The organism is Enterobacter sp. C4G1, assembly GCF_052886895.1.
The window spans coordinates 57,672-115,342 of sequence record NZ_JBQVVV010000001.1; the positions used below are offsets into that span (position 1 = coordinate 57,672).

Below are 57,671 nucleotides of genomic sequence, written 5' to 3' on the forward strand. Positions count from 1 at the left end.
CAAAAGTGGATTATTGCATTTGGGATCAGGATCACTGATAGATTCATAACTAGAATGTATCTTTCCGCCCGCCAATAGTTACGGGCAAAAATTATTAAAAAACCGTCACTGAACGAATTTCATATTACCGTCAGGCACTTTTTCATCGGATTTGACTAAAAACCTGACAATTCGCTTCCTCCAGGAGATACAGATGGAAACCACTCAAACCAGCACCGTTGCTTCGATTGAATCCCGAAGTGGTTGGCGCAAAACGGATACCATGTGGATGCTTGGCCTTTACGGCACAGCAATCGGCGCTGGTGTACTGTTCCTTCCTATCAACGCAGGTGTCGGCGGTCTGATCCCGCTGATCATCATGGCCATCATCGCTTTCCCGATGACCTTCTTCGCACACCGCGGTCTGACCCGTTTTGTGCTGTCCGGTAAAAATCCGGGTGAAGACATCACTGAAGTGGTTGAAGAGCACTTCGGTATTGGCGCAGGCAAACTGATTACCTTGCTCTACTTCTTCGCGATTTACCCAATTCTGCTGGTGTATAGCGTGGCAATCACCAACACCGTTGAAAGCTTCATGACACACCAGTTGCACCTGACGCCGCCACCGCGTGCCATTCTGTCGCTGATCCTGATCGTTGGCATGATGACCATCGTGCGTTTCGGTGAGCAGATGATTGTTAAAGCGATGAGCATTCTGGTGTTCCCGTTTGTGATTGCCCTGATGGTGCTGGCCTGCTACCTGATCCCACAGTGGAACGGTGCGGCTCTGGAAACCCTGTCTCTGAGCAGTGCATCCGCGACCGGCAACGGCCTGCTAATGACCCTGTGGCTGGCAATCCCTGTGATGGTGTTCTCGTTCAACCACTCGCCAATCATCTCCTCCTTCGCCGTGGCGAAGCGTGAAGAGTACGGAAATGGTGCAGAGAAGAAATGCTCCAGCATCCTGGCTCGCGCTCACGTAATGATGGTTCTGACCGTGATGTTCTTCGTATTTAGCTGCGTACTGAGCCTGTCTCCAGCCGACCTGGCGGCAGCGAAAGAGCAGAACATTACGATCCTGTCTTACCTGGCTAACCACTTTAACGCACCGGTTATCGCCTGGATGGCGCCAATCATCGCGATTATCGCAATCACCAAATCCTTCCTGGGCCACTATCTGGGCGCACGTGAAGGCTTCAACGGCATGGTGATTAAATCTCTGCGCGGTAAAGGCAAGAGCATTGAAATCAACAAACTGAACAAAATGACCGCTCTGTTCATGCTGCTGAGCACCTGGGCTGTTGCCACGCTGAACCCAAGCATTCTGGGCATGATTGAAACCCTGGGTGGCCCGGTTATCGCAATGATTCTGTTCCTGATGCCGATGTATGCGATTCAGAAAGTACCTGCTATGCGTAAGTACAGCGGCCAGGTCAGCAACATCTTCATTGTCATCATGGGACTTATCGCTATCTCTGCGATCTTCTACTCCCTGTACACCATGTTCTGATTATCTCCCGCGCCGCCTTCGGGCGGCGCACTCCTCCCTCCTGACTGATAGCAATGGACGCATCATGATTAGCGTATTCGATATCTTCAAAATCGGTATTGGTCCTTCCAGCTCTCACACCGTCGGACCAATGAAAGCCGGTAAACAATTCACGGATGACTTGATTGCACGCGGCATTTTGCACGACGTAACCCGCGTGGTTGTCGATGTATACGGTTCCCTTTCCCTGACGGGTAAAGGCCACCATACCGATATCGCCATCATCATGGGTCTGGCGGGAAACCTGCCGGATACCGTTGATATTGACGCGATCCCTGGTTTCATCCAGGACGTAAATACTCACGGTCGTTTGCTGTTGGCGAACGGCGAGCACGAAGTGGAATTCCCGGTTGATCGGTGCATGAACTTCCATGCCGACAATCTCTCCCTGCACGAAAACGGGATGCGAATTACCGCACTGGCCGGCGATAACGCCGTCTATAGCCAGACCTATTACTCCATCGGCGGCGGTTTTATCGTCGACGAAGACCATTTTGGCCAGACCAACAATTCTGCTGTTGAAGTACCGTATCCGTACAAAAACGCGGCGGATTTACAGCGTCACTGCCAGGAGACGGGTTTGTCGCTCTCTGGCCTGATGATGAAAAACGAACTGGCGCTGCACAGCAAAGAAGAGCTAGAGCAACACTTCGCTAACGTCTGGGAAGTGATGCGCGGCGGTATCGAGCGCGGGATCACCACCGAAGGCGTTCTGCCAGGCAAACTGCGTGTACCGCGCCGTGCGGCAGCGCTGCGCCGGATGCTGGTCAGCACCGACAAAACCACCACTGACCCAATGGCCGTTGTCGACTGGATTAACATGTTCGCGCTGGCGGTAAACGAAGAGAACGCCGCAGGTGGCCGCGTGGTTACAGCACCGACTAACGGTGCGTGCGGTATTGTTCCTGCCGTGCTTGCCTACTACGACAAATTTATCCGTGAAGTGAACGCCAACTCTCTGGCGCGCTATATGCTGGTTGCCAGTGCCATCGGCTCACTCTACAAGATGAACGCCTCAATTTCCGGTGCGGAAGTGGGCTGTCAGGGTGAAGTCGGTGTGGCCTGTTCAATGGCGGCTGCGGGCCTGGCTGAACTACTGGGCGCGAGCCCGACTCAGGTGTGCATCGCCGCCGAAATCGGCATGGAGCACAATCTGGGGCTAACCTGTGACCCTGTCGCCGGGCAAGTTCAGGTGCCATGCATCGAGCGTAACGCGATTGCTTCTGTTAAGGCAGTCAATGCGGCACGAATGGCGCTGCGTCGTACCAGCGAGCCGCGCGTGTGTCTCGATAAGGTTATCGAAACCATGTACGAGACAGGTAAAGATATGAACGCCAAATACCGTGAAACCTCTCGCGGTGGCCTGGCGATGAAGATCGTGACCTGCGATTAAACCGCTTAAGAAGCCTCGTTTTGCGAGGCTTCTTCCTGTTTTCCCCCGCACTATTCGTTTCATCCTGCCGACAGTGTTACCCTTTACTCAGTAGATTTAAGGGAGATTATCTGTGGCTGTTCATTTGCTTATCGTCGACGCACTTAACCTGATTCGCCGTATCCATGCGGTGCAGGGCACCCCCTGTAAAGACACCTGTCTGCACGCTATGGAGCAGCTTATCCGCCACAGTGAGCCAACCCATGTGGTTGCGGTGTTTGACGACGAAGCCCGAAATACAGGCTGGCGCCACCAACGACTGCCCGACTACAAAGCCGGGCGCGCGCCGATGCCAGACGATCTGCACGCCGAAATGCCCGCAATCCGCGCCGCCTTTGAACAGCGTGGCGTCCCTTGCTGGGGCGCTGAGGGCTGTGAAGCAGACGACCTGGCGGCAACGCTTGCGGTAAAGGTCGCAAGCGCCGGACATCAGGCGACGATTGTCTCAACTGACAAAGGCTACTGTCAGTTGCTCTCCCCCACGATCCGTATTCGTGATTACTTTCAAAAACGCTGGCTTGATGCGCCGTTTATCACCAGCGAGTTTGGCGTCTCGCCTGAACAACTTCCTGATTACTGGGGCCTGGCGGGGATCAGCAGCTCGAAGGTGCCCGGTGTTGCCGGTATCGGGCCAAAGAGTGCCGCTCAACTCCTGACTGATTTTCAGAGTCTGGAGGGGATTTATGCCCGACTGGAAGACGTACCAGAAAAATGGCGTAAGAAGCTGGAAGCGCATAAAGAGATGGCATTTATCTGCCGGGATGTGGCGACATTACAGACGGATTTGCAGCTGGACGGGAATTTGCAGCAACTGCGGTTAGAGCGCAGTTAATACCCTCTCCCCAATGGGGAGAGGGTTAGGATGAGGGGACTATCGCTCGTCGCGACGCCCGCCCACAGCCGCCCACCAGCGACGAATGTGCACCGTCACCTCTTCGCGGTCGTGATACAGCTGACGCGCCTGGATGACCACGTTAATACCGTGCTCATCCATCTGCTCCTGAATGTACGCCAGGTTCTGAGAAACTTCCTCATAGCGCTTTTTCATCGGCAATTTGAGGTTAAAAATCGTTTCACGGCACCAGCCGTTCACCAGCCAGGATGCCATCAGCGCAGCAACTTTCGCTGGCTTCTCTACCATATCGCACACCATCCATGAGATGTTGTTACGGGTTGGACGATAACGGAAACCGTCTTCGCGCAGCCAGGTCACCTGCCCGGTATCCATCAGGCTTTGCGCCATAGGGCCATTATCGACAGAAGAGACCCACATGTTGCGTTTCACCAGCTGATAGGTCCAGCCACCCGGGCACGCACCGAGATCGACGGCGTACATCCCGTTTGCCAGACGTTCGTCCCACTCATCCGCTGGAATAAAGACGTGAAACGCCTCTTCCAGTTTCAGCGTCGAACGGCTGGGGGCGTCGGACGGGAACCTCAGACGCGGGATGCCCATAAAGAACGGCGAGTTATTATTGGTGTAGGAATACCCCGTATAACAACAGCCCGGTGCAATAAAGAAGATATGCACCACCGGGCGTTTCGGCGTCTCGTAGTTTGTCAGGATCCCGGCCTCGCGAAGTGCAGCGCGCAGCGGAACGGTGAACTTGCGGCAGAACTTCATCAGCTCTTTGCTTTCGTTAGTGTCTGCCACCTCAACGCGCAGGTCGCCGCCCTTCTCGACTACGCCCTGCAACATGCCCACAACAGGTGTAATGCGGTCTTCAGGCGGAAGATCTTTCAGCAGTTCTCCCGCAACAAACATCTGACGTGCAAAAATAAGCGAACTGAACGGCAACTCACGTGCCAGCTTATCCGCATCCTCAGGCTGATAACATTCAAACACCACGTAGCCCGCGTTCTCTTTAACGCGAGCAAAACCGAACACTTCGCGGCGTGCAGCCTTATCAGTAATTTCCGCGGCGCACTCTTTCTCAAACCCCGGGCGACAATATAAAACAACCTTATTCATGAACAACGCCCTTGCGTTTCAGACGGATAGCTCCGATAAACATTAATACCCAACCGGCCAGGAAACTTACGCCGCCGACAGGTGTAACAAACGCCCACAGGCGCAAATGCGAGAGCGCCAGGCAATACAGGCTGCCACTGAACAGCACCGTACCCAGCGCCAGGAAGACGCTGCTCCAGTAAAACCAGATACTAATACGACGCTGCATCGCCACGGCCAGTCCGAAGATAGCCAGCGTGTGGAACGCCTGATATTCGAGGCCGGTCTGGATCCAGCCCATTTCCACAACCCCCAGGGATTTGCTTAACACATGCGCACCAAAGGCGCCCAGTGCGACAAAAATAAAGCCACTCACCGCGGCAAAAATCAGCATGAATCGGCTGGTCATGTTTCGGTCCTAAAGTTATGCGTGCCCTGCACACAAAAAGTTATTGTTCATATCTGAAGCGGAATTTTTCTTGCTCGCTCGCCGCTTTCGCCAGGATCCACTGCCGGAAGGCGGCTATTTTACCCAGTTCTGCCTGGCTGTCATGGCAAACCAGATAAAACGCATTCTTGCTGACCAGAACATCATTAAAAGGGCACACCAGACGCCCTGCCTCAATTTCGGACTGAGACATGACGTTGTTTGCCAACGCCACACCCTGCCCGTGAATCGCAGCCTGTAACACCATCGCACTGTGGCTAAAAATGGGGCCTTGCTGCACGTTTATATGATTAAGACCTAGCTGGCGCGTATAAGTTTGCCAGTCCCGACGAGAAGCATCGTGTAAAAGGGTATGTAGCGCCAAATCTGATGGCGTTTTCAATGCTTTATCGCCGGTAAGTAAAATCGGGGAACAGACCGGAAGCAGATATTCTGCGTATAATTTCTCGACACGTAAACCCGGCCAGTTGCCACGGCCATAAAAAATCGCCACATCGACATCATCCGCCAGTTTATCCTCCTGACGGTCTACAGCCTGGATTCGGACATCAATTCCCGGATAAGCTGAGTTAAAGCTTGAGAGTCTGGGCACCAGCCATTGAATCGCAAAACTGGGCAATAAGCTTACGGTTAGCGCGCCTTTAGCGCTGCGTGCCTGTAGCTTGCGCGTGGCTTCAGTGAGCTGGGAGAAAATCTCTTTAATATCCTGAAAATAGCTCTGCCCCTCTTCCGTCAGAAGCAACGAACGGTTGCGACGACGAAACAGCTTAAGCCCCAGGAAATCCTCCAGAGACTTGATTTGGTGACTTACTGCGGCCTGTGTCACAAAAAGCTCATCTGCTGCGCGGGTGAAACTCAGGTGACGTGCTGCTGCATCAAAAACACGTAATGCATTAAGGGGTGGTAATCGCTTCGACATGGTTATCTGGCTTAGATGTTAACGAAATTTAACATATAGGAAACAACGTTTAACCTATTAGTTTTTTTTATCTGAGACATTATAATTTGTCCGTTGAGGAACTACCAGCAAATACCTATAGTGGCGGCACTTCCTGAGCCGGAACGAAAAGCTTTTTTTGGAATGCGTGTTCTAAAAGGCTTTTGGCTTACGGTTGTGATGTTGTGTTGTTGTGTTTGCAATTGGTCTGCTATTCAGACCACGGTAGCAACGCTACCAATTTTTCACTTCCTGTACATTTACCCTGTCTGTCCATAGTGATTAATGTAGCACCGCCGATTTGCGGTGCTTTTTTTTGTCCATTTTTTACCTCCTGGCTTTCTCCCCCTGCGTTTCCTTTAACGACCTTGCCCTGCCGCCAAATTTGCGCGACGATCTAAGGACAGAAATGAGGAATTCCATGAACGCTTTCAGTCCCGCACATTTTCGCGAACAGTTTCCGGCGCTGGCCGATGCCGGTGTTTACCTTGATAGTGCTGCAACCGCGCTCAAGCCACTGGCGGTTATCGAGGCAACAGAGCAGTTCTATAGCCTGAGTGCCGGTAACGTCCACCGCAGTCAGTTTGCCGAAGCACAACGCTTAACCGCGCGCTATGAAGCCGCCCGCGATCAGGTAGCGCGCCTGCTGAATGCCGAAAGCGGTAAAAATATCGTCTGGACGCGCGGAACCACAGAAGCCATAAACATGGTTGCCCAGTGTTACGCCAGACCGCTCCTGCAACCCGGCGACGAGATTATCGTCAGTGAAGCTGAACACCATGCCAACCTGGTTCCCTGGTTGATGGTTGCCGGGCAAACCGGGGCACGTGTCATCAGGCTGCCGCTGGGTGCCGATAATCTGCCCGATATGGCTCGTTTGCCCGAGCTTATCACCGCCCGCAGCCGGATCCTGGCGCTGGGGCAGATGTCTAATGTCACTGGTGGCTGCCCGGATTTAGCGCGTGCCATTACCACCGCCCATGCCAGCGGCATGGTGGTCATGGTTGATGGTGCGCAGGGTGTTGTGCACTTTCCGGCAGACGTACAAAAACTCGATATCGATTTCTATGCATTTTCAGGGCACAAACTCTACGGGCCGACCGGCATTGGCGCCCTGTATGGCAAACCTGAGCTGCTGGCGCAGATGACACCGTGGCTTGGCGGCGGCAAGATGATTACCGAAGTCACGTTCGATGGCTTTAAAACTCAGGACATTCCTTACCGACTGGAAGCTGGCACCCCCAATGTGGCGGGGGTTATTGGGCTAAGCGCGGCGCTGGAGTGGCTTGGCGAAACGGACATCGTCCAGGCTGAAAGCTGGAGCCGCGGACTGGCAACCCTTGCGGAAGAAGAACTCAAAAAGCGCCCGGGATTCCGGTCGTTTCGCCTTCAGGATTCAAGTCTGTTAGCCTTTGATTTTGAAGGTGTTCATCACAGCGATATGGTGACACTGCTTGCCGAATATGGCATTGCCTTACGCGCCGGACAGCATTGCGCACAACCGTTACTGGCCGCACTGGGCGTCAGCGGTACGCTGCGTGCCTCTTTTGCTCCGTACAATACAAAAAACGATGTCGAAGCGCTGGTTGCAGCCGTCGACCGCGCCCTTGAATTACTGGTGGATTAATGACTAGCCCCGCTTTAGCCGGACACCCGTTTGGTACCGTCATCACAGAAGAGACGCTAAAACAGACCTTCGCCCCACTTACCCAGTGGGAAGATAAATACCGTCAGCTGATTATGCTGGGTAAACAGTTACCTGCTCTTTCAGACGCGCTTCGGGCACAGGCAAAAGAGATTGCCGGGTGTGAAAATCGCGTCTGGCTGGGGTTTAGCACTACCGGCGAAACGCTGCATTTCTTTGGTGACAGCGAAGGCCGTATCGTTCGTGGCCTGCTGGCGGTACTGCTGACCGCCGTCGAAGGCAAAAGCGCCGCGCAACTGCTGGCCCATTCACCCTTAACGCTGTTTGATGAGCTGGGCCTGCGTGCGCAGCTTAGCGCCTCGCGCAGTCAGGGGTTGACCGCGCTTAGCGAAGCGGTGCAGGACGCGGCGCGACAGGCTCAGGCCTGACGCTCCGCCTTTGCCATCATTTTCTTCAGCGCGTGCGACACCGCGATAAAGCCAAAGGACGCGGTCACCATGGTGGCCGCGCCAAAACCGGAAGCGCAATCCATCCGTTTTGGCCCTTCCGCTGTGCTTTTCATGGCACAAACAGACCCGTCAGCCTGTGGGTAAACCAGCGCTTCTGTCGAAAATACGCAGTCCACACCCAGCTTACCTTTGCTGTTTTTCAGGACGTTAAAGTCGCTTTTTAATCTCTCGCGCAGTTTCGCCGCCAGAGGATCCTGAATCGTTTTCGCCAGATCAGCCACCTGGATCTGCGTCGGGTCGATTTGCCCACCCGCGCCACCGGTTGTCACCAGCGGAACCTTGTAGCGACGGCAGTAAGCAATCAACGCCGCCTTTGGACGCACGCTGTCGATGGCATCAATTACGTAGCTATAGCCTTTACTCATGTACTCAGCAACGTTATCTGCCGTCACGAAATCATCAATCACCGTGACCTGGCACTCAGGGTTGATCAGACGAATACGCTCGGCCATCACCTCAGATTTGGCAAGACCTACGTTATCCCGCAGAGCGTGGATTTGTCTGTTGGTGTTGGTGACGCAGACATCATCCATATCAATCAATGTGATGGCACCAATACCGGTTCTGGCCAGCGCTTCTGCCGCCCAGGAGCCGACACCACCGATCCCCACTACGCACATGTGCGCATCTGCAAACAGTTGCAGGGCTTTTTCGCCATATAAACGTGCCGTACCGCCAAAACGCTGGTGCCACGCATCGCTGATTACCACAGACATAAAACCTCAGATGTAAAAAGGGTGAGGTTATCCCTCACCCTGAACAGTAATCCGTATTCCGATCAGAATACCATAATCAGCCGCTGAATACGTTGCCGCCCGGTGCTGCCGCTTTCAGCACCCAGACGCGTCCGTAGTGGTTATACCAGCCAGCACGATGACCAGCATCCGGGCCAATCCCCTGATAAATATCGAAATGCTGACCCTTGATCGCGCCACCGACATCCAGGGCAACCATCAGGCGTAATTCATACTGGCCGCTGAATTTCCCGTTGTTATCCAACAGAGGCACTTCCGCCAGCAGCGTGGTACCCGCCGGAATAATTGAACGATCAGATGCCACAGAAGCACGGCCAATCAACGGTACGGCACTTGCCCCTTTCACCGGGGCATAGTTCTGCGGTTTGAAGAAGACGAAGGATGGGTTTTGCTCCAGCAGCTCGCGCACTTCGGCCTCGCTGTGTTTTTCGCCCCACTCGCGGATAGCCTGCATCGACATATCTTCTTTCTTCACTTCACCGCGATCGATGAGCACTTTGCCGATACTGCGGTAGGCATGTCCGTTTTTACCGGAGTAGCTGAAGAAGTTAAGCGGAGAACCATCACCAAAATCGATATAACCACTGCCCTGCACGTCCATGATGAAGTTGTCCATCAGGGAGTTACTGTAGGCCAGCACATAGCTATCACTTAAGCCACCCGAGTAAATCTCTGCACGGGACGGTAAACGCCCACGTTTTGGTGGCATCCGGTAGATAGGGTACTGGAATTCGCCCTGACGGGTGTGTCGCGCCTGGATGACAGGCGTGTAGTAGCCAGTAAACTGGACGTTGCCGTAGTTATCTGCACCTTCCATCTGCCAGGCATCAATACCAAACTGGCGCATATTGCGCGTGTCGCCGCCCGCACGAAGCCAGTCCTGTACTGCACTGTAAACGTTATTCTGTGAGCCATACAGACGCGGCGACGCACTGCGGATCTGATAGACCTGCTCGGAGAAATCCCCGGCGTTAATCGGTGCGCCTACGGCATCGGGTTGGTTAACTAAAGAGAAAGGCTGGGACAATTTCCCGTCTTTATACTGTTGACCGCGATCGGTCGGTTTGGAAGAGCAGGCCGCAAGAATAGCTACCATTGCGCCTGTCATTAGATACTTCGCCCAACGTCCTTTCATTATATCTCGTCTTTAAGTTGCCCTTATCCGCGTGATGAAGATAACAAACCACCAGGGCTAATGAAATGCAATCACATGCCCTTTGGCAAATTTTGCGCAAAAAATAGTCCATAGGATGCGATGTCGTTCAATTTACATACAAATTTCATCAATTACGTAAAAAGGGGTTGCATCACAATGCTATCCGCGTATAGTGCGCATCCACGGACGCGGGGTGGAGCAGCCTGGTAGCTCGTCGGGCTCATAACCCGAAGGTCGTCGGTTCAAATCCGGCCCCCGCAACCAATTAAAATTTGATGAAGTATCTTCTATGATAGAAGAGATTTTTGTTAAGTAGTTCGAATCACAGCAAGGCGGCGACGCAGTGAATCCTTAGGAGCTTACTCCAGTAAGTGACTGAGGTGAACGAGGAAAGCCAACGCAGATGTGATTTGAAATACGAAGCAAAAAGACGGACGCGGGGTGGAGCAGCCTGGTAGCTCGTCGGGCTCATAACCCGAAGGTCGTCGGTTCAAATCCGGCCCCCGCAACCAATCAAATTTGAAGAAGTAAGTTCTGCTAAAAGCAGAAGACGGACGCGGGGTGGAGCAGCCTGGTAGCTCGTCGGGCTCATAACCCGAAGGTCGTCGGTTCAAATCCGGCCCCCGCAACCAACACTTCTAAAACAATAAACACCCTTATGGGTGTTTTTTTGTATCTGTAATAAGTGAATTTGCCGGGTAATGCCCCGGCATCAGTCACTACCCTCTTCTGGCGAGCGTTGCGCTGTCAGAGAAATAGGCTTTAATTCCCGACAATATCGATTCCGCCACTTCCTGCTGGAACTTCGCCGTTTTGAGCTTGCGCTCCTCTTCAACGTTACTGATAAACGCCGTTTCGACCAGAATAGACGGTATTTCAGGCGCCTTCAGCACCGCAAAACCGGCCTGCTCCACACTGTTTTTATGCAGTTTGTTGACGTTGCCAAGCTTGCCGAGTACCGCTTTACCAAATTTCAGGCTGTCGGTAATGGTCAGGGATTGCACCATGTCGAACATGGTGTGGTCGACATAGCGATCGCCGCTTTTGCTCACACCACCAATCAGGTCAGAGGCGTTCTGCGTGTCGGCCAGGTATCGCGCTGCGGTACTGGTTGCCCCTTTGGTCGACAGTGCAAACACCGAAGAACCACTGGGCTGACGGCTGGTAAAGGCATCGGCGTGGATAGATACGAACAGATCCGCGCGCTGTTTTTGCGCTTTTGCCACACGGACTTTCAGTGGAATAAAGATATCTTCATTACGCGTCATGTAAGCGCGCATGTTGCCCTCTTTGTCGATCAGGGCCTTCAGACGACGCGCAATTTGCAGCACCACATCTTTTTCACGGGTGTGATACTTCCCAACCGCGCCGGAGTCCTCTCCACCGTGCCCCGGATCAAGCATGATCACAATCGGACGATCGCGCCCGGCTTTACCAGGCTGCGGCCCGCTTTGCGCAGGCGGAACCTGACGCTGGAGATCGCCTTTGTTGTAATCTTCCAGCAGTGCCAGCAGCGGATCCTGGATATCCGTGGCATTCGACGGATAGAGATCCATCACCAGGCGCTCTTTAAATGCGGCAACCGGTGCCAGAGCAAAGAGCTGCGGTTTAACGTTCTGCTTAAGCTCAAACACCATACGCACGGTTTGCGGATCAAACTGCCCCACTCGAGCAGATTTGATAAAGGGATCGTCGCCGCGGATCTGCGCACTCATCCCTTTCAGGACGGAGTTCAGGTTAACACCTTCGAGATCCACCACGACACGTTCAGGGTTGCTTAGCGCAAACTGCTTATACTTCAGCACCTGATTAGATTCGACAGTCACACGTGTATAGGTTGACGACGGCCAGACACGCACCGCCACCACCTGACTGACAGCAGCAAACGCAACCTGACTGACGCTAAGCAACCACATCGCCCCGGCCCCTTGTAACAAGCGGCGGCGGCTTATTGTTGATTTGGATCCCGACATGCTTCTCCCGAGCAAGAAATCAAATTGAAAAATAAACGCCCAAATTGACCGAAAACTTTAACGAATGACGCATAAACTGTCATCTATAAAAGGGTAAACAATCATACGTTAACGCACGCATTACTTATAAATTTCTATGCTTCGCGGAAAATTTAGGCTTGCGCGCGCGGCCACAATCGAATAAAAATACACAAATTACGAATAAACATTCATTAAGGGTTGTGTCATGGTGAAGGAACGTAGAACCGAACTGGTCCAGGGATTCCGCCATTCTGTTCCCTATATCAATGCCCATCGGGGAAAAACGTTTGTCATCATGCTTGGCGGTGAAGCCATCGAGCATGAAAACTTTTCCAGTATTGTCAATGATATTGGCTTATTGCACAGCCTCGGCATTCGTCTGGTTGTGGTCTATGGTGCGCGTCCGCAAATCGATGCCAATCTGGCCGCACATCATCATGAGCCGATTTACCACAAACACACCCGCGTAACAGATGCGAAAACCCTCGAACTGGTAAAACAGGCCGCCGGACTTTTGCAGCTAGATATCACGGCGCGTTTATCCATGAGCCTGAACAACACCCCATTGCAGGGTGCGCATATTAACGTGGTCAGCGGCAATTTTATTATCGCGCAGCCGCTCGGCGTGGACGATGGCGTGGATTATTGCCACAGCGGTCGTATTCGTCGTATTGATGAAGAAGCCATTCACCGCCAGCTGGACAGCGGCGCAATCGTGCTGATGGGGCCAGTCGCGGTCTCCGTGACCGGTGAAAGTTTTAACCTCACCTCAGAAGAAATAGCCACCCAGTTGGCTATCAAGCTAAAAGCGGAAAAAATGATTGGCTTTTGCTCCTCACAGGGTGTTGTTAACGATGAAGGCGTAATTGTACCGGAATTATTCCCGAACGAAGCGCAGGCCCGTGTCGAAGAGCTGGAAGCGAAAAGCGATTACCATTCCGGCACGGTGCGTTTTCTGCGTGGGGCGGTAAAAGCCTGCCGCAGCGGCGTGCGCCGTAGCCACCTCATCAGTTACCAGGAAGATGGCGCGCTGTTGCAGGAGCTGTTCTCCCGTGACGGTATCGGTACGCAGATTGTGATGGAGAGCGCCGAGCAAATTCGTCGCGCCACCATCAATGATATTGGCGGTATTCTGGAGTTGATCCGCCCGCTGGAGCAGCAAGGTATTCTGGTGCGTCGCTCTCGCGAGCAGCTGGAAATGGAGATCGACAAATTTACCATTATTCAACGCGACAACCTGACCATCGCCTGCGCCGCACTCTATCCCTTCCCGGAAGAGAAGATCGGTGAAATGGCCTGCGTTGCCGTGCACCCTGACTACCGCAGCTCATCACGCGGCGAAATGCTGCTGGAGCGCATTGCGGTGCAGGCACGCCAGATTGGCCTGAGTAAATTGTTTGTTCTCACCACCCGCAGTATCCACTGGTTCCAGGAGCGTGGTTTTACGCCTGTGGATATTGATTCCCTGCCGGAAAGTAAAAAAGAGATGTACAACTATCAGCGCCGTTCAAAAGTGCTGATGGCCGATCTGGGATAGAACGTGCAGCCCTCACCCTAACGTGAGGGCCAACCTTTAGCTTGCCTCAAATATCGCGCTTAACCCGCTACGACGCTCCGTACGGGTGGCAATCGCCTGCACCAGTACACGCTCATCGGTATACAGCGACAGGCGCTTACGTGCGCGGGTGATAGCGGTATAAATCAGTTCACGGGTTACCACCGGCGAAAGCTGCGAAGGCAGGATCAGCGCGGCATGGTTGAACTCAGAACCTTGCGATTTATGCACCGTCATCGCCCAGGCCGTTTCATGTTCGGGTAAACGGCTTGGCTGTACCGACTTCACGCTGCCATCGGGCATCAGGAACCACACACGCAGGCCCTGACCACGGTCGAGCGCAATGCCAATATCACCGTTAAACAGACCCAGCGCGCTATCGTTACGGGAGATCATCACCGGACGCCCTTCATACCAGCGCGAATGCGGTAAACGGGTAATTCTGCGCTTCTGAGCCAGCACCTGCTCCAGCCTCTCGTTCAGGCCTGCCACGCCGAACGGCCCTTCCCTCAGGGCGCACAGAAGCTGATATTCGCCAAAGGCGGCGATCACCTGCTCAGGGGGACGTTGCTGCTGTACGCTCGCAAGGAAAAGCTGATACCCCTGCAAAGCCTCATCAAGCATGGCCTGGTACTCTTCGCCATTTTGCAGCGATTTCTTCTCGATATCGTCAAACTCGCCGCTAAAGACCGAGCGTGTTGCATTGCGATCGCCACGGTTTACCGCCGCCGCAAGCTGGCCAATACCCGAATGGCTACCAAAGCGGTAGCTTTTTTGCAGCAGGCAAAGGCTGTCGCGTAATGCACCTGCGAGCGGGTTGTCGTTGCCTTCCAGCACGCATCCGGTCAGACGCGCCAGCTCCTGCGCTCGCGCCGTGGTGTAGCCCAGGCTTGCATAAGTGCAAATATCCCCCAGTACCGCACCGGCCTCCACGGAGGCAAGCTGGTCACGATCGCCCAGAAAAATGACGCGCGCATGGGAAGGCAATGCCTCAATCAGGCGCGACATCATCGTGAGGTCAATCATGGACGCTTCGTCCACCACCAGCACATCAAGATGCAGCGGGTTGCCGGCATGATAACGCAGACGCTGGCTACCAGGCTGTGCGCCGAGCAAACGGTGCAGCGTGCTGGCCTCATTAGGGAAAAGCACTAACTGTTCTTGCGTGAGCGGCAGTTTTTGCAGAGCACCGCCTAACGATTCCGTCAGACGCGCCGCCGCTTTTCCGGTAGGTGCCGCCAGGCGAATACGGCATTTTTGTTCGCCAGACAGCTGGATAAGCGCCGCGAGCAATTTTGCCACCGTGGTTGTTTTGCCCGTACCTGGCCCACCAGAAATAACCGAAATCCGACGCGTCAGCGCCACGGCAGCGGCAACTTTTTGCCAGTCAATGGGCTCCTGCGAGGTAAACAGGCCATCCAGCGTTTGGCGGAGCAGTACCTCATCGCAAGGGAGAGGAGCGTTGGCCTCGCTAAAATAACGGGCGACTGTCAGCTCATAGCGCCACAGACGATTCAGGTATAAACGCCCGCCAGTGAGGATTAGCGGAGCGGGTGTCGAACCGTCACTGACGGCGGATGAATTGAGCAAAACGCGTTGCCAGTTCACAGCGTCACCCAGAAGTGCAAAACAGGATTGCAACGCGGGCGGGGTTTTGTCATCACAGACCAGTCGTGAAAGCGGCAGACACACATGACCCTCGCCAGCATCCCGGCTCAGGATGGCTGCGGCAAGCATCACGGCAGGCTGCTCGCCAGCCACCATAATGGCGAATTGCACATCGAGTTGACGCAGCAGGCGCTGTTCTGTGGCCCCAAGCAATAATTCCTGCATTGTCATGCCACGTCCTCCGTGATTGCTGCAAACAGGCTATCCATTTTTTCAACCAAAGCTGCATCCGGGCGGGTGCGATATACCCCCGACTGCGGATCGGCGGCATCAACCCCGCGCAGGAACAGGTAGATAACGCCGCCAAAATGTTCTTCGTAACTGTAGTCAGCAATGCGATGACGCAGATAGCGATGCAACGCCAGGGTATAAAGTTGATACTGCAAATCGTAGCGATGAGACTGCATTGCAGCGGCCATCGCCTGCTGCGTATAGGCTTCGCTGTTCTCACCCAGCCAGTTCGATTTGTAATCCAGCAGGTAATAGCGTCCTTCATGGCGGAAAATAAGGTCGATAAAGCCTTTCAGCATTCCCTGTACCTGACGGAAATCGAGCGGCGGACAGCCCGCAGATAACGGATCATGTGCGCGAATAATCGCATCCAGCTCGTTCGCGTTAAGCGGGCTGGCAATAGGAAGGTAAAACTCCATCTCCACCTGTTTGTCTTTGGTGGTGAGCTGGTTCAGGGAGATGCCGTTTTCCGTCAGCGGCGCTTGTAAGATTGCGCTCACCCAGGTTGTCAGCACCGGCTGCCAGGCGGCATCATAACCGCCCTTCTGCAACATCTCCTGCACCCATTCCGGGGAAACAGGTTGTGTGAAATCAAGCTCTTCAAACAGACTGTGTAAAAATGTGCCCGGCGATGCCCCGCGCGGGAACTGGTGCGGCGTAAGCATTGGCTCTACCTGCACATCGCCCACTCCTGCGGCATCCACATCCAGCTTAGGCATCAGATCCTGCGCGATGCTTTGGCCATGCTGCTGCAAAGCGGAGTAACTCGTTACGCGCCAGTTATCCGCAACGGTTCTCGTTATTTTTCGGGCATCCAGATCGGGTTCACGTTGTTCCGGCATTTCCCAACGATTGTTATCTGGCAGGCCAGGAACACGCAACGCAATATTCTCGTCGCAAATGGACTCAAGGCACTGACGCAGCCCTGCCGCATCTTTTGGCTCGCCCTGCTGGATAAGCCGCCCCACCGCGCTCAGATGGAAATCAGACTCTCCCGCTTTCTCGCCACGTCGACGGAACAGCGGTGCAATACCCAGGCTGCAATGCCAGACTGAACGGGTCAGGGCTACATAAAGCAGTCGCAAATCTTCTGCCAGACGTTCGGCTTCCGCCAGCTCAACGCTCGCATCGGCCTTGCTGAGGTCCAGTACTGCCTCAAAAGAGTCCCGGTCGTGATAAAACGCCTGATCCTGTGCCCGGTAATTCGCAATGAAAGGCAGCCAGACCAGTGGATATTCCAGACCTTTCGATTTGTGGATGGTGACAATCTGCACCAGATGCTTATCGCTCTCGAGGCGCATTTGCTGGCTTGAGGAGTTACTGTTGGGATCGGCAATTTGCTGCGCCAGCCAGCGCACCAGGGCGTGTTCGCTCTCAAGCTGCGTGCCGGCCTCCTGCAATAACTCGCTGATATGCAAGATATCCGTCAGGCGACGTTCTCCGCCCGGCGTCGCCAGCATGTTCTCAGCAATATGACGCTGGGTTATCAGCTCACGCAGCATCGCCATAACACCGCGTTTTTGCCAGCGCTCACGATAGTGAACAAACTCTTCAACCACCGCATCCCAGGCAATTTCATCGTTGTTGAGCGCATCAATATCCCGGGCGTTCAGCCCCAACATTGAGCTTGCCAGCGCACTGCGAAGCGTACTTTCCCGCTCCGGTGACAACACCGCCTGCAACAGCCAGAGCAACTCCTGGGCCTCAAGGGTTTCAAATACGCTATCGCGATTCGACAGGTAGACCGAGGGGATATTCAGGATTGTCAGCGCGTCGCGGATCAGCGCTGCTTCCTGGCGACTACGCACCAGCACCGTGATGTCGGAGGCCTTCACCGGGGAGGCAGTTTCGCCTTTCCATAGCAGCGCCTCACCCCGCACGCCAGCACTGAGCCAGTCGCGAATTTGCGCCGCACAGTGCTGGGCCATCGCGTTCTGGTAGTCGCTTATCCCGAAACCGTCTCCCTCCAGCAACCAAAAACTCATCGCTGGCTGAAATTCACCATTGAACTCAAAACGAAGGGCGGCGTTTTTAGGTGCAGATTTGACCGGTAAAAACGGGATTTCCCGGAACATGAAAGCGGCATCCATGCGCTCGAACAGCGCATTTACGCTCTCTACCATGCCGGGTGATGAACGCCAGTTGGTATCCAGCGTATAATGCGCTTCTACCTCACTACGGGCTTTCATGTAGGTAAAAATATCCGCACCACGGAAGGCATAAATAGCCTGTTTTGGATCGCCAATCAGCAGCAGCGCCGTGTCCGGCTGCTGCCGCCAGATACGGCGGAAGATACGGTATTGTTGCGGATCGGTATCCTGAAATTCGTCGATCATCGCCACCGGGAAACGGGCACGAATGGCGGTGGCCAGGGCTTCACCGTTTTCGCTGCGCAGCGCGGCATCGAGCCGGCTCAGCATATCGTCAAATCCAAGTTCACCACGACGCTGCTTTTCACGAGCCACTGTTTCGCGGATCTCGGCCATTGCGCGGATGATCATCAGATCATTAAGGGTCAATGGCTCGGCCAGCAAGGCTTCAATGGCAACAAACAGGGGATGTTCAGGGACAACGCCGTCAGCCTTCGTTCGTTCAATCAGGAATCGCTGCGAGAATTTTTCCAGCGCGTCCGGAAGCTGATAGCCCCGGGACTCTTCCTGCGCCCAGATGCTGATTTTTTCAATCCACTTTGCCTGGTTACCGCGGTTGAACTTGCGTCTGTCGATACCTGAATTTTCGACGATGGCCTCAATGTCACCGACCGACTCGTTCCATTTCTGCTTCAGGGCGGCAATTTGCGACACGATTTTTTCATGACGTGATGCCAGCGTTTCATCAGCCGGAGGGGGTGATTTAATCACCGGCGCTTCGCCCTGCAAATAACGGTCGATAGAGCGAAGAAGCTCTTCCGGCCCTTTCCATAACGCATGAACCGCTTCGGCAATATCGCGGGGTAATGGATAGCAATGACGGCGCCAGAAATCCGCGCAGGCCTGATAGCGCAGCTCAGATTCGTCTTCGATAAGCTGCTGTTCAAACAACATGCCGGATTCAAACGCATTCAGGCTCAGCATTCGCTGGCAGAAGCCGTGAATGGTGAAGACGGCGGCTTCATCCATTTGCCGTTCTGCTAACAGCAGCCACTGGGCTGCTTGCTGCTTATCGACAATCTCGTCCAGAAGACGCGCGTAAAGGGGGTTATCCGTGCTCTGGCGCAAGCAGGCGATGCGCAGTTCGTGGATGTTTGAACGAATACGCCCGCGCAGCTCAGCGGTGGCGGCTTCGGTAAAGGTCACCACCAGCAGCTCTTCCACACTCAGAGGGCGTGAAAAAGCCGCGTTTCCTCCAAGCCCGAGCAGCAGGCGCAGATAAAGCGCGGCTATGGTAAAGGTTTTTCCCGTTCCCGCTGAGGCTTCAATCAATCGTTCACCCTGTAGAGGTAAACGTAAGGGATCAAGGGACTCAGCGGTATCGGTCATTCTTTCTTACTCCAGGGCATAGATTGCTGCAATGCGCTGACGCTCTTCCAGACTTTCCAGCCTTTCGGGTTTACGTATTCCGTTTTCCCGTTCTGGCTACCGGAAACCTGAGACAAGATGGCCATTCCCTGCGGTTTGACTACCGCCTGATGGAAGAAATCGGCAACCTTTTGAGGCGTCAGCTGTTTTATCTCTGCCACTACTTTATCACGCGAATCGAAACTCAGATTACCGCGATCAAAATCTTTGCTCAGTTGCGAGGCTTCTTCACCCAAAGTTTGCGGCGGCTGCATCACCTGCGCGATAACCGCCTGCTGGATCTGGGCAAATTCTTCAGGCTTCATCGCACGCAGTTTTTCTTCTGCCTGCGGGAAGAAGGCCTGATAGCGCTTCCAGAGATAGGCTGGCTGTTTATCACTGCTTTGCAGCAAGAAACCTAATCCCCACTGACGCCCGACGTTCATTGAGAACGCGAAGACCGCGTAGCCAAGCTGCTCTTCAGTGCGCAGTTGATTATAGAACCAGGGTTGAATAATCTGGCCCAACACCGCACTCTGCGCCGAACTGGCGAATTCGTCATAACCGGTTGGGACAAATACCGCAGCCAGAGCGGAATCAGTACTGGTCCCAGGCTTTTCAAAAATCACATTCTGTTTTTTCTCAACCAACACATCCTGGTTACGACACCAGACTTCACCTTTCGAACCCAGTTGAGTACGCACATTCTGCGCCAGCGTTTTGGCCTGTTCTTCACCCATATTCCCGACAATCAGGAATTCAGGACGGGTGTTAGTTTTCAGAGAATCACGGTAATCCAGCACATCTTTCAGCGAGACAGACGGCAGCAGAGCACGCCGATCTTCACGCTGGAAATACGGGATCTGCGACAGCATCTGCGCTGGCATAATCGCCTGGTCGTAGGCTTTGCCTTTCTCTGCGGAGTCCATCATCTGTGCATACCAGGATTTCGCCTGCTCGAGCTGTTCTTCCGTTGGCGTGTAGCTGAAATACCCTTCAAGCAAGGCCTGGAACAACTGAGGTAAACGCTGGGTATAGCCGTTGGCATTAACCATCAGCCCGTTATTGGCATTGGTGGAGAAGCTAATCCCCCCGACCGCGGCCTGGTTGCTGAGCTGATCAAGCGCGATACCTGCCAGATAGTCGTTAAGTGCAAACAGCACCTGGTTTTTAGCGCTGTCCATCGCTTTTGGATTACGCAGCACCACGCTGACATCCGCTTTCGGCTCATTCGCAAAATAATGGCTCGGCGCATAGACCACACGCAGCGTTGGCTCATCAACGATAAGCTCCGGGTGCGGGTACGCTTTTGTGGTTTTAATCAGCGAGAAATCATCCGGGATGTAGGGGTTCAGCTCCGGTAATTTAAGCGCGATCTCTCCGGCTTTTTTCTGCCAGTCAGAGAAGGTCTGTTCGCTGATTTTATCCACCTGATAAGGGGCTTCCACGAAATAAGCCGTTTTATTGTGTGGCTCGTTCGGACTGATATACCAGATACGGGCATTCTGTGGGGTCATCATGGCCAGACGGGCTTTTACCGCCGCAGCATCGTACTGGTCGGCAATATTGACCGCATCCAGCGTGTGTTCAACCGGCACGCGGATCATAGTGTCGGCGAGCCATTCCACGTAGTCCATATCACGCGTGATAGAAGGGTAGCGGAAATCGAGATCCAGCACGTGTGCCAGCTCATCGAAATAGCTTTTATCTATGCCTTTATCACGTAACAGGGAGAGGTAGCTGAAAATAGCGGCAACCACTTCATCACGGTTGGCAAGGCCTTTATCCGTCAGGGTTGCGGAAATTGCCAGCACACCGCTGTTACCGTTCACAACGGGATCGGAATCAGCGCGAATACCTTCCACCAGGCCCTGTTTTTGCAACCAGTCGGAAAGCGTTCCCGGGCTACGGTTGCCAATAAGGTAGGTGACAAGTTCATCCGTTTTGCTGCGGAACTGCGCCGTATTGTTATCGATACGGAATTCAACGCGTAACACTTTGCGAGGAAGCGCAGGCACGTAATGGATCACAATACCTTTCTGCGCGTCCGTGACTACCGGCACGTTAATCTGCGGTAACTCAATGTTCTTATTTGGCACCCGACCAAAAGTTTGCGCGGCTATACCTGCCAGCTCTGGTAACGGTTTATTGCTGTAGATAACCGCTTTCATCAGGTTGGCTGAGTAGTATTTATCACGAAACGCATGCAGGGCATCGAGCACCGGGCTGTTAGGTTTGTCGCTCAGAGTATCCAGGTTACCGCCCGAGAAGCGCGAACCCGGGTGTGCCGGGTTTATCGTTTCGGCGCTGACCTGCGCCATTCGCATCCCGTCTCGCGTACGCGCCAGAGTCAGTTCCGCATTGACGGCATTGCGTTCACGGTCGGCGTATTTTTTGTCCAGCAGCGGCGCCGCTATTGAATCCGCAAGGCGATCGACCGCCCCTTCCAGCGCATCGTTTTCAACTTCGAGATAAAACGCGGTACGGTAAGGTGCAGTGCTTGCGTTGTGGCTACCGCCATGCATTTTCAGAAATTCAGACAGGCTATCCGGCTGCGGGTATTTTTTAGACCCCATCAGCGTCATGTGCTCAAGGTAGTGAGCAAGCCCCGGGTGGGCTTCTGGATCTTCAAGTGATCCAACAGGCACAACCAGCGCAGAAAGCGATTTCACCGCCTGCGGATCGGAAACCAGCAGCACAGTCATCCCGTTATCAAGGTGAATAGCCTGATACTGGCGGGTATCTTTTTCGCTCTTACGGATAGTTTCCTGAACGGGTTGCCAACCGGAATCTGCCTGAGTGATGGGTGCCCAAAGGGCGACAAACAAAACAAACGCTTTGAACAAGGTGCTGCCTGGCATTAACGGACCTCTTTATCACGGCTACATCATTAACAAACTACGTGCTGGACACGCCAACATCTCTTTCTCTGATACATCAGTCCGTGACAGGAATTGCATAATAAATGAACAGTCAAATATGCGCAATTTTTATACGGTCATCAGGACTGATTAAATTTGAACAAAGGTAACAGGTAGCGCTGTGCCTCTTCCGTGATAGCGTCAAAGTATTCTGGCTCAAGCGTGCGCCATAAACGCTGATACCAGACATCTTCCCCTTCCCCGCGCACGATCATGTTCCCTTCGTACGCCTGGATAAATTTACTACGGGCTTTTTGCAGCGAAATGTCATCCGTTAACATGGCATCATTCTGCGCGTCATAACAGGCTTTTATCCACGCACCACCACTTTCTGGCAGCAGCAGCAGAGGTTTTGTCATCCCCTGTCGATATCCTTCGATGAATATCGAGAGATATTCCATTGCCTGCCCGGAAGCCATTGGTGGGAAGCGCCATTCCCCCTCTTTACGCACAAATAACCGGCTTTCACCTTCGTTGCCACCCGCACTGTAGACAAGGTGTTCGAGCCAGAGTTGCAATCCTTGTGAAACACTGAGCATCGAAGGTCGCCAGCGTAACAGCCCATCTTGCTGAACCTGGGGCAACCAGCCCGTAAGCTGGACACCGTTACAGTTGAGATCGATTTCAATACTTTTACCCGGCTTGCGGCATTCAATAACGCGCTCAGCAAGGGCCTGCATCTCCTGACATTGCGCATCCCAGGCGATTTCGCCAAACGCGCCATAAGGTAGCTGCCCCGCTGCGCGATAGCGGCGGAAAAGATTGTGTGCATCTTCCTGTTCAACGAGCGCATTCAAAAGCTGAAGGTTGAGCTGATACCGTTCGAGCCCGTCCAGCGTAAAGGGTTCTGAGTCCGGAATATCGTTCTCTTCAGAACGGAAGTTGACCTGCAATCGTTGCTGGAAGAATGCCCGCACCGGATGAGCCCAGAATCGCTGGAGCTGCTCAAAGGTCAGCGTGACGCAAGGAGGTGGTTCAAGCGCCTGAATAAAATCAGTGTGCGCGGCGCCCTCTTTCTTCGCTGCAGGCAGCCACTCACGAGCATAGCTTCGGTACTCATTCGCTCCGTAGTTCACCGGGTCAAACGGCATTCGGGTATGGCTACAGGTAATATGCGCTTTAACCCGCTGCTCGCTTTCATCACAATTGCGCTTTTCATCACCGGGCAGATAGTGGCTCTGCCCGATATAGTCCACCAGTTCCTGCACCAGTACGGACGGGAAGCGCTCACTGTTGTCCTGAATGGAGCGCCCGATGTAGCTGATGTACAGCTTACTTTGGGCGGATATCAGTGCTTCGAGGAACAGGTAGCGGTCATCGTCACGGCGGCTACGGTCACCGCGCTTCGGCTGTGGGCTCATCAGGTCAAAGCCCAGCGGCGCTAATGCCCGCGGATAGATGCCGTCGTTCATACCAAGCAGGCAAACCACTTTGAAGGGGATCGAACGCATAGGCATTAAGGTACAAATGTTGACCGGCCCTGCGAGGAAACGCTGGCTGATACGCTCCTGATCAAGACGTTGTGTCAGTTCGTCACGTAACAGCGATAACGGAACCGCTTCCGTGTAGTGCGATCCGACCCCCTCATCCACGATGGCCTGCCACTGTTTTTCAATTAGCGCCATTGCAGCTTCGGTTTCACTATCAGGCAGGAAGAAATCGCTGAGCATCTCACGGCATACCGGCAGCCACTCTTCCAGCGGACGAGGCTGCATCAGTTCACGACGCCATCGGTTGAGCTGCATCAGGAGCGAAGCAAGATGGCCGACCAGCCCGGCAATTAAGCCGCTGGATTCGTCATAAGGAAGTACCTCATTCCACTCGCCCTGGCTGCTTTCCATGGCATAGCCAAGCAGCATTCGCGTCAACCCAAACTGCCAGGTATGTTGACCTGTCGGCGGGAGTTCGAATTCCTGAACGTTATCGTCGTCGATTCCCCAACGCACGCCGGATTCATTAACCCACTGTCGAAGGTAGCGCAGCCCCTCTTCGTCAATGTCAAAGCGTGCGGCCAGCACGGGTACATCAAGCAGGGCCAGCACATCTTCAGAAATAAATCGGCTATCCGGTAGCGACAGCAAGCTCACAAAAGCCTGTAATGCGGGGTGAGACTGACGCGCACGGCGGTCGGAAATCGCATACGGCAGATAGCGTTCTCCTGTTGCACTGCCAAATACCGACTGAATAAACGGGCTGTAACTGTCGATATCAGCCACCATTACCACAATATCGCGCGGTGTAAGGGTTGGATCGTCCTGCAACATCGCCAGTAACCGGTCGTGCAGGATCTCTACCTCACGCTGCGGGCTATGGCAAACGTGGACCGTGATACTGCGATCGTCAGGATCCAGTCGTCTTTTATTGTTGCTGTGTGCAAATTCTTCCGCGGTGATGCCCATGACCGCGCGGTTTTCCAAATCCAGAATATCTAGCTGAATGTTGTGCAGCAGGCTATCCGGTGTTATTTCAGCAAACGCATCCACGTCACCTTCACCCGAAGAGGTGATATCAGAGAGCATGTGGATATAGTCGCGCCCCAGTTTTCCCCATGATGCCAGCAGAGGGTTAGGCAGGTTTTGAATCCCCTCTTCATCGAAAAGCTGCGAAGCGGTTGCGCTGTCTTTAAACAACGGCACGGTGCGTTCCTCAAAGATGCGTCGTCTTTGGCGGGTAACGAGCCGTGAGAGCCAGCGGGAGTCCTGGATGTCACCCCAGTAATGTCGGCACGGGTTGGTAAAAAGAATATGGATATCAACATGCTTACCCAACGCATTCAACGCTTTCAGATAGACCGGAGGTAAGGCCGATATACCACAGATAAACACCCGCGATGGCAAGCCGGGCGGGGTTTCAGAAGCCGTTTCCAGTATGGATATAAACTTGTCATATAAGTTGGCACGGTGCCATTTCGGCTGACCCAGCGCCTCAGTATGTTCCACCAGCGCTTTCCACAGCGGAGCCTGCCAGATTTGCGCTTCGGATAAACCTTCTACAAGTTCCCCCGCTTCCCAGCGAATTAACCAGTCGGAACGGTAAACCAGGTACTGGTCATAGAGATCGGCGGTACGCGACGCCAGCTGGAATAACTTGCGCTTGTCGGTGTCATCAGTGAGGTAGTGCCGCAGCATGGCAAACTCATCGCGCGGCAGCATTCCAGGCAGCAGCGACATCAGCTTCCAGCTCATGCTTTGCTTGTTAAACGCACTCTGCTTTGGAATATCAGGCAACACGCGAACAAACATGTCCCAGATAAAGCTCGCGGGCAGAGGGAACTCAATATTTGCCGCGATGCCAAACTTTTGCGACAAGGACATTTGCAGCCACTGTGCCATACCGGTGCTTTGCACCAGCACCATCTCTGGCTCAAACGGATCGTCAAGGCGTTCTCGCTCAACGATAAACTCCATCAGCGCTTCCAGCACATCCAGACGATTTGAGTGATAGACCCTTAACATAAACGCTCCCGACTACTGGCTAACCGGGCAGTGCAGGCGAGTCATCTCACCGCGCTGCCCCAGAGGAGAAATAATAATAGCTGTGATGCTGACACATCCGGACTGCAATGTCTGCACCCGGCTCACCTGCCAGCCCGCTGGTAACGCGTTGACGTCAACCTGAGACTGATTCCAGGCGTTATGCCAGAGCTGACGATACTGGTTTAGCGTCACGAATCGGGACGCCAGAGCCCGGTAATAGCCGGACAATGCTGTGACGGTCATCACCAGAAGTACCATCGCCAGCAAGACTTCAACCAGACTAAAACCCTGCTGTCTGTTCAGGGCAACTGACATAGTGCATTCTCCTTCAGTGGGCAAAAATCAGTCCAGCCATGGGGTGAAAAACGTATACGCCCTTCTGTAATGTCCCCCAACCGCCACAACAGCTGGTCATGGCTTCCTGCGATCAGTAACACCTGATAGTCACTCAGCAGTCGCAAACAGACTCGTGATTGTTGACCAGGCTGCCTGCACTGAACATCAGGCTGTAGCGCCCATTGCTGGCCTTTGCCCCACTCCAGCGCCGACTGCACGTTGGCCTGGTGGTGGATGGCGTTTCTCTCACTACTGACCAGTGCGCTAAAGGTTTCAAGCTGTTGGTTTAGCCCCGTCAGGATCAAACTGCCGAGCACCAGCAAAAGCAGAACCATAGCCAGTGACGATATCCCGGATTGCCGGTTCACAGATTAAACCCCGTCACACCATAGCGCGCCAGATAAGCGTCGCCCTGCCCGTTTTTTCGGCTGGCGGCCAGCTCAATATTCAGCTCTGGAGCGAAACCAGAACGCTCACGCTTGCTTACCACGAATGTCTGGATAAAAAGCCTGTCCGGGTCGGTTAGTTTTTCCCAGCCTTTGCCATCGCATGATGTCGCACCACGCAGGGTTTCCAGTGAACCGGACTCCAGGCGAAAGCCCGTACTGTCGTTTTCCGATGCAGACATATCCCAGATACCATTGCTGTTCGCATCCCATCGCACTATTACGCAACGCCCTTGCCGACCAATGACCAGTCCTTCTCCCTGACAACCTCCTGCGCAGTATCCCGCTCGCTGAAGGTGCTTACCTATTGAAAAAAGCCGTTGCCAGACCTCCTCTTCAAGCTCCTGTCGACCTGATTGCAGCAGAACAGCCCGCTGCATCCCGGGTAAAAACCGGGCAGTGCTCAACAGCAGAATGCTGCCAATCAGCATGGCAATCAGCACTTCTGTCAGCGAGAAGCCGCGTTGCTTTAACGACATACACTCCCTCCGGCGGTATTACACATCCTGATTCGACTTGTGTTAGAGACAATCACCAGCCATTCACCCGCCCCACTGCTCACCCGAACGTGCCCGGCCCATGCTGTATCTCTTAGCCCATAGAACCCAAGCGCAGGAGTCAATTCAGTGATAGTGACCTCCGGCCAGAGTGGTTTTAGGACAAAGGCGCCCCCCGCCTCACAGTCCAGGACAACGGAGCTGAAAAGACACCCGCTTTCCCCGTTCTCCTGAAGGGAAATTTTATGTTCACGGTTATGCCTGTTGGCATCGTTGCGCAGGAACACAAGGTAGTCACGTACCTGGCTGGCGGTTTGCCATAAACGCTGCTGCTGTTGCCAGCTGTTCCAGCTGTAAAGCCCGGTAGAACTAAGAATGACAACCAGTGAAATAGCGACCAGGGTTTCGATTAGCGTAAAGCCCGTCTGTTTTTTCATGGCGGCAGTGTGGTACAGCGCAGTAAGGCTGACGAGTCAAAAATCAAGACATTACGAGGTGCTTTCCAGTGAATTAACCCTGTTGCAGGGTGTTGCAAAATCGCTGGATAGCAGCTCGAAAAACAGAATGGAGGCGAAAAAAAACCGGCGCTAAAAAGCACCGGTTGTGTCAGGATTTACGCTATTAGATAGCGACAGGAGCTTTGATACCTGGATGCGGGTCATAACCCTCAATTTCGAAATCGTCAAAGCGATAGTCGAAGATTGATTCCGGTTTACGTTTGATAACCAGTTTCGGCAGTGCGCGCGGCTCACGGGTGAGCTGAAGATGCGTCTGTTCCATGTGGTTGCTGTACAGATGGGTATCACCACCCGTCCAGACGAAATCTCCCACTTCCAGGTCACACTGTTGCGCCATCATGTGCACCAGCAGCGCATAGCTTGCAATGTTAAACGGCAGGCCGAGGAACACATCGCAGGAACGCTGATAGAGCTGACAAGACAGTTTTCCGTCTGCGACATAGAACTGGAAGAACGCATGGCAAGGCGCCAGCGCCATTTTGTCCAGTTCGCCAACGTTCCACGCCGAAACGATAATGCGGCGCGAATCCGGGTCGTTTTTCAGCTGGTTCATCACAGTGGTGATCTGGTCGATATGGCGGCCATCAGGCGTTGGCCATGCGCGCCATTGCTTTCCGTATACCGGGCCGAGGTTGCCGTTATCATCTGCCCATTCGTCCCAGATAGAGACGTTGTTTTCTTGCAGATAAGCCACGTTGGTATCGCCTTGCAGGAACCAGAGCAGTTCATGAATGATCGAGCGCAGGTGGCAGCGCTTTGTCGTCACCAGTGGGAAGCCTTCTTGCAGATTGAAGCGCATCTGGTGGCCAAAAATGGAGAGCGTGCCGGTACCGGTACGGTCATTTTTCGGCGTGCCCTCATCGAGCACTTTTTTCATCAATTCAAGATACTGTTTCATGGTTCCTCAGGAAAGTTGTTGCTGTGAGCGACGACGATACGCCCAAATCATCATAATGGCACCCGCGACAATCATCGGAATGGAGAGGATCTGCCCCATACTGATGTACTGTACCCACTCGCCGGTAAACTGTGCATCCGGCTGGCGGAAGAACTCGACGATGATACGGAACGCGCCGTAGCCAATCAGGAACAGGCCAGAAACAGCCCCCATCGGGCGCGGTTTGCGGATAAACAGATTCAGGATGATAAACAGCACCACGCCTTCCAGCGCCAGCTCATAAAGCTGAGACATGTGACGCGGCAGAACGCCGTACGTATCGAAAACAGATTGCCACTCAGGATGAGACGGCAGCAGTGCGATATCTTCAGCGCGGGAGCCCGGGAACAGCATGGTCCAGGAGACACTCGGGTCGACACGGCCCCACAACTCACCGTTGATGAAGTTACCAAGACGCCCGGCACCCAACCCAAACGGGATCAGCGGCGCAATGAAATCCGATACCTGGAAGAAGTTACGTTTGGTGCGTTTGGCGAAGATCACCATCACCAGGATCACACCAATCAGGCCACCGTGGAAGGACATGCCACCGTCCCAGACGCGGAACAGATAGAGTGGATCGCTCAGGAAGACCGGGAAGTTATAGAACAGGACATAGCCGATACGGCCACCCAGGAATACGCCAAGGAAGCCAGCATACAGCAGGTTCTCGACTTCGTTCTTCGTCCAGCCACTGCCAGGGCGGCTGGCGCGACGGCCCGCAAGCCACATAGCGAAAACAAAGCCCACCAGGTACATCAAACCATACCAGTGAAGCGCTACAGGTCCTACTGAGAAAATGACCGGATCAAATTCCGGAAAATGCAGATAACCACTGTTCATCTGTCACCACAAGATGTTGTTATTCCGCTGAAAGTGGACAGCGGTAAAAATGCGTCCCCGCCGTTGGCAGGTGCTCCAAGGTTGCGAATCATAGCATAAGCCTGAGGCTGAGGATGCGCCTGAGATGTAAAAGATGTGTATAGAGTTTTGTGCCGCCAGATGCCCTCTTCCACGGGGAGAAGGCGAAAAGCGGCTTAGCGGCCGCCGCGGATCAGCCCGCCCATGCCACGACGCTCCATAAAGGCAGCAACCTGATGACGTACCTCGGTTGCCAGTTGCGCTTCGAGGCTTCGTGCGGCCAGTTCACGAGCATCTTCAAATTCGATATGACGTAGCAGGTATTTCACGCGCGCCACGGAGCGTCCGTTCATCGACAAATGGCGGAATCCCAGTCCGATAAGGATAGCCACACACATGGAATCACCGGCCATTTCACCGCACAGACGCAGGTCGATACCGTACTGCTCAGCTTCGCGGGAAATCATGGACAACGCTCGCAGCATGGCTGGGTGCAGGCTGTCGTAAATGCTCGCGACGCGGGTGTTGTTACGATCGACGGCCAGAATATACTGAGTCAGATCGTTGGTGCCGACAGAGATAAAATCAACACGATTAGCCAGTTGCGGCAGCATAAAGACCATTGACGGGACTTCAAGCATCACGCCGATACGCGGTTTGGGGATCGCGTAACCGATCATCTCTTCAACTTCACGCCCGGCGCGTTCGATCAAACGCCGCGCTTCGTCAATCTCGTCAATACTGGTGACCATAGGCAGCAGGATACTGAGATTACCGGTCGCGGCATTCGCACGCAGCATAGCGCGCACCTGGATCAGGAAGATCTCTGGCTGATCGAGCGTAATGCGTATCCCTCGCCAGCCCAGGCACGGGTTTTCTTCACTGATTGGCATATAGGGCAGCTGTTTATCTGCCCCAACATCCAGAGTACGCAGCGTAACGGGTTTGTCGTTGAACATCTGCAACATGCCCTGATACTGGGCGACTTGCTCTTCTTCAGACGGGAAGCCGCTTTGCAGCATGAACGGGATTTCAGTGCGATATAAGCCAATACCGTCTATTCGGCTGCCGAGCTTTTCTTCATGCTCAGGGCTTAAGCCAGCATTGAGCATCACTTTGACCCGCTCGCCGCTTTTCAGCTGCGCGGGCAAGTTAACGTCATCTTCTGCCAGCTTGCTTAATTCATTCTCTTCGCTGATAAGACGCTGGTATTCCTGAAGCAGAACGGGTTCAGGATCAACCAACAACTCACCACGATAACCATCCACCACCAGCGTACGTCTGTGCAGCACCGATGGCTGGATATCGGCCCCCATAACCGTCGGAATGCCGAGTGCACGCACCATAATGGCGGCATGAGAGTTGGCGGCACCATCACGCACCACCACACCGGCTAGCCGGTCTTGCGGCAGCTCTGCAAGTGTCGTTGCCGACAGCTCATCGGCAACCAGCACGAAGCGTTTTGGCCAGGCATTTGCGCCCTGAATGGTGTCGTCGAGGTGGAACAGCAGGCGCTGGCCCAGGGAACGTAAATCCCCTGCGCGCTCTTTCAAATAACCGTCAGTCAGCGCGGCAAACTGTTCGGCAAATTTCTCGATAACCTTCTTTACAGCCCACTCGGCAACAAAGCCTTTATCCACCTCAGCAAACAGCTCCCGGCGCAAACGTGCATCGGACAACAGGTGTGAATAAAGATCAAAAATTGCAGCCGTCTCTTTTTGCGCCCCCGCAGCAAAACGCTTGCTGTAACGACGAAACTCGTTTGCCGCCTCTTCCAGTGCGGCAGTGAGGCGCTCACGCTCTAGCGCTTCATCCAGTGTCGAGGCTTCGTACACCTGCTCCATCAGCGGCAGCGTGGCGTCCATCCAGCCTTCTGCGATGGCAACACCCGGTGAGGCAGGGAGCGCGCGGATACGGGTATGACGATACTGCCCGAACAGTGCGGTGAGCTGAGACTGTGAAAGAATGGCCGCCATCTGCGTGGCCAGCGTGACGAGGAAAGACTCTTCACTTTCATCGTACTGACGCAACTCGCGCTGCTGAACAACCAGCACGCCGAGAAGCTGACGGCGCTGAATGATAGGCACACCCAGAAACGCGCGGAAGCGCTCTTCTTTCACGGATGGAATGTATTTAAAGCTCGGGTGTTTTTGCGCATCGGCAAGGTTGATGGGTTCGGCAAGCCGCCCTACCAGGCCGACAATACCTTCATCAAATGCGAGCGTAACGGTGCGTCCGCGTGGTTTTTTCAAACCTCGGGTCGCCATAAGGTAATAGCAACGCCGGTCATGGTCGGCCAGATACACCGAACAAACCTCGGTCTCCATCGCAAGACAGATGTCAGTAACCAGAATGTTGAGCGCCTCGTTGAGACGAGGCGCACTGGCCACTTTTTCGACTATTTCTCGCAAGCGGGTGAGCATGATTTGCGTAGCTTAACCTCTTTTACGTCGCCAGGCAGGTGCGCTTTGCGGCTTAGGAGGCGTCTCCTGAAGCGACATCACCACACTTGCGAACTCTTTCATCACCCTACGGTAAACATCGCGCTTAAAGGACACGACCTGACGAACAGGATACCAGTAGCTCACCCAGCGCCAGCCATCAAACTCCGGCGTACTGCTGGTTTGCATATTGATATCTGAATCGTTTCCCACCAACTGCAATAGAAACCACTTCTGTTTCTGGCCGATACAAACCGGCTTTGTGTCCCATCGCACCAAACGTTTCGGTAACTTGTAACGCAACCAGTTGCGGGTTGAAGCCAGGATGCGAACATCTTTCCGGCTTAAACCGACCTCTTCAAACAGCTCCCGGTACATCGCTTGTTCTGGGGACTCTCCTGGATTGATCCCGCCCTGCGGGAACTGCCATGAGTGCTGACCATATCGCCGGGCCCACATGACCTGGCCCTGACGATTACAAATTACAATTCCTACGTTTGGGCGGTAGCCATCGTCATCTATCACCGGACTACCCCAAACTAAACCTTATATATGAATGATTGTTTCACACTCCAGGGAGGCGGTAAACCACTCTCTTACAGGCCTGTAACCTAATAACATTTGAATAACCCACAATTATGAGTGGAGTTATAAACAGATAAGGTGCCATAAGGCCAATTTTATTCACCTTTTCTGTGGATATAGTTGTGAAGAAGTACGGAATTACCGATGAACAACCTTTTCGGACGTTAAAATCCTCTGCGATACGAAATAAATATACTCTTTGTTTTTCATATAATTAATTATGTTTTCATGCCAAAAAACATGAATAACGTGATGATCATCACACGAGAGATCGTCATGCTGATGAAAGATCGAGCAGCGTCGGTTTTATCCACAGATAATGCCAATAAGTTAGACACAATTTGTGTGAAAATTCGATTTTCGTCGCACGTCAAGGCTGTAAATTGAAACAGTAGTAGGGGTTATTCCCAGTTATCCCACTTTTCTGTGGATAACATGGTGTAAGATCCTGTTTATTGCCAGTGACCAGATTTGAACAACCTGTTTTTTGCACCCATTTGATTTCTAAACAAAAGATAAAATCACATATAAATCATGCACATGGCATATTCGTACAGAAAAAGTTAAACTCTATCCACAAGGCACAAAAACTTAGTTCATTTTTTAATCAAAAGGTTATCTTCATGCATTCGCTTACGCCGCTGCTCTCTCCTCCCACCAACGAAGACCAATTGCTGCATCAGGCACAGCGCCTGGCGGGTTTTTCGCTTGGCGAGCTGGCCGCGATGGCAGGCTTGCCCATTCCCAACGATCTCAAACGTGACAAAGGCTGGATTGGCATGTTGCTTGAGTTGTGGCTGGGGGCAAGCGCGGGCAGTAAACCCGAGCAAGATTTCGCAGCACTTGGCATTGAACTGAAAACGATCCCTGTGGATAGCCAGGGAAAGCCGCTGGAAACCACTTTTGTGTGCGTTGCGCCATTAACCGGTAATACAGGCGTAACGTGGGAAACCAGCCATGTACGCCATAAACTGAAACGCGTGCTGTGGGTACCTGTGGAAGGCGACAGGCAAATTCCGCTTGCAGAGCGCCGCGTCGGTACGCCGTTGCTCTGGAGCCCGGACGAAGATGAAGAAAGACAATTGTGCCTGGACTGGGAAGAGTTGATGGATATGATCGTGCTTGGGCACGTTGAGCGCATTACCGCCCGGCATGGCGAAGTTTTACAGTTGCGCCCTAAAGCTGCCAACAGTAAAGCGCTTACAGAAGCTATCGGCGCTCATGGCGAACCGATCCTGACGCTGCCCCGCGGCTTTTATCTCAAAAAGAATTTCACCGGCGCTCTGCTTGCTCGTCATTTCTTACTAAGAACATAGATTTTTCACGAAATTTGCGATGTATCAAACACAATCACCTGGTTTTTAAGATTTTACCGCTTTCTCCTGTCGGATTATCGGGTTATTACTACACTATGATTTGATACGAGCCAGGTGAGGACGATAACGATGAAAAAATGGGCAGTGTTAATTTCAGCAGTCGGTTTAGCGTTTGCAGTATCGGGCTGTAGCAGTGATTACGTTATGTCGACAAAAGATGGCCGGATGATCCTGACAGACGGCAAACCCGAAGTTGATGACGATACCGGGCTGGTCAGCTACCGCGACCAGGAAGGCAACAAAATGCAAATCAATCGCGACGAAGTTTCGCAAATCATCGAGCGGTAAACAGATAAAGGTCAGTGACTTGCTGGCCTTTTTGATTTTTCTCTTCCCCTTTTGCCTCCCCTCTGCCATGTTTATATTCCTTCGTCGGGGAGTTCCTGACGCCCATTGTAAAGGAAGCCGGCTATGCATTATCACCGTATCCCCCACAGCTCTCTGGAGATAAGCCAACTGGGGTTGGGCACGATGACATTTGGTGAACAAAACAGCGAAGCCGATGCCCATGCACAACTCGATTATGCCGTGAGTCAGGGGATTAACCTGATTGACGTTGCAGAGATGTACCCTGTTCCTCCGCGCCCGGAAACGCAGGGCTTAACAGAAACGTATGTCGGAAACTGGCTGGCAAAACGCGGTAATCGTGAAAAGCTGATTGTCGCCTCTAAAGTCAGCGGTCCGTCACGTAACAATGATGCCGGGATCCGCCCAAACCAGATCCTCGATCGCAAAAACATCCGCGCTGCGCTGGATGCCAGCCTTCAGCGCCTGCAAACCGACTATCTCGATCTTTACCAGGTGCACTGGCCACAGCGCCCGACAAACTGTTTCGGTAAGCTCGGCTATAGCTGGAATGAAAGCGCGCCGGTCGTCACCCTGCTCGAAACGCTGGAAGCCCTGGCTGAATGCCAGCGCGCAGGCAAGATCCGCTACATTGGCGTCTCTAACGAAACGGCATTTGGCGTGATGCGCTATCTGCATCTGGCGGATAAACACGATCTGCCGCGTATCGTCACTATTCAAAACCCGTACAGCCTGCTGAACCGCAGCTATGAAGTGGGTCTGGCCGAAGTGACACAGTATGAAGAGGTTGAGCTGCTCGCCTACTCATGCCTGGGCTTTGGCACACTGACCGGTAAATACCTGAATGGTGCGAAACCTGCCGGCGCGCGTAACACCCTGTTCAGCCGTTTTACCCGTTACAGTGGCGCGCAGACGCAAAAAGCCGTCGCGGCATATGTTGATATCGCTAAACGACACGGACTGGATCCTGCGCAGATGGCGCTGGCTTTCGTGCGTCGTCAGCCGTTTGTTGCCAGCACCCTGTTGGGCGCGACCACTATGGAACAGCTGAAGACCAACATTGAGAGTTTCCATCTTCACCTCAGCGAAGAGGTGTTAGCGGAAATTGAAGCGGTGCATCAGGTTTATACCTACCCGGCACCGTAATAAATGCAGAACGGCAACACATGTTGCCGTTTTTTTTGCGCCGCAGAATACCGTAGGCCGGATAAGGCGAAGCCGCCACCCGGCTTTTTGTCGGTGTCAGTGCCTGCCATTGCCCGGTGGCGCTACGCTTACCGGGCCTACAACACTTAACGCCGACGCTGCCAGACCCACAGCCCGGCAATCGCCAGCGCGAAGATAGCGCCAAACCCGACCCCAATCGCCACGGCTGGTGTACCCACTTTCACAGCCAGCGAGTACAGCCCAAGCATCAGCAACATCGCCGCGTTCTCACCCAGGTTTTGCACCGCAATAGCATTTCCCGAACCAACGGTCTGCTTGCCGCGATCCTGGAGCAGCGCATTGAGCGGCACAACGAAGAAACCGCCGAGAATACCGATCAGAACGAGCAAGACATACGCCGGAAGTAATGCATGTTGCAGAGAGAAAATCAGCACAACAACGCCTATCAGTATCCCCGCAGGCATACAACGCGCGACGGTGTCGAGCGTCACCAGCTTCGCCGCAGCGCCTGCGCCAACCACAATCCCGATCGCCACCATCGCGTTAAGATAGGTCGGCGTGGCATTGTCAGTGATCCCCAACGCCACAGGAACCCACAACACCAGCAGGAAGCGCAGGGTAACGCCCGCCCCCCAGAACATACTGGTTCCGGTTAACGAAAAACGCGTTTCGCCGTTACGCCACAGCACGCGGCAAGCATTAAAGAAGCTGGCGGTCATTGGCGTAAATCGCCAGGATTGCCCCGGTCTTGCCACGGCCAGTTTCGGGATAAACAGGTTCGCCACTACCGCTCCGCCGTATACCACGGCACAAATGCCCAGCGCCGCCAGCACATGCCAGTCGGCCAGTACGCCGCCCGCTACGGAGCCGAGCAGAATAGCGGCAATCGTTGAAGACTCCATCAGACCGTTAGCTTTAACCAGCCTGTCTCCGGTGGTCAGTTCACCGAGGATGCCATACTTCGCCGGAGAATAGGCCGCCGCACCAATACCCACCAGCGTATAACCGATAAACGGGTTGAAACCAAAACAGATACTGGCAGCACCCAGCAGCTTGAGGCTGTTGGCAAACATCATTACCCGGCCTTTCGGGAAACTGTCCGCCACTTGTCCCACAAAGGGAGCAAAAACAATGTAAGCACCCACAAACACCATCTGGAGGATCGGCTGACTCCAGTCGGGGTAGAACTCTGCTTTCAGCAGTGCCAGGGTGGCAAACAGCAATGCGTTATCACCAAAGGCTGACAGGAACTGGGCAGCAATCACTGCCATCATGCCTTTTGACCAGATTGAGGTGTTAGTGTGCACTGACTCACGCATTCTGCTGTTCCGCCTCTTCAAGCATCCCTTTCAGGGTGACAAAATCGGGCTTACCGCTGCCCAGTACCGGCAATTGTTTCAGATAGCGGATATCGCGTGGCACGGCCAGTTCAGGAATGCCGTGTTCACGGGCATGGCGAAGCAGCTGTTCGCGCTTAAGTTCACTGTCGGTCGTGAACAGCACCAGCGCTTCACCTTTGCTGGCATCGCTTTTCACGACCGTAGCATGAAGTTTGTCGGCAGAAACCGCCGTCGCCAGCTGTTCAACCATCTCCAGCGAAATCATCTCGCCTGCTATCTTGGCAAAACGTTTTGCTCGCCCCTGGATTTGTACAAAACCTTGCTCGTCGAAGCGGACGATATCACCCGTGTCGTACCAGCCTGTTTCAACAACGCCATCAATGTTCTCTGCCGTTGGCACTTCAAGCACGCCTGGGTTTTCGACACGCAAATACCCGTTCATCACGTTCGGTCCTTTCAGCTGCAAGCGGCCACCGTCTTCAATGCCCGGCACGGCCAGCAAACGCGCGTCCATGCCTGGCAGAATTCGCCCGACGGTTGCAGGTTTTGATGCCATAGGCACGTTAATAGACACTACCGGCGCGCACTCCGTCACCCCGTAGCCTTCAAGGATGCGCAGGCCAAATTTGTCCTGCCAAATCTGACGGGTGCTGTCCTGGAGTTTTTCCGCCCCGGCAACCACATAACGCACACGATAGAAATCATAAGGATTGGCAAAACGGGCGTAATTTCCGAGGAAAGTGGATGTTCCGAAAATCACGGTACAGTTACGGTCATACACCAGTTCCGGCACAATGCGATAGTGCAACGGGCTTGGATAGAGGAAGACTTCGGCACCGGTCAGCAGCGGCGTAAACAACCCCACCGTCAGGCCAAAGGAGTGGAACAGCGGCAGCGCCGACATAAAGCGGTCATTCGCCGTAAAGTCAGCAATGGTTTTGATCTGTTCGACGTTAGCCAGAATGCTCTTGTGGCTGTGGACGACCCCCTTCGGGTTCCCTTCCGAGCCAGAGGTAAAGAGGATAATCGCCGCATCTTCCGGCTGCTGTTTCACCTGCGCCAGGCGTGGCATTAGCAGGTGGGCAAAGATCCACAGCTTGTCGCTCGTTGTCACGTCTGCTTTGAGATCTTCCAGGAACACCCAGCGAACCTGAGTCAGCTGTTCCGGCAGATGCCACAATTTGCCTTTATCGAGGAACTGACGCGAGGTAAAGACGGTTTTAAGTTGCGCCGCAGTGATAGCGCTGGTCAGCCCTTTAACACCCGCCGTGTAGTTCATCATTGCCGGAATGCGGCCGCGGGAGACAGCGCCAAATATCACCGCCGCACTGATACCGGCGTTAGGCAGCATCAGGCCAATTTTTTCGCCTTTCTGGCTGTATTTTTCAAGAATCCGGCCAACAAACAGCGTTTTGGTCAGCAGCTTACGGTAGGTATCAGGCGTAAAGTTGATGTCTTCAATACAGTTTTTCTTCGCACCATAACGATGTTGCGCCGATAGCAATGATTCGTAGAGCGTTTCGCGTGGGCGGATCGCCATGCGCGCTTCCATCATTATCTGGTGCAGCATTTCACCCGCAATTTTACGGCGGTCGCGCGCACGTGGCGCATCAGGCATCGGCAACGTGGTCGGCGGCAGAATATGCAGGGTAATCTTCGGGAAATAACGCTGCTTCACCAGCCCTGTCAGGCGGCTGAAATGGCTCAGCTCCGCGCCTTCAATACGCAGCGGTACAACGGTTGCTTTCGATTTCGCGGCCACAAAACCCGCGCCATCGTAGATTTTCATCAGCGACCCTGTCACCGAGATTCGCCCTTCCGGGAAAATCACTACCGGGCGCCCCTGCTCAACCAGGCGTACCAGATGTTTAATCATCATCGGTTTTGTCGGGTCGAGTGGAACAAAATCAATCAGTGGTGCCAGCCAGCGCATAAACCACTGTTGGCTGATAGAGGTATAAACGGCAAAAACCGGACGCACAGGCAAGAACAGCGCCAGCAAAATGCCATCAATAAAGGAAACGTGGTTTGGGGTGATAAGAACGCGCTCGCCTTTTAGCGCCTGGGTATCACCGGTGACGCGAATGCGAAAGAGGATACGAAAGAGTGTACGGAAGAACCCAAAAAGCATTTCAACTCCCTTGCCAGCCAGAGTGGGATGTTCTTTAAATGGTGGCAGATTACACGAGAAGTGCAGCAGGAGCGATAGCTAAAACCGGGCAAAAAAAACCTGCGCATCCGCGCAGGTTGGTGCAAGTGATGAGTACGAGATGCGTACTAAGAATTCTCACCAATCAATACCTCTGGGATCTTGATTGTGGATGTTCACCATGTGCTTCGCCAGTGAGAAAACGCAAGGGAATGAGCCGAAGTGCAACCAGTTGTGAATATTCTCTGTTGCTGTTACAGGTTGAACTGTGAGGCAAAAAAAACCTGCGTAGAAACGCAGGTTGGTGTAAATCGTGTTAATCAACCGGAGTTGATTTCACCTATCAATACCTCTGGGATCTCGACTCTATCAATCTGCCAACCGTCCCGACTATCAGACAATCGCAACAGCCTGAGGCAAAGTGTAACTAAAGGTTCAGATTGACATTATTTTGACATGACTTGCTGTGTAACGATTACACCGTCAGGGTATGTTCTGCGTCACGTTTGTGGATTGCTAAAACCCTCGCCCCTTGAATGCGCGCTGCTTTTCCGCAACACTAGTTCGTGTGTAAACGCTTACCCCCACTAAGAAGGTATTAAATGGCGACAATTAAGGATGTGGCCCGTCTGGCAGGTGTTTCCGTCGCGACCGTCTCGCGCGTGATTAACAACTCACCGAAAGCCAGTGACGCATCACGCCAGGCAGTACAAAGCGCCATGGAATCGCTGAATTACCACCCCAACGCCAACGCCCGCGCCCTGGCTCAGCAGTCGACAGAAACCATTGGTCTGGTCGTGGGTGATGTGTCAGATCCCTTTTTCGGCGCAATGGTTAAAGCCGTCGAACAGGTGTCTTACCAAACAGGTAACTTCTTGCTGATTGGCAACGGCTACCATAATGAACAAAAAGAACGCCAGGCCATCGAACAGCTGATCCGCCACCGCTGTGCCGCGCTGGTCGTCCATGCCAAAATGTTGCCCGATGAAGAACTCATCAACCTGATGAAACAAATTCCCGGGATGGTAATAATCAACCGCATTATTGCCGGATATGAAAAACGCTGTGTTGCGCTCGATGACCGTTACGGTGCCTGGCTGGCGACCCGTCATCTGATCCAGCAGGGTCATACCCGCATCGGCTATCTCTGTTCTAACCACCCCATTTCGGATGCGGATGACCGCCTGCAAGGCTACTACGACGCACTGCGCGAAAACGGTCTGCCGTGTAATGACCGCCTGGTTGCCTACGGTGAGCCTGACGAAAGCGGTGGCGAGCAGGCCATGACGGAGCTGTTAGGCCGCGGGCGGAATTTCACCGCTGTTGCCAGCTATAACGACTCAATGGCCGCGGGTGCGATGGGGGTGTTAAATGACAACGGTATTGACGTGCCGGCAGAAATTTCGCTGATTGGCTTTGATGATGTGCTGGTGTCCCGCTATGTACGTCCGCGTCTGACCACCGTGCGTTATCCTATTGTAACGATGGCAACGCAGGCGGCGGAGCTGGCATTAGCGCTGGCGGATAACCGCCAGCCGCCGGAAATTACGCATCTGTTCAGCCCAACGCTGGTGCGCCGTCACTCCGTGGCGTCACCCGTTGAAGGGCTAAGCGAATAACGATAGAGATGGACCGTTTTGTTCGGGTATTCCAGACCATCACCGATATAACGCCAGCCGTAACGTTCGTAAAAGTTGCAGCAGGCAGACCAGAGATGTAATTCGCAATACCCGGCCTGCGCGGCAAACGCGATGACATGTTCCTGCAGTAACCCCGCCAGCCCCTTGCCGCGAGCCGCCTCATCAACGTACAACGCGGCAAGCCAGGGATAAAGATCCTGACGGCTAATCAAATCACAGCGCCATAATCCCACCGTCCCCAGAAGCTGCTCGTCCTCCACGGCGATAAACGTCAGCGGCAACGCGCCCGGGGTCTGGCTGTGCTCAACCACGTTCTGGAAAAACTCACGCGGCAGGCCGTCGCCAAAAGCCTGCCAGATCCAGTCGATAACCTTCTCTGCAAACTGCGGCGCGGCATAAAGCGGCATAATTTTCACACCAGCTTCCCCTGAAATACAGGCACAGACTCAAAAAGATAACCGTCAAAATCTGGCGCATCTTCGTCAGACAGTTCCAGCAGACTCTTTTTCACATTTTCGAGATGCTGGAACATGGCCTGCCATGCGCCCATCACATCGCGCCGACGTAGTGCCGCAAGGATCGTCTGACGATCGCCGAGCCATTTCAGACGCCAGGCGCGGCTGCCAATATGCACGTTGAACTGCTGCCACAACGGGCTGCTGTCCATGTGATGCCAGATGCTTTCAACCGTTGCCAGCAGCATCTGATTTTGCGTTGCGCCCGCCAGCACCAGGTGGAACATTTTGTTGTTATCCTGGCTTTTATCGTCGGCGGCAATGGCGCGTTGCTCCTGTTCGATGATGCGGCGCAGGTTATCGATGTCCGCCCGGGTGGCCATTTTTGCGGCAAACGCAGCGATGTTACTTTCAAGCAGCTGTCGGGCCTGTAAAATCTCAAACGGGCCGACATCGCTATTCAGGAACCGCTCTTCTTCACTTTCATGTTCGTCAGGGATGCGCATCACATAGACGCCCGACCCCTGGCGAATATCCACTGTGCCCTGCAACTCCAGCATCAGTAACGCCTCACGCACGATGGTACGGCTTACGCCATAGGTCTCGGCAATGTTTCGCTCCGGCGGCAGGCGCGAGCCAACGGGATAATGCCCCTGGATAATTTGCGCGCGCAAATCCTCGCCAATCTCCTGGTACTGTTTTTTTTCTGGCGGGACGACTGCCTGATCCACGATATCACCTGTACTTATCTGTTAATGCGCAGGCCGGGCATCCTCCCGACCAGTTTGTGCACTATTTTACCAGAACCCACACTGTTTGCGCTTACTTCCATTCATCGTCAATACAGAGCGTGAGCACGCGCGCATCGCGCAGTTGCCGGAACCAGGCGGCCGACTTTTTGGCGCGTCGGGCGCGGTTGTCCTCCAGAGCGATCTCAATCAATCCATAGCGATTTTTGAATGCATTCATGGGCGAGACGTTGTCCGTGAACGCCCACAGCATAAAGCCGTGACAGTTTGCCCCCTCTTCCCGCGCCAGCAGCGTGTAGTAGAGATGTTCGCTGATAAATTCGATACGGTAATTGTCTTCGATAATGCCATCACGATTGCGGAACTGTGCTTCGTTCTCAACGCCCATACCGCTTTCCGCCACAAACCAACTGATGTTGCGATAGTCGTTTTTAATACGCATCGCCATGTCATAAATAATGCGCGGGTAGATTTCCCAACCGCGGGATTTGTTCATCCGCCGCCCCGGCAGTTCAAACGGCTCATAATAGTATGCCGGGTGGAAAGGTGTTTCCGGATGCCAGGCGCGGGATGGCGCTTTCACCCGGTGCGGGTAATAGAGGTTGATCCCCAGCTCATCAACGGTGTTGTCGGCAATCAGCGCCAGCTCTTCTGGCGTGTAATCCCACTGAACCTGGTGTTGGTCCAGCAGGGTAAAAAGTGCCTGCGGGTAATGCCCGTGCACCAGCGGGTCAAGGAATACGCGGTTATAAAACAGATCGTACATTTCGGCGGCGCGCACATCATGCGGCGCACGCGAGCGCGGATAGGTCACTTCCGGGTTAAGAATGCAGCCCACAGAGCCGTGATAACCTTTCTCGCGGAACAGCTTCACCACCTTCGCCGTCGCCAGCACTTTATGGTGGTTCCACTGCATCCAGGTACTGGTGTTCTGCTCATAGGGCCAGCGCAGCGCATCGAGGTAAACGCGGGTCTGCACTACAATCGGCTCGTTGAAGCTAAACCAGCGCGTCACTTTTGTGTGGTAGCGCTCAAACACTTTTTCAGCGTAACGCACAAACAGCTCGACAACATGCTTTGACCCCCAGCCACCGTAGGTTTCCAGCAGCACGCCGGGTAGCTCGTAATGCTCCAGGCAGATCATCGGTTCGATCCCCTGACGGTGCATTTCGTCAAACAGGGCGTCGTAATAGGCCGCGTACTCTTCGTCCACAGTCGCGTTTTCGTAGTCGGTCAAAAAACGCGACCAGTTGATCGAGGTGCGATAGTGCGTCAACCCCGCCTGTTTCATCAGCGCGACATCTTCACGATACCGGTTGATAAAATCGGTCGCCACCGCCGGGCCATAGCCGTTATGCCAGACGTGGCGATCGTTTTTATACCAGAGGTCGAGCCAGGAGTCCTGCCCCGCCTTCTTGCCGCTCCAGCCTTCCGTCTGCCAGGCAGATGCCGCCGCCCCCAGGATAAAATCTTTCGGTATTGCTATCTGTTTGGTGCTCATCAGATCCTCACGCGTTGTTGGTGGCTTGTTGCAATGCAGCCTGTTCAGCGCGGCGGGAAGCGATCTTCACAAACGGCAGGTAAATAATCACGGCCGTTACAATACAGATAAGCTGAGTGACAACCGCCCCCATTGAGCCCGCAGTTGAAAGCCAGGCGTTAATCAGCGGCGGCGTGGTCCAGGGCACCATCACCACAGCTTTTCCGGCAAAGCCAGTAGCCGTTGCGAAATACCCGATGGAGCCTGTCACCAGTGGGGTGATGATGAACGGGATCGCCAGGATCGGGTTAAGCATGATAGGCATCCCGAAAATCACCGGTTCATTGATGTTAAAGAGGCCAGGGCCGATGGAAAGCTTGGCTATCTCTTTCATCTCTTTGCGTTTGGTGGCAATCATCACCGCAATCAGCAGGCCAATGGTTAAACCGGAACCCCCAATGCTCATATACACATCCCAGAACGGCATGGTGATGATGTTCGGGACCTCTTTTCCCTGCTCAAATGCGCTCATGTTGACGGTGATCGCCCCCAGAAGCAGCGGTTCGCGGATCGGTTTGATCATCTGGTTGCCGTGAATACCGATAACCCAGAACAGCTGAGCCACAAACATCAGCAGAAGAATACCCGGCAGGCTTTGTACTACACGTTCCAGCGGTTGTTGCACCACCTGATAGACCGCATCGTAAAGGTACATGCCGGTAATTTGGTGGAAAACGAAGCCAAACGTCGCGATAGCGGTAGTGGTAATGATGGCAGGGATCAGCGCCGAGAATGACGCTGCCACGTTAGGTGGCACTGTGTCCGGCATCCGAATCTTCAGGCCTTTGCGGTTTTCCAGCCAGCAGTAAATCTCAACGGAAAGAATGGCAATAAACATGCCTAGGAACAAACTGCGGGTATCCGAGAACTGGCGCAGCAGCACGTCTTTCACCACATGCATCTGCCCGTCGACCATCATTTCAACCGTCGTCGGCGTAACACAGATAAAGCAGATCACCGCCAGCAGACCCGGGAAGAGCGATTTGATCCCGTTGATACGCCCCAGCTCAATACCGATTAAAAAAACCGCACCGATGTTCAGAAAGTTCAGGGTGGCGTAGTTAATCGCACTGGTAATCGGTTTTAGCGCGGCGAGAAAAGAGAGCGATTCGAAGCTCGCCAGGCCATTTTTCGGATCCAGCACCATGTTGGAGATCAGCACAGAGAATGCGCCAACGATGATGACCGGCATTAAGGTAATAAAGGAGGACTTGATCGCCATGATATAGCGATAGCTATTGAATTTGGTGGCGAAACTGCCCAGAGCGTCGATCAGTTTTTCCTGCAATGCCATAGGGTAATACCTCAGTGAAGGGCTTTTATTGGAGTAGATCTACAGCCGCCTGTTATTGGCATACCAAAAATAGCTTTCTGGTGCTATTCGTTCTGTGATTAATCTCCCATCATGACAACAGGTATTCCAAATCATGATTTACAACCACTTTGGTATGCCACTTATTCCGTTTTATGCTGTTGTGATAGCCCGTTGCCAAAAAGCGTGATCGTGGTGGGGATTTTGCCTTCGCCGCTGCACATATGTGCCTGAGTGTCTGTGATAAACTGCGGACGATTACGTGAAAGCAGGAATTTCTAATGGCAACAATGCTGGATGTCTCATTACGCGCTGGTGTTTCAAAAGCCACAGTCTCACGCGTGTTGAACGGCACAGGTCAGGTAAAAGAAAGCACGCGCAAGCAGGTGTTTAAGGCAATGGAAGAGTTAGGTTATCGGCCGAACTTTCTTGCGCGCTCGCTGGCGAACCAGACCAGCAACAGCATTGGTCTGGTGGTGTCGACATTTGACGGTTTTTACTTCGGACGCCTGTTACAGCAGGCATCGCGACAAACGGAAACGCACGGCAAGCAGCTGATCGTCACCGACGGTCACGATGCCCCCGAACAGGAAGAGATGGCCGTGCAAATGCTGGCAGACCGCAAATGCGATGCCATCGTGCTTTATACCCGCTACATGAGCGAAAAAGCGATCATGAAGCTCATCCATTCCGTGCAAACGCCGCTGGTGATCATCAACCGCGAAGTGAGCCAGGCGGCGGACCGCTGCGTGTTCTTCGAACAACAGGATGCCGCCTTTAAAGCCGTGGATTATCTGATAAGCCAAGGCCACCGCGAGATTGCCTGTATCACCGTTCCGATCCACACGCCAACCGGTAAGGCGCGCCTGATGGGGTATCGCAAGGCACTGGAAAAGCACGGAATTGTCTGGGACGATCGTCGGGTGAAATATGGCGATGCAGGAATGACGCGGGGATATGAGCTGTGCAAAGAGCTCATCACTGAAAACGTGCCGTTTAGCGCGCTTTTCGCCTGTAACGACGATATGGCTCTGGGTGCGTCTAAGGCGTTACATCAGGCCGGGCTGCGTATTCCTCAGGATATTTCGCTGTTTGGCTTTGATGATGCGCCGAGCGCGAAGTGGCTGGAGCCTGCACTCTCTTCGGTCTATTTGCCTATCGATAATATGATAGTGACGGCTATCGATCAGGCGATCCGGCTGGCAAAAAACCAGCCGGTCGAAACGATCCCGCCGTTTACCGGCACGCTGGTGTTGCGCGACTCAGTAACCACGGGCCCGTATTTTCACTCAAAATAGTTCCAGCGCCAGCAGTTCCTGAATGGTCTGGCGGCGGCGAATCAGCCGCGCCACACCATTATCGAACAGCACTTCCGGCAGCAGCGGGCGGCTGTTGTAGTTCGAGGACATTGACGCCCCGTACGCTCCGGTATCATGCAGCACCAGATAATCACCCGGTTTCACTTCAGGCAGCGCGCGGGTTTCCACTTTACCGCCCTCCTGCTGAGTAAACACATCGCCCGATTCGCACAGCGGGCCTGCCACTACAGTTTCAACCCGCGGAGCCTGCGTTAAATCGCGCCCGTCTGCGGCCAGCGCGGTAATGTGGTGGTAACTGCCGTACATGGCCGGACGCATCAGATCGCTAAAGCCTGCATCAATCAGCACAAAGTGACGTGACCCCATCTCTTTCACGCTACGAACCTGCGACACCAGCACGCCAGACTCCGCCACCAGGAAACGACCCGGTTCGATTTCCAGCTTCACCGCATGCCCCAGATGGGCGGCAATTTTATCGCGCGCCGCGCTCCACAGGCCGTAATAGTGATCGGTATCAATCGCCTCTTCGCCTTCACGATAGGGAATAGACAGACCGCCACCGGCGGAGATCGCCTCCATATCCTGACCAAAATCGATAACCTGGCGCACCATCGCGCCACATACCTGCTCCAGATGACCGTAATCGACACCGGAACCAATATGCATATGAATACCCACCAGCTCCAGGCTGTAGCGCTGTATCACTTCAAGCGCCGCAGGCAGATCGGTATACCAGATCCCGTGTTTGCTGTTTTCACCGCCGGTATTGGTTTTTTGGCTGTGACCGTGGCCAAAACCCGGGTTCACGCGCAGCCATACGCGATGACCAGGAGAAACCTGACCGAGCTGCTCCAGCATATCCACCGAACCTGCATTAACCGGAATGCGCAGTTCATGTACGCGGGCAAGTGTAGGTTCATCAATCAAGTCAGCCGTGAACACAATGGCATCGCTGTCGCTCTTCGGATCGTATCCGGCCGCCAGCGCGCGTTCAATTTCACCAAGAGAAACCGAATCGACCTTCACCCCCTGCTCACGCATCAGGCGCAAAATATGGATATTCGAGCAGGCTTTCTGAGCAAAACGCACCACGTCAAACTGATGCAGCGCGGCAATCTTTTCGCGGACGATCTGCGCGTCGTAGACCCACACAGGGCAGCCAAATTCGGCTGGCAGGCGAAGTAAATTATCGGCGTTCAAATCGGTATCAGTCTGGTTAAGCGGGCGTGGCATGGTCTTCTCCGGGTGATGTCATTTTTTTATGATTACGCCACAGTGCGAAGAGAATAAAAAATATCGTTTTATCGTGAGTCTATGCAAAAATGATATGGATAACCCTCAGTCATCAGGTGCCCAATGCCCGCCGTCAACTTACGCCATATCGAGATTTTTCACGCCGTGATGACCACGGGGAATCTCACCGAAGCTGCACTTATGCTGCATACCTCGCAGCCAACAGTCAGCCGCGAGCTGGCACGCTTTGAGAAAGTGCTGGGGCTGAAGCTGTTTGAACGTACGCGCGGCAGACTGCATCCCACGGTGCAGGGGTTACGCCTGTTTGAAGAAGTACAGCGATCCTGGTACGGCCTGGACAGGATTGTCAGTGCGGCCGAAAGCCTGCGGGAATTCCGCCAGGGTGAGCTGTCGATTGTCTGCCTGCCCGTCTTTTCGCAGTCATTTCTGCCCATGCTGCTGCACCCTTTTCTGACGCGCTATCCCGAGGTCAACCTCACCATCGTGCCGCAAGAGTCGCCGCTGCTGGAAGAGTGGCTTTCGGCTCAGCGCCATGATCTCGGCCTGACCGAAACGCTTGTCACCCCTGCGGGAACGCAGCGCACCGAGTTGCTCTCTTTAGATGAAGTTTGCGTACTGCCAGCAGGACACCCGTTAGCGCAGAAACAGATCCTGACTCCCGCCGATTTTCAGGGCGAAAATTACATTAGTCTTTCACAGACCGACAGCTACCGGCAGTTACTGGATACCCTGTTTGCCGAGCATCAGGTTAAACGCCGAATGGTGGTCGAGACGCACAGCGCCGCCTCAATATGTGCGATGGTGCGCGCGGGTGTGGGAATTGCGGTGGTGAATCCCCTAACGGCGCTGGATTATGCCGGAACCGGGATCGTTATCCGCCGTTTTAGCGTATCCGTTCCTTTTACCGTGAGCCTTATCCGCCCGCTTCACCGCCCGGCTTCGGCACTGGTGGATGCCTTCAGTGAACATCTGCAAGGGGGGCTTAGCACGTTCACTGCAAAACTGGACGATGTGCTTAACAATATGCCCGGCTAACTGCCGGGCATTCGTCAATTCAGTTGAAACGTTTCGCGACAGAAGCTACACGCTCACCGAATTTCACTGCAGTTTCCAGATCGCCCGATGCAATCGCACCTGCGTCAGCATCTGACGGAGACTGCACCAGCAGCCCAACAGAACCGCCCAGGTTGTTGATATCCTGGCGCGTGGCAGCCTGAGTGTTTGACGGTGGCAGACCCAGGCTCACCCAGATACCGCCATGCTGTGAAGCCAGCGTTTGCAGATACTGAAGAGACACTTGTTTGTCACCGTTCAGGCTCGCACTGTTGCTAAAGCCCGCAAACACTTTGTCCTGCCAGCTGCGCACAAACCAGGCTTTCGACGTGGCATCGGCAAACTTCTTGAACTGCCACGGCACACTGCCCATATACGTTGGCGCGCCAAAAATAATCGCCTTCGCATCGTTGAGTTTTTGCCAGTCGCTTTCCTGAATATCGCCATTGCTATCAATCGCGATCAAATCAGCACGCGCGCCTTCAGCAACCGTTTCAGCTACGCGTTTTGTGTGACCGTAGCCGGAATAATAGATAACTACAACGCTCATTATGTGTCTCCTGATGGAATATTGCTCAAGAAGTCAAACATTTACGGCTGGGTTGCCATTTTCGGTTCCCTGGTATCAAATAGAAACCTTACGTCGTTTTATACACGCAAACATTCGCTTGCGTAAGAAGGCACCTTTACCTCACCTGGTTACCTCGAGGGAACCACCATGACTGACGCTGAAACCGCAACAAAAGAGATGCCACCGTATAATGTGTTCGACGAGCGCTGCCCGACACGCAATGTACTGTCGCGTATAGCCGATAAATGGGCGCTGCTGATCCTTGCGCGTCTGGAAAACGGACCGATGCGGTTTAATCACCTGCAACGTGATATTCAGCGGATCACCAAGAAAGTGCTGACCCAGTCGCTGCGCAAGCTAGAGCGAGACGGCCTGGTTTCGCGAAAAGTGTTTGCCACTGTGCCGGTAACGGTAGAGTACAGCCTGACGCCGCTCGGCCAGGCGCTCACTGAAACCGTCACCGTGCTGGCTCACTGGGTAGAAAGTAATATGGATGCCATCGTCGCCGCGCAATCAGCTTATGATGCCGCCAACGAACAAGACTGAGCCGGGCAAGCCCGGCTTTGTGCTGCTCAGGAGAGCATAAATTCAACGGCATCCGCGGCATGAATGGTTGCCGTGTCAAACACCGGGATCGAGCTGCGCTCAACCGGCACGAGTAAACCAATCTCTGTACAACCGAAAATAACACCCTCTGCCCCCTGCTGTGCGAGCTTCTCAATCACGCTGACGTAGTACTCGCGCGAGGGTTCGCTGAAGGTTCCGAGACAAAGCTCCTCAAAGATAATCTGATTAATGCGTGCCCGGTCTGCCTCATCCGGGATCAGGCTTTCAATCCCAAATTCACTTCTCAGTCGCCCACGATAAAAATCCTGCTCCATGGTGTAGCGGGTTCCCAGCAGCGCCACGCGCGTCATCCCGGAGGCGGTAATCGCGCGCCCGGTGGCATCGGCAATATGCAGGAACGGCAGCGAACAGCGCGATTCAATGTGTGACGCCACTTTGTGCATGGTGTTGGTACAGAGCAAAATCCCCTCTGCGCCCGCACGCTCCAGCCCCAGCGCCGCCTGCGCCAGTATCTCGCCGGCTTTATCCCACTCACCGCTCGCCTGGCAGGCTTCTATCTCATGGAAATCGACGCTGTGCAGCAGCAGGCTTGCGGAGTGCAGCCCGCCAAGACGTTGCTTCACCCCTTCATTAATCAGGCGGTAGTAGGGGATGGTCGATTCCCAGCTCATTCCACCTAACAGTCCGATCGTTTTCATACTCTCTCCTTTATGTTTCTTCCAGTGAAGCAAACTTGTGATCCTGTTTCCAGTTCTTTGGCTAGCCGTTTCTTTTTACCGCGCGGTGATATAAATTAAATGAAACAATGTTTCATTACCTTGCGGGGCTAGATATGTTTATTTTTCACAAAGAGACAACGCTTGAAGATCTCGGAAACGGCGTGACACGCCGAATTCTGGCGCATGACGGAAAGATGATGGCGGTAGAGGTGAATTTCCAGCAGGGCGCCATCGGGCCGATGCATAACCATCCGCACGAGCAGTTAACCTATGTGCTTTCCGGCGAGTTCGAATTCACCATTGGTGATGAAAAACATGTCGTGACGGCGGGAGACACACTCTATAAAGAGCCGCATATCATGCATGGCTGCGTGTGTCTGAAACCCGGCACACTGCTTGATACCTTTACGCCTGTGCGCGAAGATTTTCTGCAATAAATAAAAGGGCGGCGTCGCCACCCGCCCTTTTTATTACATTTCCGCTTCCGGAAGGGCTTCCGCTAAAGGCTTGCGCATCAGCATCGCATTTTGAACTAGCACAAAGCCGCAGGCGAAAAGCCCACCAACAATGCCTGCGAGCAGCGCAATAACCAGCTTGCCCGGTCCATCTTTTTTCACCGGCAGAGACGGTGACAGCTGATATTTAAAAGGCTCAAGCTTCACATCTTCAACAGACAGTTTCTGCAACTGAGCCAGATGATATTCACGATTCTGGAAATCGGAATTCAGCTCAGCAACATCCTTGATCGATTTTTCAATTTCCAGCTTTTGCGCAATACCATCAGCGCCCAGCGCCACGGAGTAATCCGGGTCATCTTTAACCGCCTGGCCATTACTGTATACCGGCTTTTTGATTCCGGCGGCATTGGCCACTTTCAGGGAATAATTCAGTCGTTGCAGGTTGGTGTTGTGAATATTGGTCAGACGAACCCTGTCCAGTTCCAGCTGCTCTCTCTCCATTCGCGTTTTCAGCGTGACCTGATTACGAATGTTCTGCATCGTTTCTTTTTCGACCAGCGCGGATACGAACTGGATATAGCCTTCAAGCACGGTACGCGCATCTGTTGCCGTCGGCGCTGTAAAGCTCAACGTCCAGGACGCATAGGGCGCTTTATCGGCATCTTTCGCCGCGGTGTTATCCGCCGCTTTCATCTCCTCGGCAATATTGACCACGGCGCGATGCAGCTCAACAGGATCAATATCTGCACCTTCCAGCTGCGCCATAACAAACGGCGAGGAGGTCATATATTCTTCAAGCAGTGACTGTGACTGGAATTTTTTGATAAACAGGTTGAATACATCAGGGCGGGCGATTTTTACGTCCACATCCAGTACCTGAAGTGCCACCAGCATCTGTCGCAGTGGGTTCCACTGCGTTTGTTCTGCCGGCGTGATCACCGCTTTACTGGTCCACTTTTGCGGCAGGATAAATGCCATTGCCAGGCCTGCTACTGCAAAGATAAACGCGGTGACCAGAATACGTTTTTTGGCGACCCACAAGACATCCAATAATCCCAGAAGGTCAATCTCTTTATACTCATGTGCCGGGGAGGCATGACGGGAAAAATCCACATCCGTATTTTTTTTAAAATCCATGACTGACATAACAATTCTTCTATTTTGATGGCGCAGTGAATCTGCCTGAGAGGTCCCTGAGCGTTCGATGATACAAGAAAGTAAGAATTATCTGAATGCCAAAAGATTAAAACCTGATACCTGACTATCAGAATTAGTAGTAAAAATTGGCGCTATATCACGAACGTTAATCATTCTTTCTGAAGACTCATCCACTCTCCAGCCGTTTTACGGTGACTCATATCCCGGTTAAAAGTGCCACCTTCCTCACCTTATTGAAACAGCGTTTCGACATCGATCACATTTCCATCATTAAGCGCATGACGCGGAAATAAATAGCAATAAAATAAAATAAAACGATGTTTTAGTATTCAAGAACAACAGTTCGTTAGTTTTTAAAACCCTGACAAGGCTTGCCAGGACTACCCAATAAAATGTTATATAAAACATAAGGTAAGGAAGTAACCGTAACGCGTTTCATATCGAACACACATCCCCGGGCCTGCCATCAGGCGCGGGGCGACAGCATCACAATCGGATTCCGTTTTAAAACCATTGATTGCCAGGTAGGTATGTATGAATGAAAACAAAATGCTGGGGCTAGCGTGGATATCACCCTACATAATCGGGCTGATAATCTTTACCGCGTTTCCCTTTGTCTCATCGTTCTTTCTCAGTTTTACTGATTACGATCTGATGAGCCCGCCGGTGTTTAACGGCATCGAGAACTATCGTTACATGTTTACGGAAGATACTCTCTTCTGGAAATCCATGGGCGTAACTTTTGCCTATGTATTTTTGACCATTCCATTAAAACTGGCATTTGCTCTGGGAATTGCGTTTGTTCTGAACTTTAAATTACGCGGCATCGGTTTCTTCCGTACTGCCTACTATATTCCGTCGATCCTCGGAAGCTCCGTAGCAATTGCGGTTCTGTGGCGTGCACTGTTTGCCATCGATGGCCTGCTGAACAGCTTTATTGGCGTATTTGGTTTTGACCCGGTGAACTGGCTGGGTGAACCTTCTCTGGCGCTGATGTCCGTAACCCTGCTACGCGTCTGGCAGTTCGGCTCTGCGATGGTTATCTTCCTTGCCGCGCTGCAAAACGTTCCGCAATCACAGTATGAAGCGGCAATGATCGACGGCGCATCAAAATGGCAGATGTTCATGAAAGTGACCGTGCCGCTGATTACGCCGGTGATTTTCTTCAACTTCATCATGCAGACCACGCAGGCGTTCCAGGAATTTACCGGGCCATACGTCATTACCGGCGGCGGACCAACCTACTCGACTTACCTGTTCTCGCTCTACATCTACGACACCGCTTTCAAATACTTTGACATGGGCTACGGCGCTGCGCTGGCCTGGATCCTGTTCCTGGTGGTTGCCGTCTTTGCCGCTATCGCCTTTAAGTCTTCGAAATACTGGGTGTTCTACTCCGCCGATAAAGGAGGCAAAAATGGCTGATATCCAACAACTCTCCACGGCGAGAAGCATTGCTGAGCGCGAAGTGGCTCGCACGCTGCGCAAAGAGAAAATCAACGCCAGTATCCGCTATGTGATCCTGCTGTTTGTCGGCCTGCTGATGCTCTATCCGCTGGTGTGGATGTTCTCGGCGTCGTTTAAACCAAACCACGAGATCTTCACTACTCTCAGCCTGTGGCCTGCACACATCACCTGGGATGGATTTATTAACGGCTGGAAAACCGGGACTGAGTACAACTTCGGTCATTACATGCTGAACACCTTTAAGTATGTGATCCCGAAAGTGATCCTGACCATTATCTCCTCTACCATCGTGGCGTACGGCTTTGCCCGCTTCGAGATCCCGTGGAAGAAATTCTGGTTCGCGACGCTTATCACCACCATGTTGCTGCCAAGCACCGTCCTGCTTATCCCGCAGTACCTGATGTTCCGTGAAATGGGCATGCTGAACAGCTATATGCCGCTGTACCTGCCGCTGGCGTTTGCCACACAAGGGTTCTTCGTCTTTATGCTGATCCAGTTCCTGCGTGGCGTACCGCGTGACATGGAAGAGGCGGCGCAGATTGACGGCTGTAACTCCATCCAGGTGCTGTGGTACGTGGTAGTGCCAATCCTGAAACCGGCCATTATCTCGGTCGCACTGTTCCAGTTCATGTGGTCAATGAACGACTTTATCGGGCCGCTGATTTACGTTTACAGCGTGGACAAATACCCGATTGCACTGGCTCTGAAAATGTCCATCGACGTCACCGAAGGTGCGCCGTGGAACGAAATTCTGGCAATGGCGAGTATCTCCATTCTGCCATCCATCATTGTCTTCTTCCTGGCACAGCGCTACTTCGTACAGGGCGTAACCAGCAGCGGAATTAAAGGTTAAGAGGGAAATATCATGGCTGAAGTTATTTTCAACAAACTGGAAAAGGTGTACTCCAACGGCTTCAAAGCGGTACATGCTATCGACCTGAAAATCGCTGAAGGGGAATTCATGGTGATCGTCGGGCCATCCGGTTGCGCAAAATCCACCACCCTGCGAATGCTGGCCGGGCTGGAAACCATCAGCGGTGGTGAAGTACGCATTGGTGAGAAAATCGTCAACAACCTGGCGCCGAAAGAGCGCGGGATTGCGATGGTATTCCAGAACTATGCGCTGTATCCGCACATGACGGTGCGCGAAAACCTGGCCTTCGGTCTGAAGCTGAGCAAGCTGCCGAAAGATCAGATTGAATATCAGGTGAATGAAGCGGCGAAAATTCTGGAACTGGAAGAGCTGCTCGACCGCCTGCCACGCCAGCTTTCCGGCGGCCAGGCGCAGCGTGTGGCCGTTGGCCGTGCGATTGTGAAAAAGCCGGACGTGTTTCTGTTTGATGAACCCTTATCAAACCTCGACGCCAAGCTGCGCGCCTCGATGCGTATCCGTATTTCTGACCTGCACAAGCAGCTGAAGAAATCCGGTAAACCGGCGACGACCGTTTATGTGACCCACGACCAGACCGAAGCCATGACCATGGGTGACCGCATCTGTGTGATGAAGCTCGGCCATATCATGCAAGTGGATACTCCGGATAATCTCTACCACAAGCCAAAAAACATGTTTGTGGCAGGCTTCATCGGTGCGCCAGAAATGAACATTCGTGCCAGCAAGCTGGTGGAAAGAGAGGGGAATCTGCTTATCGCTATCGGCAATGAAACCATGCCGCTCAACGGTGAAATGCAGGAGAAAGTGTCTGGCTACGCGGGCCAGGAGATCTTCTACGGCGTGCGCCCTGAATTTGTTTCGCTCTCAGACGAACCTTTCCAGGAAGGGGGTTGCAGCGGCGAAATGGTGCGTGTGGAAAACATGGGCCATGAGTTCTTTGTGTACCTGAAAGTCGCGGATTACGAACTGACCGCCCGAATTCCTTCCGACGAAGCTAAGCCAATGATTGATAAGGGGCTTCATCGTAAGGTGTATTTCAAGTTTGATATGAATAAATGTCATATTTTTGACGCTAAAACTGAACAGAACATCTCTCTCTAATGGAGTTATAAAAATGAAAAAAGTGCTTTTAAGCGCCGCTATCTCCGCTACCCTGGGCCTTACTGCTTTGCCATCGATGGCACAAGATGTTGATTTACGTATGTCCTGGTGGGGCGGTAATGGCCGCCACCAGGTTACCCTGAAAGCGCTGGAAGAGTTCCACAAGCAGAACCCGGATATTAACGTGAAAGCGGAATACACCGGGTGGGATGGTCACCTGTCCCGTCTGACGACCCAGATTGCTGGCGGCACCGAGCCGGACGTGATGCAAACGAACTGGAACTGGCTGCCGATCTTCTCCAAAAGCGGGGAAGGCTTCTACGATCTGAACAAAATGAAAGACGTGATCGACCTGAGCCAGTTCGATCCAAAAGAGCTGCAATCCACCACGGTGAACGGCAAGCTGAACGGTATTCCAATCTCCGTGACCGCGCGTGTGTTCTATTTTAATGACGAAACCTGGAAAAAAGCGGGCGTCGAATACCCGAAAACCTGGGATGAGTTGATGGCCGCAGGCAAGGCCTTCGAGAGCAAGCTTGGCAAACAGTACTACCCTGTAGTGCTGGAACACCAGGACACCCTGGCGCTGCTGAACTCCTACATGATCCAGAAGTACAACATCCCAGCCGTGGACGAAAAGACCAAAAAATTCGCCTACAGCAAAGAGCAGTGGGTGGAATTCTTCCAGACCTATAAAAAACTGGTTGATAGTCACGTGATGCCAGACACCAAATACTATGCGTCATTTGGTAAGAGCAACATGTATGAGATGAAGCCGTGGATCCAGGGGGAATGGGGCGGAACCTATATGTGGAACTCCACCATTAACAAATATTCCGACAACCTGAAGCCACCGGCAAAACTGGAGCTGGGTAATTACCCAATGCTGCCGGGCGCCACTGATGCGGGCCTGTTCTTCAAACCGGCGCAGATGCTGTCGATTGGTAAATCCACCAAGAACCCGGAAGCCGCAGCCAAGCTGATTAACTTCCTGCTGAACAGCAAAGAAGGTGTCGATACGCTGGGTCTGGAGCGCGGTGTGCCGTTGAGCAAAGCAGCTGTGCAATTCCTGACCGAAGACGGCACCATCAAAGAGAGCGATCCTTCCGTTGCAGGTCTGCGTCTGGCGCAGTCTCTGCCTGCGAAACTGTCCGTATCGCCATACTTTGATGACCCACAGATTGTTGCCCAGTTCGGCACCTCTCTTCAGTACATCGACTATGGCCAGAAAACCGTGGAAGAGACTGCCGCTGACTTCCAGCGTCAGGCGGAACGTATCCTGAAACGCGCCATGCGCTAATCCCCTGGCCAGAACATACCCTGCCACTAACTGTGGCGGGGTATTTTTTTATCTCAAGGAGAGAAAAATGAAAGGCAAAATCATCCCGCTGAATTTTCGCACTCGCCTGGATAATAAAACCGGGCACGAGGTGATACGGATGACGCCCACGCACATTATTTGTCACCGTAATTACTTCTATCAAAAATGCTTCACCTGTGATGGCAGCAAGCTGATTTTTGGCGGTGCATTTGAAGGCCACTGGAATTACTACCTGCTGGATATTGAGAAACAACAGGCAACCCAGCTTACCGATGGAGCCGGGGATAATACCTTTGGCGGCTTTTTATCTGATGATGATAAGTCCCTGTGGTATGTGAAAAATAACCGCGAACTCCGGCGCGTCAACCTCGACAGCCTTGAGGAGTTTATCGTTTATGATGTGGATGACGAATGGGTGGCGTACGGCACCTGGGTGGCAAATTCAGACTGCACTAAGCTTGTCGGGATCGAAATCAAAAAGAGCGACTGGCAGCCGCTGACCGACTGGAGCAAGTTCCGCGCGTTTTACTTTACCCAGCCTGAATGCCGCCTGATTAATATCGATTTACGCACTGGCGAACGCCGGGTGATGTTGCAGGAAAACCGCTGGCTCGGGCATCCGATCTATCGCCCGTTTGATATCACCACCGTCGCGTTTTGCCATGAAGGTCCGCGTGATGCCATCGATGCCCGCATGTGGCTGATTAATGCCGACGGCAGCAACGTGCGCAAGGTTCGCCAGCACGCGCCCGGCGAGAGTTTCACCCATGAATTTTGGGTCCCGGACGGCTCCACGCTGTATTACGTAGAACATAAAGAGAACGACCCGAAACGCTATCTGTGCAGCGCCGATCCGCTAACGCTGGAAAACCGCCAACTGATGGCGATCCCGCCCTGCTCTCACCTGATGAGCAACCACGATGGCACGCTGATTGTCGGTGACGGCGCGCCGCATAATACCGGGGATATCAGCCTCAACGATCCGTTTATCTGGGTATTTGATGTGCGTGCGGGGACGCAAAAGGCCGTTTGTCAGCACAACACCAGCTGGAAAGTGCTGGATGGCGACCGTCAGGTGACGCATCCGCATCCGTCATTTTCGCCGGATAATAAGTGGGTGTTGTATACGTCTGATGAGGAAGGAATGCCTGCGCTTTATATGGCGCGGGTGTAAAAAAAGCCGGGTGGCGGCTATGCCTTACCCGGCCTACATTTGGCGCTACTTTGTAGGCCCGGTAAGCGTAGGGTATGAACCGGAAACATGGGTAACACTTTAGACCGGATACATGGGTAACAGTTATAACTGGCATAGAAGAGGAGACTCGCTATGCCCTGGACTGAGACCCAACCTATGCAACGCCTTGATTTTATCCGTGCCTGCCATGCAGGTACGGCCTCCTTCTCCGCTCTTTGCCGTCTTTTTGGTATCAGCC

The 57,671-nt window shown here is 53.4% G+C and carries 48 protein-coding genes, 3 tRNA genes and 1 pseudogene (1 of these 52 only partly in view); 24 read left to right on the forward strand and 28 right to left on the reverse strand.

Features of this window, described 5'->3' with window-relative positions:
* Positions 1-193: 193 nt before the first annotated feature.
* The 3 genes from ACT9TW_RS00275 (at position 194) to xni (ending at position 3,792) form a co-directional block, all read left to right on the forward strand.
* A complete protein-coding gene (locus tag ACT9TW_RS00275; RefSeq protein ID WP_446491394.1) occupies positions 194-1,489 on the forward strand; it encodes an HAAAP family serine/threonine permease in 1,296 nt (431 codons plus the stop codon).
* A gap of 64 nt (positions 1,490-1,553) precedes the next feature.
* Positions 1,554-2,921: an L-serine ammonia-lyase gene (locus tag ACT9TW_RS00280; RefSeq protein WP_446491395.1), complete on the forward strand. Its 1,368-nt coding sequence runs from the start codon at positions 1,554-1,556 to the stop codon at positions 2,919-2,921.
* Positions 2,922-3,033: 112 nt separating this feature from the next.
* On the forward strand, positions 3,034-3,792 hold the full coding sequence (gene xni, locus ACT9TW_RS00285; protein WP_182062274.1) for a flap endonuclease Xni: 759 nt from the start codon (positions 3,034-3,036) through the stop codon (positions 3,790-3,792).
* 39 nt (positions 3,793-3,831) lie between these two features.
* Here the strand turns inward: xni and rlmM are convergent, their stop codons facing one another.
* Genes rlmM through gcvA form a run of 3 tightly spaced genes read right to left on the reverse strand, consistent with a single transcriptional unit; the run spans position 3,832 to position 6,278 of the window.
* Positions 3,832-4,932, reverse strand: a complete 1,101-nt coding sequence (gene rlmM, locus ACT9TW_RS00290) for a 23S rRNA (cytidine(2498)-2'-O)-methyltransferase RlmM (protein ID WP_182062275.1) — start codon at positions 4,930-4,932, stop codon at positions 3,832-3,834.
* The gene (locus tag ACT9TW_RS00295) at positions 4,925-5,320 is read right to left on the reverse strand and encodes a DUF423 domain-containing protein (RefSeq protein WP_003862756.1); all 396 of its coding nucleotides are present in this window, start codon (positions 5,318-5,320) and stop codon (positions 4,925-4,927) included. Before ACT9TW_RS00295 ends, rlmM begins: the two co-directional genes overlap by 8 nt.
* A gap of 40 nt (positions 5,321-5,360) precedes the next feature.
* Positions 5,361-6,278 (reverse strand): glycine cleavage system transcriptional regulator GcvA, encoded by a 918-nt coding sequence (gene gcvA / locus ACT9TW_RS00300; RefSeq protein WP_446491396.1) that lies wholly within the window; start codon positions 6,276-6,278, stop codon positions 5,361-5,363.
* Between the two features lie 439 nt (positions 6,279-6,717).
* On the opposite strand from gcvA, the gene csdA reads away from it, so the two are divergent.
* Positions 6,718-7,923 (forward strand): cysteine desulfurase CsdA, encoded by a 1,206-nt coding sequence (gene csdA, locus ACT9TW_RS00305; RefSeq protein ID WP_446491397.1) that lies wholly within the window; start codon positions 6,718-6,720, stop codon positions 7,921-7,923.
* Positions 7,923-8,369, forward strand: coding sequence for a cysteine desulfurase sulfur acceptor subunit CsdE (gene csdE, locus ACT9TW_RS00310; protein ID WP_446491398.1), 447 nt, complete (start codon positions 7,923-7,925; stop codon positions 8,367-8,369). The genes csdA and csdE overlap by 1 nt, the downstream gene beginning before the upstream one ends.
* Here the strand turns inward: csdE and tcdA are convergent.
* Complete coding sequence (gene tcdA, locus ACT9TW_RS00315) at positions 8,360-9,166, reverse strand: tRNA cyclic N6-threonylcarbamoyladenosine(37) synthase TcdA (protein ID WP_446491399.1); 807 nt, start codon at positions 9,164-9,166, stop codon at positions 8,360-8,362. The genes csdE and tcdA overlap by 10 nt on opposite strands.
* Positions 9,167-9,242: 76 nt before the next feature.
* A complete protein-coding gene (mltA, locus tag ACT9TW_RS00320) occupies positions 9,243-10,340 on the reverse strand; it encodes a murein transglycosylase A (RefSeq protein ID WP_182062280.1) in 1,098 nt (365 codons plus the stop codon).
* Positions 10,341-10,548: 208 nt separating this feature from the next.
* On the opposite strand from mltA, the gene ACT9TW_RS00325 reads away from it, so the two are divergent.
* The 3 genes from ACT9TW_RS00325 to ACT9TW_RS00335 all read left to right on the forward strand — a co-directional run bounded on the left by ACT9TW_RS00325 (position 10,549) and on the right by ACT9TW_RS00335 (position 10,993).
* A tRNA-Met gene (locus ACT9TW_RS00325) sits at positions 10,549-10,625 on the forward strand.
* 171 nt (positions 10,626-10,796) lie between these two features.
* Positions 10,797-10,873, forward strand: a tRNA-Met gene (locus ACT9TW_RS00330).
* Between the two features lie 43 nt (positions 10,874-10,916).
* Positions 10,917-10,993 (forward strand) — tRNA-Met (locus ACT9TW_RS00335).
* Positions 10,994-11,080: 87 nt separating this feature from the next.
* Here the strand turns inward: ACT9TW_RS00335 and amiC are convergent.
* Positions 11,081-12,334 carry an N-acetylmuramoyl-L-alanine amidase AmiC gene (amiC, locus tag ACT9TW_RS00340; protein ID WP_446491400.1) on the reverse strand — a complete coding sequence of 418 codons (1,254 nt, stop codon included), beginning with the start codon at positions 12,332-12,334 and terminating at the stop codon, positions 11,081-11,083.
* Positions 12,335-12,560: 226 nt separating this feature from the next.
* Here amiC and argA point away from each other — a divergent pair, with 226 nt between their 5' ends.
* Positions 12,561-13,892 carry an amino-acid N-acetyltransferase gene (argA, locus tag ACT9TW_RS00345; RefSeq protein WP_182062281.1) on the forward strand — a complete coding sequence of 444 codons (1,332 nt, stop codon included), beginning with the start codon at positions 12,561-12,563 and terminating at the stop codon, positions 13,890-13,892.
* Positions 13,893-13,928: 36 nt separating this feature from the next.
* Here argA and recD read toward each other — a convergent pair whose 3' ends face one another.
* From recD to rppH, 12 genes are all read right to left on the reverse strand, one after another.
* On the reverse strand, positions 13,929-15,749 hold the full coding sequence (recD, locus tag ACT9TW_RS00350) for an exodeoxyribonuclease V subunit alpha (RefSeq protein ID WP_446491401.1): 1,821 nt from the start codon (positions 15,747-15,749) through the stop codon (positions 13,929-13,931).
* Positions 15,746-19,288 (reverse strand): exodeoxyribonuclease V subunit beta, encoded by a 3,543-nt coding sequence (gene recB, locus ACT9TW_RS00355; RefSeq protein WP_446491402.1) that lies wholly within the window; start codon positions 19,286-19,288, stop codon positions 15,746-15,748. Before recB ends, recD begins: the two co-directional genes overlap by 4 nt.
* Entirely contained in the window at positions 19,285-22,167 is a 2,883-nt protein-coding gene (gene ptrA / locus ACT9TW_RS00360) for a pitrilysin (protein WP_315686659.1), read from the reverse strand. Before ptrA ends, recB begins: the two co-directional genes overlap by 4 nt.
* A 140-nt stretch (positions 22,168-22,307) precedes the next feature.
* On the reverse strand, positions 22,308-25,682 hold the full coding sequence (gene recC / locus ACT9TW_RS00365; protein WP_446491403.1) for an exodeoxyribonuclease V subunit gamma: 3,375 nt from the start codon (positions 25,680-25,682) through the stop codon (positions 22,308-22,310).
* A gap of 12 nt (positions 25,683-25,694) precedes the next feature.
* Positions 25,695-26,018 carry a prepilin-type N-terminal cleavage/methylation domain-containing protein gene (locus tag ACT9TW_RS00370; RefSeq protein ID WP_182062286.1) on the reverse strand — a complete coding sequence of 108 codons (324 nt, stop codon included), beginning with the start codon at positions 26,016-26,018 and terminating at the stop codon, positions 25,695-25,697.
* Positions 26,003-26,407, reverse strand: coding sequence for a DUF2509 family protein (locus ACT9TW_RS00375; RefSeq protein WP_182062287.1), 405 nt, complete (start codon positions 26,405-26,407; stop codon positions 26,003-26,005). Before ACT9TW_RS00375 ends, ACT9TW_RS00370 begins: the two co-directional genes overlap by 16 nt.
* Complete coding sequence (locus ACT9TW_RS00380) at positions 26,404-26,964, reverse strand: prepilin peptidase-dependent protein (RefSeq protein ID WP_182062288.1); 561 nt, start codon at positions 26,962-26,964, stop codon at positions 26,404-26,406. Before ACT9TW_RS00380 ends, ACT9TW_RS00375 begins: the two co-directional genes overlap by 4 nt.
* Complete coding sequence (locus tag ACT9TW_RS00385) at positions 26,955-27,419, reverse strand: prepilin peptidase-dependent protein (protein WP_315686662.1); 465 nt, start codon at positions 27,417-27,419, stop codon at positions 26,955-26,957. Before ACT9TW_RS00385 ends, ACT9TW_RS00380 begins: the two co-directional genes overlap by 10 nt.
* Before the next feature lie 184 nt (positions 27,420-27,603).
* A complete protein-coding gene (thyA, locus tag ACT9TW_RS00390) occupies positions 27,604-28,398 on the reverse strand; it encodes a thymidylate synthase (protein WP_182062290.1) in 795 nt (264 codons plus the stop codon).
* A 6-nt stretch (positions 28,399-28,404) separates the two neighbouring features.
* Positions 28,405-29,280 (reverse strand): prolipoprotein diacylglyceryl transferase, encoded by an 876-nt coding sequence (lgt, locus tag ACT9TW_RS00395; RefSeq protein ID WP_182062291.1) that lies wholly within the window; start codon positions 29,278-29,280, stop codon positions 28,405-28,407.
* Positions 29,281-29,474: 194 nt separating this feature from the next.
* On the reverse strand, positions 29,475-31,721 hold the full coding sequence (gene ptsP / locus ACT9TW_RS00400) for a phosphoenolpyruvate--protein phosphotransferase (protein ID WP_182062292.1): 2,247 nt from the start codon (positions 31,719-31,721) through the stop codon (positions 29,475-29,477).
* A gap of 12 nt (positions 31,722-31,733) precedes the next feature.
* Positions 31,734-32,264, reverse strand: a complete 531-nt coding sequence (gene rppH / locus ACT9TW_RS00405) for an RNA pyrophosphohydrolase (RefSeq protein WP_014071600.1) — start codon at positions 32,262-32,264, stop codon at positions 31,734-31,736.
* Between the two features lie 442 nt (positions 32,265-32,706).
* Between rppH and ACT9TW_RS00410 the strand changes: the two are divergent.
* The 4 genes and pseudogenes from ACT9TW_RS00410 to ACT9TW_RS00425 form a co-directional block, all read left to right on the forward strand.
* A pseudogene (locus ACT9TW_RS00410) lies at positions 32,707-32,793 on the forward strand (hypothetical protein); the annotation flags it as partial.
* A gap of 154 nt (positions 32,794-32,947) precedes the next feature.
* Complete coding sequence (gene mutH / locus ACT9TW_RS00415; RefSeq protein WP_446491404.1) at positions 32,948-33,640, forward strand: DNA mismatch repair endonuclease MutH; 693 nt, start codon at positions 32,948-32,950, stop codon at positions 33,638-33,640.
* A 129-nt stretch (positions 33,641-33,769) separates the two neighbouring features.
* Positions 33,770-33,988, forward strand: a complete 219-nt coding sequence (locus ACT9TW_RS00420) for a YgdI/YgdR family lipoprotein (protein WP_014071602.1) — start codon at positions 33,770-33,772, stop codon at positions 33,986-33,988.
* A 123-nt stretch (positions 33,989-34,111) separates the two neighbouring features.
* A complete protein-coding gene (locus ACT9TW_RS00425) occupies positions 34,112-35,152 on the forward strand; it encodes an NADP(H)-dependent aldo-keto reductase (RefSeq protein WP_446491405.1) in 1,041 nt (346 codons plus the stop codon).
* A 146-nt stretch (positions 35,153-35,298) separates the two neighbouring features.
* On the opposite strand, the gene lplT is transcribed toward ACT9TW_RS00425, so the two are convergent.
* A complete protein-coding gene (lplT, locus tag ACT9TW_RS00430; protein ID WP_446491406.1) occupies positions 35,299-36,492 on the reverse strand; it encodes a lysophospholipid transporter LplT in 1,194 nt (397 codons plus the stop codon).
* Positions 36,485-38,644 carry a bifunctional acyl-ACP--phospholipid O-acyltransferase/long-chain-fatty-acid--ACP ligase gene (gene aas, locus ACT9TW_RS00435; protein WP_446491407.1) on the reverse strand — a complete coding sequence of 720 codons (2,160 nt, stop codon included), beginning with the start codon at positions 38,642-38,644 and terminating at the stop codon, positions 36,485-36,487. Before aas ends, lplT begins: the two co-directional genes overlap by 8 nt.
* A gap of 620 nt (positions 38,645-39,264) precedes the next feature.
* On the opposite strand from aas, the gene galR reads away from it, so the two are divergent.
* Complete coding sequence (gene galR / locus ACT9TW_RS00440; protein ID WP_446491408.1) at positions 39,265-40,281, forward strand: HTH-type transcriptional regulator GalR; 1,017 nt, start codon at positions 39,265-39,267, stop codon at positions 40,279-40,281.
* Here galR and ACT9TW_RS00445 read toward each other — a convergent pair.
* The 4 genes from ACT9TW_RS00445 to ACT9TW_RS00460 form a co-directional block, all read right to left on the reverse strand.
* A complete protein-coding gene (locus ACT9TW_RS00445; protein ID WP_446491409.1) occupies positions 40,242-40,718 on the reverse strand; it encodes a GNAT family N-acetyltransferase in 477 nt (158 codons plus the stop codon). The genes galR and ACT9TW_RS00445 overlap by 40 nt on opposite strands.
* Positions 40,715-41,488 (reverse strand): FCD domain-containing protein, encoded by a 774-nt coding sequence (locus ACT9TW_RS00450; RefSeq protein WP_182062299.1) that lies wholly within the window; start codon positions 41,486-41,488, stop codon positions 40,715-40,717. Before ACT9TW_RS00450 ends, ACT9TW_RS00445 begins: the two co-directional genes overlap by 4 nt.
* Before the next feature lie 91 nt (positions 41,489-41,579).
* Entirely contained in the window at positions 41,580-43,007 is a 1,428-nt protein-coding gene (locus ACT9TW_RS00455) for a glycoside hydrolase family 1 protein (RefSeq protein WP_446491410.1), read from the reverse strand.
* A gap of 7 nt (positions 43,008-43,014) precedes the next feature.
* Positions 43,015-44,340, reverse strand: coding sequence for a PTS sugar transporter subunit IIC (locus ACT9TW_RS00460; RefSeq protein WP_182062301.1), 1,326 nt, complete (start codon positions 44,338-44,340; stop codon positions 43,015-43,017).
* Between the two features lie 299 nt (positions 44,341-44,639).
* Here ACT9TW_RS00460 and ACT9TW_RS00465 point away from each other — a divergent pair, with 299 nt between their 5' ends.
* A complete protein-coding gene (locus ACT9TW_RS00465) occupies positions 44,640-45,656 on the forward strand; it encodes a LacI family DNA-binding transcriptional regulator (RefSeq protein WP_182062302.1) in 1,017 nt (338 codons plus the stop codon).
* On the opposite strand, the gene lysA is transcribed toward ACT9TW_RS00465, so the two are convergent.
* Positions 45,648-46,910 carry a diaminopimelate decarboxylase gene (gene lysA / locus ACT9TW_RS00470; RefSeq protein ID WP_166717572.1) on the reverse strand — a complete coding sequence of 421 codons (1,263 nt, stop codon included), beginning with the start codon at positions 46,908-46,910 and terminating at the stop codon, positions 45,648-45,650. The genes ACT9TW_RS00465 and lysA overlap by 9 nt on opposite strands.
* Before the next feature lie 123 nt (positions 46,911-47,033).
* On the opposite strand from lysA, the gene ACT9TW_RS00475 reads away from it, so the two are divergent.
* Positions 47,034-47,966, forward strand: coding sequence for a LysR family transcriptional regulator (locus ACT9TW_RS00475; RefSeq protein ID WP_182062304.1), 933 nt, complete (start codon positions 47,034-47,036; stop codon positions 47,964-47,966).
* 19 nt (positions 47,967-47,985) lie between these two features.
* Here the strand turns inward: ACT9TW_RS00475 and ACT9TW_RS00480 are convergent, their stop codons facing one another.
* Positions 47,986-48,534 carry a flavodoxin family protein gene (locus ACT9TW_RS00480; protein WP_014071614.1) on the reverse strand — a complete coding sequence of 183 codons (549 nt, stop codon included), beginning with the start codon at positions 48,532-48,534 and terminating at the stop codon, positions 47,986-47,988.
* Between the two features lie 168 nt (positions 48,535-48,702).
* On the opposite strand from ACT9TW_RS00480, the gene ACT9TW_RS00485 reads away from it, so the two are divergent.
* Positions 48,703-49,101 (forward strand): winged helix-turn-helix transcriptional regulator, encoded by a 399-nt coding sequence (locus ACT9TW_RS00485; RefSeq protein ID WP_446491411.1) that lies wholly within the window; start codon positions 48,703-48,705, stop codon positions 49,099-49,101.
* A gap of 26 nt (positions 49,102-49,127) precedes the next feature.
* On the opposite strand, the gene ACT9TW_RS00490 is transcribed toward ACT9TW_RS00485, so the two are convergent.
* Positions 49,128-49,820 (reverse strand): aspartate/glutamate racemase, encoded by a 693-nt coding sequence (locus ACT9TW_RS00490; protein ID WP_446491412.1) that lies wholly within the window; start codon positions 49,818-49,820, stop codon positions 49,128-49,130.
* Positions 49,821-49,954: 134 nt separating this feature from the next.
* Between ACT9TW_RS00490 and ACT9TW_RS00495 the strand changes: the two genes are divergently transcribed.
* On the forward strand, positions 49,955-50,278 hold the full coding sequence (locus ACT9TW_RS00495; protein WP_166717568.1) for a cupin domain-containing protein: 324 nt from the start codon (positions 49,955-49,957) through the stop codon (positions 50,276-50,278).
* Positions 50,279-50,311: 33 nt separating this feature from the next.
* Here the strand turns inward: ACT9TW_RS00495 and wzz(fepE) are convergent, their stop codons facing one another.
* Complete coding sequence (wzz(fepE), locus tag ACT9TW_RS00500; protein ID WP_446491413.1) at positions 50,312-51,445, reverse strand: LPS O-antigen length regulator Wzz(fepE); 1,134 nt, start codon at positions 51,443-51,445, stop codon at positions 50,312-50,314.
* 546 nt (positions 51,446-51,991) lie between these two features.
* Between wzz(fepE) and ACT9TW_RS00505 the strand changes: the two genes are divergently transcribed.
* From ACT9TW_RS00505 to ACT9TW_RS00530, 6 genes are all read left to right on the forward strand, one after another.
* Entirely contained in the window at positions 51,992-52,882 is an 891-nt protein-coding gene (locus tag ACT9TW_RS00505) for a carbohydrate ABC transporter permease (protein WP_014071620.1), read from the forward strand.
* A complete protein-coding gene (locus ACT9TW_RS00510) occupies positions 52,875-53,777 on the forward strand; it encodes a carbohydrate ABC transporter permease (RefSeq protein WP_446491414.1) in 903 nt (300 codons plus the stop codon). The genes ACT9TW_RS00505 and ACT9TW_RS00510 overlap by 8 nt, the downstream gene beginning before the upstream one ends.
* A 12-nt stretch (positions 53,778-53,789) precedes the next feature.
* A complete protein-coding gene (locus tag ACT9TW_RS00515; RefSeq protein WP_446491415.1) occupies positions 53,790-54,917 on the forward strand; it encodes an ABC transporter ATP-binding protein in 1,128 nt (375 codons plus the stop codon).
* A 13-nt stretch (positions 54,918-54,930) separates the two neighbouring features.
* Positions 54,931-56,217 carry an ABC transporter substrate-binding protein gene (locus tag ACT9TW_RS00520; protein ID WP_182062309.1) on the forward strand — a complete coding sequence of 429 codons (1,287 nt, stop codon included), beginning with the start codon at positions 54,931-54,933 and terminating at the stop codon, positions 56,215-56,217.
* A gap of 67 nt (positions 56,218-56,284) precedes the next feature.
* Complete coding sequence (locus tag ACT9TW_RS00525) at positions 56,285-57,412, forward strand: oligogalacturonate lyase family protein (protein ID WP_446491416.1); 1,128 nt, start codon at positions 56,285-56,287, stop codon at positions 57,410-57,412.
* A 153-nt stretch (positions 57,413-57,565) separates the two neighbouring features.
* Positions 57,566-57,671: the 5' portion of a DDE-type integrase/transposase/recombinase gene (locus tag ACT9TW_RS00530; protein ID WP_315685889.1), read on the forward strand. The gene runs 1,052 nt beyond the window's last position; 106 of the gene's 1,158 nt are visible here — the first part of the coding sequence; the start codon lies at positions 57,566-57,568; its stop codon lies off the right edge, out of view.

Excerpts from the sequence above, each read along its gene's own strand:
- lplT (WP_446491406.1), bottom strand. The coding sequence starts at position 36,492 with ATGCGTGAGTCAGTGCACACTAACACCTCAATCTGGTCAAAAGGCATG.
- gcvA (WP_446491396.1), bottom strand. The coding sequence starts at position 6,278 with ATGTCGAAGCGATTACCACCCCTTAATGCATTACGTGTTTTTGATGCA.
- ACT9TW_RS00520 (WP_182062309.1), top strand. The coding sequence starts at position 54,931 with ATGAAAAAAGTGCTTTTAAGCGCCGCTATCTCCGCTACCCTGGGCCTT.
- ACT9TW_RS00490 (WP_446491412.1), bottom strand. The coding sequence starts at position 49,820 with ATGAAAACGATCGGACTGTTAGGTGGAATGAGCTGGGAATCGACCATC.
- lysA (WP_166717572.1), bottom strand. The coding sequence starts at position 46,910 with ATGCCACGCCCGCTTAACCAGACTGATACCGATTTGAACGCCGATAAT.
- recB (WP_446491402.1), bottom strand. The coding sequence starts at position 19,288 with ATGACCGATACCGCTGAGTCCCTTGATCCCTTACGTTTACCTCTACAG.
- ACT9TW_RS00420 (WP_014071602.1), top strand. The coding sequence starts at position 33,770 with ATGAAAAAATGGGCAGTGTTAATTTCAGCAGTCGGTTTAGCGTTTGCA.
- ACT9TW_RS00485 (WP_446491411.1), top strand. The coding sequence starts at position 48,703 with ATGACTGACGCTGAAACCGCAACAAAAGAGATGCCACCGTATAATGTG.
- mutH (WP_446491404.1), top strand. The coding sequence starts at position 32,948 with ATGCATTCGCTTACGCCGCTGCTCTCTCCTCCCACCAACGAAGACCAA.
- ACT9TW_RS00505 (WP_014071620.1), top strand. The coding sequence starts at position 51,992 with ATGAATGAAAACAAAATGCTGGGGCTAGCGTGGATATCACCCTACATA.
- ACT9TW_RS00465 (WP_182062302.1), top strand. The coding sequence starts at position 44,640 with ATGGCAACAATGCTGGATGTCTCATTACGCGCTGGTGTTTCAAAAGCC.
- ACT9TW_RS00515 (WP_446491415.1), top strand. The coding sequence starts at position 53,790 with ATGGCTGAAGTTATTTTCAACAAACTGGAAAAGGTGTACTCCAACGGC.
- ACT9TW_RS00495 (WP_166717568.1), top strand. The coding sequence starts at position 49,955 with ATGTTTATTTTTCACAAAGAGACAACGCTTGAAGATCTCGGAAACGGC.
- ACT9TW_RS00455 (WP_446491410.1), bottom strand. The coding sequence starts at position 43,007 with ATGAGCACCAAACAGATAGCAATACCGAAAGATTTTATCCTGGGGGCG.
- ACT9TW_RS00475 (WP_182062304.1), top strand. The coding sequence starts at position 47,034 with ATGCCCGCCGTCAACTTACGCCATATCGAGATTTTTCACGCCGTGATG.
- ACT9TW_RS00525 (WP_446491416.1), top strand. The coding sequence starts at position 56,285 with ATGAAAGGCAAAATCATCCCGCTGAATTTTCGCACTCGCCTGGATAAT.
- thyA (WP_182062290.1), bottom strand. The coding sequence starts at position 28,398 with ATGAAACAGTATCTTGAATTGATGAAAAAAGTGCTCGATGAGGGCACG.
- mltA (WP_182062280.1), bottom strand. The coding sequence starts at position 10,340 with ATGAAAGGACGTTGGGCGAAGTATCTAATGACAGGCGCAATGGTAGCT.
- ACT9TW_RS00510 (WP_446491414.1), top strand. The coding sequence starts at position 52,875 with ATGGCTGATATCCAACAACTCTCCACGGCGAGAAGCATTGCTGAGCGC.
- lgt (WP_182062291.1), bottom strand. The coding sequence starts at position 29,280 with ATGAACAGTGGTTATCTGCATTTTCCGGAATTTGATCCGGTCATTTTC.
- ACT9TW_RS00295 (WP_003862756.1), bottom strand. The coding sequence starts at position 5,320 with ATGACCAGCCGATTCATGCTGATTTTTGCCGCGGTGAGTGGCTTTATT.
- rlmM (WP_182062275.1), bottom strand. The coding sequence starts at position 4,932 with ATGAATAAGGTTGTTTTATATTGTCGCCCGGGGTTTGAGAAAGAGTGC.
- ACT9TW_RS00280 (WP_446491395.1), top strand. The coding sequence starts at position 1,554 with ATGATTAGCGTATTCGATATCTTCAAAATCGGTATTGGTCCTTCCAGC.
- recC (WP_446491403.1), bottom strand. The coding sequence starts at position 25,682 with ATGTTAAGGGTCTATCACTCAAATCGTCTGGATGTGCTGGAAGCGCTG.
- csdE (WP_446491398.1), top strand. The coding sequence starts at position 7,923 with ATGACTAGCCCCGCTTTAGCCGGACACCCGTTTGGTACCGTCATCACA.
- ACT9TW_RS00425 (WP_446491405.1), top strand. The coding sequence starts at position 34,112 with ATGCATTATCACCGTATCCCCCACAGCTCTCTGGAGATAAGCCAACTG.
- amiC (WP_446491400.1), bottom strand. The coding sequence starts at position 12,334 with ATGTCGGGATCCAAATCAACAATAAGCCGCCGCCGCTTGTTACAAGGG.
- ACT9TW_RS00275 (WP_446491394.1), top strand. The coding sequence starts at position 194 with ATGGAAACCACTCAAACCAGCACCGTTGCTTCGATTGAATCCCGAAGT.
- csdA (WP_446491397.1), top strand. The coding sequence starts at position 6,718 with ATGAACGCTTTCAGTCCCGCACATTTTCGCGAACAGTTTCCGGCGCTG.
- galR (WP_446491408.1), top strand. The coding sequence starts at position 39,265 with ATGGCGACAATTAAGGATGTGGCCCGTCTGGCAGGTGTTTCCGTCGCG.
- argA (WP_182062281.1), top strand. The coding sequence starts at position 12,561 with ATGGTGAAGGAACGTAGAACCGAACTGGTCCAGGGATTCCGCCATTCT.
- ACT9TW_RS00380 (WP_182062288.1), bottom strand. The coding sequence starts at position 26,964 with ATGTCGTTAAAGCAACGCGGCTTCTCGCTGACAGAAGTGCTGATTGCC.
- ACT9TW_RS00480 (WP_014071614.1), bottom strand. The coding sequence starts at position 48,534 with ATGAGCGTTGTAGTTATCTATTATTCCGGCTACGGTCACACAAAACGC.
- ptrA (WP_315686659.1), bottom strand. The coding sequence starts at position 22,167 with ATGCCAGGCAGCACCTTGTTCAAAGCGTTTGTTTTGTTTGTCGCCCTT.
- ACT9TW_RS00460 (WP_182062301.1), bottom strand. The coding sequence starts at position 44,340 with ATGGCATTGCAGGAAAAACTGATCGACGCTCTGGGCAGTTTCGCCACC.
- tcdA (WP_446491399.1), bottom strand. The coding sequence starts at position 9,166 with ATGTCTGTGGTAATCAGCGATGCGTGGCACCAGCGTTTTGGCGGTACG.
- ACT9TW_RS00385 (WP_315686662.1), bottom strand. The coding sequence starts at position 27,419 with ATGAAAAAACAGACGGGCTTTACGCTAATCGAAACCCTGGTCGCTATT.
- recD (WP_446491401.1), bottom strand. The coding sequence starts at position 15,749 with ATGACAATGCAGGAATTATTGCTTGGGGCCACAGAACAGCGCCTGCTG.
- ACT9TW_RS00370 (WP_182062286.1), bottom strand. The coding sequence starts at position 26,018 with ATGTCAGTTGCCCTGAACAGACAGCAGGGTTTTAGTCTGGTTGAAGTC.
- ptsP (WP_182062292.1), bottom strand. The coding sequence starts at position 31,721 with ATGCTCACCCGCTTGCGAGAAATAGTCGAAAAAGTGGCCAGTGCGCCT.
- aas (WP_446491407.1), bottom strand. The coding sequence starts at position 38,644 with ATGCTTTTTGGGTTCTTCCGTACACTCTTTCGTATCCTCTTTCGCATT.